Raw genomic sequence first — 43,517 nt, forward strand, 5'->3', positions numbered from 1 at the left:
AGCCTGGGAACGAGTCAAGCCTTATCAAGCTACGTTTTTAGGACTTGTGTGTACACCGTAGCCTAAAAGGAGAGAGACTTTGAATTTTCCCCCTTCCCGACACGGGAAGGGAGTTAGATTTTTGTGGGCTTTTCCACATGATGTGAAAAGCCAGGTTGATCAATATAGTTCAGTTAGCGTCAAAAACCATAAATTGCGTAGGTTGGTTTCTAGCTTGCTTGTCTAGTAGGGATACGAAGTGAAACCAACAAATCACCGAAAATGTTGGGTTACCCTGCGGGAAGCCGCTTTACCTCTACGTTCCTCAACCCAATTTAGATTCTCCTTAACCCAAGCGTATTGGTTTCTGCATGCAACAAACTTAGGGGCGCACAGATGTTCGCCCCCACAAGTTGATTATTTAGAAGTCTTTATTTAAGTTCCCAACTAAACTTTTGCTTCCAAAGACTTGAGTAACTCGGTATTCACACCCGATTCACGAGTCAGGGCAATTTTGCCAGTGCGCGCGATTTCTCTCAAACCAAATTTTTGCAACACCTGCACGATCGCTACCATTTTACCTGGATCTCCCACAACTTCTAAGGTGAGAGAATCTTCCGCCACGTCCACGACTCGCGCCCGGAAAATCTGAGATAGTTCGATCACTTCTGAGCGATTGCTGGTACTAGCATTCACCTTCAAAAGCATCAATTCCCGCTCTACGCAAGGAGTTTCGGTAATATCCTGTACCTTAAGGACATTGACTAACTTGTATAGCTGTTTGGTAAGTTGCTCGATAACGCGATCGTCACCAGGTACAATCATCGTAATTCGGGAAACTCCTCCCTGTTCAGCAGGGCCAACAGCAAGGCTTTCAATATTAAAACCACGACGGGCAAATAAACCAGAAATGCGGGAAAGAACACCCGCCTCATCTTCTACGAGAACTGAAAGGGTATGTTTCATCTTCGCCAACAGAGGCTAGAACAGGATTTGAGTAAGGCAGACACTAGTACCGCTTTGCAGAATTCACTCATTCAAAATTCAAAATTCCTTGAGTTTTAAACTCTTGACATTTTGTCAAATGTATGTGTTTTTCTGTTGTGGCGTACTACTGCACTAATTGTAAGTGCGACCTTTTATTGTAAACTCAATAGCTGCACTCATCGCACTCTCAAGATAAATTGAGCAGAAATCATACTGCAAGGAGGAATTTTATTGAATGCATCTCTTTTCATTGGCAGATGCGGCATTTTTATAAAGCTTTTATACTCAGATTTAATGAACCTCTAATAGGAGAAAAATTTTTATGAGTTGGTTAAAAAGACTATTTGGAATGGAAAAACCTCAAAATGCAGAAGTAAATCCTACTCCGCAGTCAATAGCGCAAGCTCCTAGTGCTAACGTTGCGCCTACTGCTACTCAATCGATACCCCCAGAACGTGTGGGATTAAGCGGCGAATATGATCAAAGTGGATTGGCAAAGCGGGTAGCTTTAGCATTTGATCAAGATCCCCAACTCGATGATGTTAATACCCTTTGGGTTGCTCAAACGGGTAGCACTGTAGTGTTGAAAGGTAAAGTTCCCAGTCAAGAAATTCTCAACAAGATGATTTCTGTAGCCCGTTCTGTGCATGGCACTACAAATGTTGACACTAACCAAGCCACGATTGGCTAGGTGTTAAGGAATTAAAAATTCAATAGTGGCGATCGCACTGCTTACCCCATCGCTTCCATTGCATAATATTTAGGGAGTAACCAATGGTTGGCGATGCCTGCGGCGGGCTTCGCCTACGCTAACCCACCTTTCAATCCTATCTAAAATAGCTTGGTTGACTTGTTCAGGACATTCATCATGGGGACAATGCCCTACATCCTCCAAATTCAGCACTTCCAACTTTTCGTTGTACTGGGCGAATTGGCTAGCCAGGGCTGGCGGAACAAACCGATCCTTTTGTCCCCAAATTAACAACATGGGAATTGTTAAGGTTGGCAACACTGTCTTGACACTAGGACTAAAGTTAATTCCGATCGCAGCTTTGAACAAAGCACTAAAAGCTCTGGCGGAACCTCTATCTTGGGGAGGCCCTGCTAAAATTTCTATGAGTTCATCGGTAATCGCCTCTGGGTTAGCGTAGGCGAGACTAGCCCAGCGACGCAACACCCCAGGACGGCGCACGAAGTTAAATACAGGTTTCAGAATCAACGGCGAAGCGACAATATTTTTAATTGCTCTAACAACTGGTTGCAGCACAGGAGGAATTGCTTCTTGCTCTAGTGAAGGGTCGGGTAAACTCATCATCACCATACCCAGCACCATATCGGGGTGAGTGGCGGCGGCGGCCATAGAAATCAGTGAACCATTGGAATTGCCTATTAATATTGCTGGTTCACGGATAAATGTTTTCCAAAAATCGTAAACCTGCTCAACCCAGAGTTCGATACTGTAATTAGCTGCGGCTTTTTCCGAAGCGCCAAAACCCAGCATATCGATGGCATAAACTGTGTGATGCTCACCCAACACTTCTAAATTATGTCGCCAATGACCAATGGAAGCGCCAAAGCCATGTAACAATATCAGGGGTGTTGTTTTGTGGTGATTTTGGCTAGGGCGAATGTAAGTGTAGCGGGTTTGCCAGCCGCGCCAAACCCAATCCCTTTGATTACCAACCCGTTCTTGCCAGTGTAGCGCAGTGGTCACACTTACCTCCGATTTATCAGCGTGAAATTCTATTATAAAAAAATGCCTGAAAACCCCGTTACTTCAGTAGCGAACGACTGGAAGTCGTGGCTAGATGAACAAAGCCTGCCTCTTACCTCTTGAGAAACCTGTGCATCATCTATTAATTCTCTCTGGGCTGCTGCTAATTCTGCTTCTAAGACGAAATAAGCATCTAGATTCAGGGTTAGGGTATTGCGAAATGCTCGGCCAGTTGTTGGAGTAAAGTTATTAAATCATCTTTAGCGATCGCAAAATTCTTCGTAATCGCCCAACTCTCTAAATCAGGAGCCACCTGTATCAGTTGCTTGTAGATTTCATCGTCAATCCACAACACCAAAGGAAAAGCAAAATTCTTGCGAAACTCCTCCCGCACCTGATTAGCAGAAGTTAACATCACTGCCAAATTCTGCACTGTCTCCAAACCCACAACCATCACACAGCCTAGTACGTCCTCCCCAAATTCCTCCCGAATCGCAGTATAAAGAGTCTTGCGAGATTCCTGCACCACCAACAGCCGGATTTCGACTTGACAAATTTCACGCAATCTTTCTATGAGGCGATCGCGCAAGCTGGCATAATTACACCGTGCCAAAATCAGCGTAAACTGCCCCACACTCCCCTCAATCCCCCAAGCCAATTGTTGCAGCGAGCGTAGGCGTAGCCCGTTGTAGACATCGTTGTTTACAAGGTTATCTTTAGGTGGGTACGGTGAATCGGTCATAGGTTAATGTGAAATACTCGTACAATGACTAAATCGGCGGGCGGCTATCCTTCCCACCCTTTGAAGAGATGGGATCACCGCCGATTTTTTTGAGTTTTGCCCGTAGTGTTGGGCTAAGTAAATTGATCGGCGGTTTTTGACTAGCAATACTACTAGAATTACTTTATGTAAGGCAATATGTTACATTTTGCTTTTGCTAAATGTCCTGCATGTGTGATCTTGGTATTGTAGAGATATGATGTTGCTCGATGTGATCACCTACGGTGGGCGGTTACGCCATCGCAAAAAGCATTGCTAAATAATTGTAATAATATTTAACATGAGTCTAGGTTGTGTAATTTAGATTAACTATTGCAGAGAAATTCTCAGAGAGTTAGTAGAATGACAAATACAAGGACGCAACTATTTTATGGATTAGTTACTCTAGAACTGTAGACTATGTTTTCAGTCCTGAGTTATTTCCGTATTTTGCCTCTGAGGCATACCAATCAAGACCACACCAAATCCTTCATTAAGAGCTCCCACAAATCATAATGCCTGTGATTGAGAAGAAAAGAACTCGCGATCTGCCCCAAATTAACGAACGAATTCGCTTCCCGAAAATTCGGGTCATTGACACTGACGGTGCCCAACTGGGAATTATGCCCCCACAGGAAGCACTACAACTAGCAGAAGAGAAAGAGTTAGATTTGGTGCTAATAAGTGACAAAGCTGACCCGCCAGTTTGTCGGATTATGGACTACGGGAAATATAAGTTTGAGCAGGAGAAAAAGGCGCGGGAAGCCCGGAAAAAGCAGCACACAGCTGATGTCAAAGAAGTTAAAATGCGCTACAAAATAGAAGAACACGACTACAACGTGCGTGTTAAGCAAGCAGAGCGCTTTTTGAAAGATGGTGATAAAGTCAAAGCAACTGTGATGTTCCGGGGTCGAGAAATTCAACACAGCGACCTAGCAGAAGATTTGCTCAAGCGAATGGCAACGGATTTGGAGCCATTTGGTGAGCTTCAACAAGCGCCTAAAAAAGAAGGGCGAAACATGATGATGCTCATCTCCCCCAAAAAATAATCTTCTAACTGTATTAATAGACCAAGTTTGAAAATCCCCTGGTTAAAAGCCAGGGGATTTTTTGATGTTTAGTTAGGATGCAACATGCACCCAAAGCCCTGAGGTTGTTTAAATTTATCTAAAATCGATAGTCCTGAAGGCTGAGTGGGAAACATAATACTCAGTTGCTCAGGACTTTTGCTATTTCCAGGAGATGAGGCACAAGGAAGTAAGCTGTTACGCATTTAATTTGTACATTTACCCGATGACTGATGACTGATGACTTATGACTGATAACCGTCAACAGTTAACGACCATCAAGAGTGTTTATCGCGCATCAGCTTATTTTCTTCCCCTGCTCCCTGCCCCCCTGCTCCCTCATCCCAATTACGCGGTGATATTACCAGAAACTAAAACTGCATGGAACTGAAAAATCACTGGTTGGCTGCAAATAAAGGTGCTCTAACACGACTACTACAGTGGGTGAATCTCCGGCCAGAGGAGAGCGAACGAACTCAGTTAATGTTCATTTTTTACACAACTGTATCTGTAGGATTGCGGTGGGCAGAGGATAGTACGGTGGCGCTGTTTTTAGATGAATACGGGACAAACCTGCTGCCGTGGATGTATATTGCCAGTGCCATTATGAGTGCAGGACTGGTTTTTTTATACTCTTGGCTACAAAAGATTTTTCCCTTACGCCGGGTGATTGTGGTGATCGCACCTTGCATGTTGATGCCATTGGTTTTATTAGTTTTCTTACGTTGGGGATCGCATTTTTCCTACCTAGCAGTTATTTCAGTATTTCTGCTGCGGCTATGGGTCGATGCTCTTTATGTGGTCAATGACCTCAACACCTCCATCGTCGCTAACCAACTATTTAACATTCGGGAGATTAAGCGCACTTACCCACTGGTGAGTAGTGGACTTTTAGTAGCGGATGTGATCAGTGGCTTTAGTTTGCCTTGGCTAGTGCAATACGCCTCGCTAAATAAGATCATCCTCATCGCTTGTATAGTGATTTTATTAGGGTCGGGGATTCTATTCTATTTAACTCATCATTATCGAGCAGCTTTTCCTGAAACCCCACAAAGACTGATTCCTGAAGAACAAGCTTCACGACAGCGTTTCATTAAAAGTCCGCTGAAACGCTATGTTTGGCAATTGTTTGCCTTTGTGGGTTTGTTGCAAGTCATTGGGTTGTTAATAGATTTTCAGTATCTGCGCGAACTCCAATCCAATTTGGGCGACCGAGAACTCGCTAGCTTCTTAGGTCTTTTTGGTGGGATGTTGGGACTGTGTGAGTTGTTGTTGCAGTGGTTTATTTCCAGCCGACTCATCGAACGAATGGGGGTATTTTTCACAGCTACACTTTTACCAATCACCGTAGGCTTTTTACTACCAGGTGTGCTGGTATTCTTCCATTTAATTCCCGCCATCCAATCGCAAAGCTTTTTCTGGGGTCTGATAATTGTCAAATTTTTCGATGAACTGCTGCGCTACACCTTTGTCATGAGTAGTGGCCCCATCTTGTACCAACCGATTCCAGAAGCAATTCGTAGCCGGATGCAAACTTTATCAGGCGGAACCGCCGAAGCGATCGCTACAGGTTTGACAGGAGCGTTAATTTTTGCAACTCTACTGTTTTGTGGGCGGTTTGTACCTGTACCACTGCAAAAGTGGGTGTTAGTAGCAGAAACAATGCTGATAGCTGGCACCTGTTTAAAAGTAGTTTGGGAATTGCGATCGCGCTATGTTGAACTGTTAGTCTTAAGTGTGGCACGAGGTCACCTGAGTGCAACCAATGTAGGCTTAAAATTCTTCAAGCAAGGAGTAGTCAAAGCTTTAGCAGAAAAAGGCAGCGAGGCTGATAAACGTTCTTGTATTGAACTTTTAGCTCAAATTGACTCTCAAGGAGCGGCGGAAGTTTTAGCACCTCTACTAGTCAAGTTAACCCCAGATTTGCAGCGCCAAAGTTTGGAAGTAATGCTGATAGGAGGTGTAAATCCTGCTTATCTACCCGCCATCCGTCCTTTGTTAGAAGAATCCCAAGAAACTAACCCCGAAGTTTTTGCCTTGGCGCTGCGCTACACTTGGCTGGCTGAACCAAATCCCAACTTAAGCCTGCTAGAAGGATACCTGAACCCCCGGCAAAACTCACTCATCCGCGCTACCGCAGCCGCTTTAGTCTTACGCCAAGGAACGCCTATGCAAAAAGTAGCAGCTACCCAAACTATGCGCCGGATGCTAACTCATAAGCAAGAACGGGAACGGGTAAATGGAGTCAGAGCACTCAGAGAAGCAGTTTATTTGCAGGCGTTGCGGATTCACATCCCGAATTTATTACAAGATGAGTCTTTACGGGTGCGCTGTGCCGTATTGGAAATGATTGCAGCAACCCATTTAGAAGAGTACTATTCCGCACTGATTGCAGCACTTTATTACAAATCAACCCGTAGTACAGCAATGTCAGCCCTAGTAAAATTGGAGAATGAAGCTGTAGAAATGCTACTGCGGTTGGCTACCAATACTTACAAACCAGAAGTAGTGCGGATGTACGCGTGGCGTACCATTGCTCAAATTGGGACTCAGGAAGCATTGGAGACTTTATGGGAAAACCTAGAAACATCTTGGGGTACTACTAGGGATCATATTCTTCGCAGCTTACTAAAAATACATAAACAACCAGGAATTACAGGTTTAGTGGATCGATTTTATGAAAGTCGGGTAGAAAATTTAATTGGGCAGGAATTAAAGTTTTTAGGCGAGATTTATGCCGCATATATTGACTTCAAAACACTAGACGAAAAAGAAAATCATCAATCTAGTGAGAGAATTGTGATCGTCTCTGAGTTATTGCAACGTGCCCTTTTAGAATTAGAATTGGATGTCAAAGAGCGGCTGCTACTGCTATTGAAACTGCTTTACTCACCAGAAAAGATGCAGGCAGCAGCATTTAACCTGCGATCGCTCTCAGTGGTAAACTTAGCGCGGGGGTTAGAAATCTTAGAGCATACCGTAACTTTGTCTTCAAAGTCTTTATTGCTGAATATTTTAGATAATCGACCGCAGCCAGAAAAACTGCAACATCTTGTAGAAGCCAAGATCGTAGAATATGAGAATATGATAGTTAGTGATCGCCTCCACAGATTGCTGATGTTGGGTAACTTCCTTTCTGACTGGTGTTTAGCTTGCTGTTTTCATTTTGCTCAAGTGACTCGCATCCGGCTGACAAGTTCCGAGATTTTAGTGAGTTTGCGTCATCCAACAGGCTTTGTTAGGGAAGCTGCGATCGCATACTTGCATATGGTTTCACATCGCGTTCTCCTGCAAATCCTCCCCCAGTTGCAAAAAGATCCACATCCTTTGGTCGCCGCTCAAGTTAAAGAGTTGCTCGAAAAATACCAGTTTAAAAATTACAATTGAAAATACCTCCGCTCAAATAATTTTGTTTATTTCTATTGTTGCTAAGACATTTAAAATTAAAAAACATCCAATTGCTGTACAAGCAGGGCAAACCGAGGGAGCAGAATTCATAACAAATGCTCAATCACTAATGACTATTTTGTTAACCTATAAAGTGAAGAAAAAATTCAAAGAATATTAGGAACATCCATGTACGTACTCATAGGTGGAGCCGGTTTAGTGGGCTTAAGTTTAGCGCAGAAACTAGTAGAACTAGGACATACTGTTGCCGTAATCGACATTGACCCTACCGCTTGCCGCTACGCCCGTGAACAAGTGGGAGCAATGGCTTTTGAAGGCAGTGCTGTGAGTACAGAAGTATTGTTAGAAGCTGGGATTCGCAAAGCCGGCTCCTTGGCAGCTGTTCTCAGAAGTGATGCCTTAAACTTGGCAATGGTAACTCTTGCTAAACACTACGGTGTCCCCCATATTTTGAGCCGGATGCGCCACCCCGATTTTGCCGAACCGCTACGTATAGCTGGAGCTAACCACATTATCAGTACTGTTGAATTATCTGTTTCCACAATGGTGAATGCCATTGAGTATCCGCAAGTAGAATCAATGATGCATTTTGAGCAGGGACAGATTGAGGTTCTGAAACTTTCCATCCCAAACAATTGCTATGTTGCTGGTCGTAGCGTTGCCGAAATTGCTCAGGATTCTCGATTTCCTAGTGGTTCGCTAATTATTGGCTATCAACCCCATCCCCACGAAGATTTGATGATTCCTAACGGCAGTACAATACTTGAACCTCATTCAACTGTGCTAATTGTGACTAAACCAGGATGTTTACATCAAGTCATTGATTTTATTGAACAAAGATGTTGAGCGTAGTTCCTATCTAAACACTTTATTAAGTGTGGTTAGTTACACATATATAAACAATTTGCGTAAATAGTTTTGATGAAGCAGTATCCACATCTTTATTTAGCGATCGCTGTTATTTTCCTTGCATCTTGTAAATCAATAAATATTCCACCCAAGTCACAACCCGATGCAATTCAAGCAACCCCATCTCAAAAAATAGTGACACTGGATAAGAATTTTAAGATAGCAAGCGGTCAAACTGTTTATGTTCCTGTTTATTCACATATTTATCATCACAATCGCCAGGAGATTTTCGAGTTAGCAGTTACGCTCAGTATTCGGAATACAGACTTAACCAATCCTATTATTATTACTTCTGTGCGCTACCATAACTCAGATGGGAAATTAGTTAAACAGTATTTGGAACGTCCTATTCAACTTGATGCACTAGCTTCTACAGCTTTTTTTGTAAATAGAAATGATACCAGCGGAGGTTTAGGAGCAAACTTTATTGTAGAGTGGGTATCCCAAACAGAAATATCCGAACCTATAGTGGAGGCAGTCATGATTGGTACTGACTTTCAACAGGGAATTTCTTTCATAAGTCCTGGTAGGGTAATTAAAACAATTCGTAATCCGTAATTACGAATTACGAATTACGAATTACGAATTACGAATTATTTTAATCATCTTCTAACTTCAGCAATTGTTCATCAAGAGTTTGTATCCGTCCGCGCACAATTTCTTCTGAGAGAATTCGCTTTCGCATTGCCTCATTGAGCGCTCCTTTTTCTGCCAGCAGTAAACGGCGGCGAATGGCATCAAGTTTAGTGCTGTTGCCACTTTTGCCTTTCAACTCATCAGGACGACGATTATAGAGTTCCCGCAGTGTCTTTTCTGCACCGGCAATTCGTACCTGATAAGCTGAACGCATCTCTTCATAAACGGCTTTTGGTAACACCCCTGATTTCAACAAGCTATCTAATTCATCTTGTGCTGCCTTACCAGTCATCAACTGGGCTTGTAATTCTTCAACCTGTTGTTGAGCTTCTGAAAATTTAGATAATTTTAAGCGTTTTACCACCCAAGGCAAACTTAAACCCTGTCCAACTAACGACACCAGCACACTGCCGAAAACTAAAGCGATGAGGACTTCTCGCCCTGGTAATGTGGTGGGTAAGCTCAATGCCAGAGCCATTGAGAGTGAACCTTTGATATTGCCTAAAAAAAGTAAATGTTGCCAGCGTAGTGGAATTGGGCGGTCAATCCAACGAATCCCTGCTAGCAAAGGATAGACTGTAAGAACTCGCCCGATTTGATAAGCCAAAACTGCAAATAGAATTGCAGGTAAAGTTTTCCAGAGCGTTACTAGGTCTATTTCTACACCAATTAGCAGAAAAATAAAGGTGTTGACGGTAAAACTGGCATATTCCCAGAAACTCAACAAGGTGATGCGACTAGAAGCAGAAGTATTGCGAGAAAGCCCTAAATTCCCAAAAATTAGTCCTGCTACAACTACGGCTACAGCACCCGATACACCGAGAAATTGCCCAACCTGAAAAGTTCCTAATGCAACTGCGACTGTCAGTAAAAGGCTGCCAAGAGCATCATCTAAACGAGCAAATATGGGTATACTCAAGTAGCCCAAGACTAACCCCACAAGGCAGCCTCCTAGAGAGATAAATAGCAGTTGTTGGATTCCCTCTATAAATGTGAGTGAGCCTGTTGAATATACTTGCAAAATCAGGTTGAAGGAAACTAGGGCAGCAGCATCGTTAAATAGGGTTTCTCCTTCAACGATGGTGGAAAGCCGAGAGGGTACTGGTATTTCCTTAAAAACGGCAATCATGGAAACAGTATCAGTGTTTGCCAGAATTACTCCTACAAATAAGGCAGGTATCCAACTCAGCCCCAGCCCAAATTTCAACAGGGCGGCAATAATAGCTCCAGAAAGCACAGCCCCTGGCCCAGCCAGCAGGGCAATTGGTTTAAAGGTGCTGCGTAGGCGGCTGACATCTGTATTAATACCAGCTTCAAAGATAAGAATTGGCAGGAAAAGATTCAAAACAAGGGTTGGATTTAAACCAATCGGCCGAGACAATAACTCAGTGATTGGCAAACCTGCTAATACTAAACCTGTAACATAAGGGATTCGTAACCGCCGGGATAGTAGAGCTACACCTGTAGCAAGGAGCAAGAGAATAATTGAAACTTTGACTAATTGAGTTACATCCACTATTACGTTCTTAAAAGTTATCTTGACTTTACTGATGCTACATTAGCAACTTCAAGGTGTGGGTTCGGAACGTCGGATTTCTTCCACTTGACCAACTTCAAAAATTAGAGTGAATGGTTGCCCCATCTCTCGCTCAATAAATTCTTCTAATAACTCTACTTGCCGAGGTGTGACAGGTTCTCTTGCTCGGACACTCAAACGGACTTCTGGGGGATTTGTCAACCAGTTGGTATTACTGTTAAGCAACTGCAATCGCCCAAAGGTAACAGTTCGATTCAATAATGCCCGTCGTAGGCTGGTTTCTAGTTGCGCTTGTCTTACAAGTCGGGCAAAGCTGACTCCCAAGGGAATTAACAGGATAGCTGTCAAAGCCATAGTCCAAATTAGGGGTTGACGCGCCCGCGCCATTGAAGTGTAACCTGCTACTAAGAATGTCACCATACAAGAGAGGGCAATACCTAACAAGTTGGTGAGATAAAGTAGGGTTGCTCCGAAACTGAGTGACCAGTTTCCTTGCGCCAAGCCTAAGCCAATCACACAGATGGGGGGCATAAGAGCAACAGCGATCGCAGTTCCTGCTAAACTAGCAGAGATTTTTGTCTCAACTTTCGCGTAGCCACTGATACCACCAGCCGCTACCGCAATCCCCAAATCTAACAATGTTGGTCTCGAACGAGCCAGAATCTCGCTACCATATCTTGGCAAACCCACTAGCCAACCCAGACTAAAGGCGATCGCTACCGCTAACAACGTGCCCACTGCTACAGCAATTATTCCCTTGCGGAACAGGGTAATATCTGCTTGCAAAGCACCAAAAGCTAAACCGCGAATCGGCAACATCAGAGGGGCAATAATCATCGCGCCAATAATCACGGCCGCACTGTTAGACAATAAACCTAAAGTAGCGATCGCACAGGAGCTAATAATCAAAATTATGTAAGCTGAGTCTAGGGTTGATTCTGCCAGCAAGTCTGTTTGTAGCTGTTGGAGTTGTTCCGGCTGCGAACCCCGGCGGCGGAAATTTTTAAAGCGGTCTCGAATGTTATTACCCAAGACCTTCCTCCTAAATACTCGGTTAACTGTCAAATCTTCATTCTTTGCTAATTTAAAGTCTTACATTGATCTGGTGTCATCTGAAAATAGTCAGATGAGGATAAAGGCAAATTTATACCAGGAATTTTCTTATGGTGCTTGAATCAGCGATCGCTGAAGAAGTCATTACAAACAATCTCAAGCAGTTTTTGCTAGTACTTTCGGTGTCTCTAGGTGTGGCGACACTACCGCAGATATTTAGCTGGTTTCGCCATATACCTTACACCTTGCTACTGGTGATTGTCGGGTTAGGTTTGGCGTTAGTCGATGTGCGTTTAGTAACCCTTTCCCCCGAATTAATTTTGTTCATTTTTTTACCACCGCTGCTGTTTGAAGCCGCCTGGAATTTGAAATGGTCAGAACTGAAGCGGGATTTAGTGCCCATTTGCCTGTATGCGGTGTTCGGGGTGGTAATTGCGATCGCAGGGGTAGCGATCGCTCTCAATCAACTCGTTGGTATTTCCCTAACTACAGCTTTACTCATTGCAGCCAGCCTATCTGCCACTGACCCTGTTTCTGTCACCGCTTTGTTCCGTCAACTCGGCGTAGATAGCCGTCTTACCACATTAATGGAAGGCGAAAGCTTGTTCAATGATGGCATGGCTGTAGTTGCCTTTGGTTTTTTAGTAGCGTTATCTTTGGGAACTGTGGAATTTGAATTCCAGCCAATTTTATTGCAGTTATTTACAGTTGTTGGCGTCGGTGTAGGGGTGGGAGCTTTCATCGGGTTTGGTATTTCCTACCTCACCCAGCGCTTCGATTTGCCCTTGGTAGAACAATCCTTAACTCTAGTTTCCGCCTACGGCACTTACCTGATCATTGAAGATTTAGGCGGTTCTGGGGTAATTGGAGTTGTCACAACAGGTTTGATTTTAGGCAACTTTGGCTCTCGTATCGGCATGAATCCCCGCACCCGGGTTATTGTTTCCGAATTTTGGGAATTTCTGGCGTTCTTTGTCAACTCCATTGTCTTCCTGCTAATTGGCGACCAAATACGCTTTGCTAGTTTAGGCGAAAACCTACAAATCATTATGGTGACAGTAGGAGCAATGATTTTGATGCGGGCAGTTGGTATTTACATTCTCAGCAAATTGAGTACTAGCATCACCAAATCGGACATTTCTTTACCAGAACAAACTATCCTATGGTGGGGTGGGTTACGCGGTTCCGTCTCCATTGCCCTGGCATTGAGTGTATCGACGATACTTCCAGAGCGAGAAAAAATCATTGCTACGGTATTTGGAGTAGTTTTATTTACTCTACTTGTTCAGGGATTGACCATCAAACCTTTGCTGGAAAAACTCAATTTGCTAGGTGATGCACCCTTGCGTGAGCAATATTTAGAATTCGTTGCCCGTCATGTAGCTTTAGAACGCGTTCTAGAACATCTCCAGGCAGACCAACGCCCCGGTATTGACCCAGAATTTCGCCGTTATCAAGAGACACTAATCAAAGGCGAACTTGCAGATTTACGGATAGAAATTGACAAATTACAGGGTGAATATCCCAATCTTCAGAGTTTTACAACTGAACAGTTCCGAGGAGAACTGTTGGCAATTGAGGCAGATACTTATGCAGAATTTGTCAGGTCTGGTCGGTTAAATCAAGAATTAGCATCTATGCTTGAGGATGTTTTGCAGAATCAATCTCACTGAAGAAGATATCAAACCTAAAAACCCAGTTTCCTGGTATATCTTTACAGGACTAAGGCAAACAATAGGCAAAAAGAATTATTTCCAGGTAGGGGCAATTCATGAATTGCCTCAGAGCACGTATAGTTCCAATTTGAAAAAAGAATGCAACACATAGACCATTTGTAGAGACGCGATGAATCGCGTCTTTACCCAAGGATGTGTTGCAATCATCAATTGAATTGGTATTAGTTTTGCGTCAGTCCTAATTTTAGTCAAACCCGATAACTCCCGGAATTTCAAGGACAAAATCTGCCCCATATACAGATGCAGGAGTCTGGAATCCTACCTTAACTTCGCCTTTAATTACCCGTTTGATAACTGCTACAGCCGCCAATGCCGTAAAATCGTATGCTTCCGGCCCTAAGAGCTTTGCAGTTACTTGTTGACCAGTTTTATCCTCAGCAATACCAATTACTCTAACTTGACCTTTGGCTCGTTCTGCCGCCGTTGGTCCAGTGGGTAGAGTTTTAATTAGACTTGCTAAAGCACTTTGGAATAGAGACGAGTTAAATAACCATCCCAAATACTGGCTCGACTCCATCAAGAAGCGCACAGGATTAGGAAATACGGTATAAACCTCAATATTGGGAATACCCGTAGTCGGAAACGCAGTAATAATATCAGCACGCCAAGGGTTTGTTACCGCTGTCACCGGGCCATAACCAAAATCAACTTTACGTCTTTTCCATGCTGGGCGAGATGGGATGAGCTTACCTGCTTCTCGGACTACCCCGATATGATGTAAAGTTGGCAGTACTGTATTTGCAGTTCCCTGAGATACACCGCCCACTGTTTCATAGACTAAAATCAGTCGTGTTGCCATCGCTAACTTATCTTTGAGATAAGCAGCTACACAATCAGTAGGGACAACCCCAAATCCCACACCAGGGAGAAGCATTATCCCTGCACTTTTAGCCTCAGCATCTCGTGCCTGTAGCGCCTGAAATTCAGGTACTTCGCCAGCGATGTCTAAATAGTGAGTTTTAGTTTGGAGACAGGCATCGACAAGTGGCTTTGAGGTTTTGGAAAAAGGGCCGGAGCAGTTGATGACAGCAATTATATCTTCAAGAGAGCGAGCGATCGCCTGCGGATCATCTAAGCCAAAAACCCGAAAGTCCAAACTTAATTCATTGGCTACTGCTGCCAGTAAACTTTGATTACGTCCAGCCAAAATTAATTCCAGTCCGTTATTTTTAGCTGATGTAGCAATTAGTTTTCCAGCATAGCCAGTTGCACCATACAATAACACCCTTGATGTCATTATTATCACCAGCTAGGAATTGTTCACAATCTGCTGCCATAACCTGACATCAGGTGGTTCAACCAAAAATTGTCCTGACTTTTCCCCCAAAGCTTTAATATACGGCTGCTCTAGGTGTTGAGCTAAAATTTCCTGGCTAACCCAGTTTTCATGCAACAGAAACAAAGATGGATCGTCAACAGATTGATGCAAATCGTAATTAATACAACCTTTTTCTGTAAGGGTAAGAGCTATTACGGGTTGGAATTCCTGCTTGAATTTATCCTCTAAACCCGGCTTTACTTTTAATCGAGCGGTGACTGTTACTTGCTGATTTGACATTGTGATTCCTCTTTTTTGGGAAACTAACTTAAGTATTGATGCTGTTAATAATTTGTGAAGGCTTGAGGTAGTTATAAGGTATGGGACGAATTTGATTTCTGATGTCTATCTGTCGTTCTATTTCATGCAAATTATGTTGGAATTGCACCACAATTTCCTGCGCCAATGGATCAGCAAACTCCTCATCATAAAAACCTAATTTGTCATAATGGAACGATGTTAAAATCTCAGTCCACATCACCTGATCGGCAGCTTGTTTAAAGGGAGGAAGTATCTTCAAGATAGTTTCCAAGTCCACACCTTTAGTTTCTGGAATTGGGTGGTAGGCTGCATAGGGCATATTGGGTACGAAAGCCATATATTCGTACTGAGAAAAATTCAAAGCCGAGTGTAGAGGAGCGCAAGTGAAGACTACTACACTAATGATTTCAATCAGTTGTTCTAGAGTCTCAATCTTGCTTGGCATTCCCTTGACTCTACCACCATCTTGCGCCACTAATTCCCTAGCCCAATTTTGCAATTCATAGTCATCACTGAGATCCTGTGAATTTTTGTAATAGAGTTGCAAGTATTCAGCCACAAACTTTTCGACGGCATTCCAGATTAATATGCCATCGTCCCGGAAAGGAAAGTGCGGTAAAATTGCTGGATCATCTGTTTGACGACTTTTTATTAACCGAGGAAAGGTAAACTTTTCTACACTCCATTCTTCATAAGCCTTCGCCACAAATCCAACAGACTCTGCCAATGAACCTGCCATGAACTCATCAACCGGCCCACCAGGCTGTAAAAACTGAGTGCGTCCCAAATCGTTATCAAATAGCATGAAACGGAAGTGGGGTTTTAACAGTAACGCGATGGGATGGTTTTCTGCTAATTGTCGCGCAGTTACAATTGCAAACGGAGCCATAACTGCATGGGTATAGGCAAAATGACTACCCAATTCTTGATGGTTGCCATCAGCAATTTGGACGCAGGTTTTTGCCAAAAACCAATCCAAATGGGGGTCATCTGGTGTATAAATCAGGCTATTTGTGCCAGAGCCATGATTAATCTGGATAGCAACAGGCACTAGAGAACCACCATTATGACTATCATTACTTTGCCAGTAAAATAGAGCCTGCGGTTTGGGAAGGTACTTTTTAATATTATTGTAGACACCACCTTGAATATCAGAGAGCAAAGGGTAATCTAAGAAATATAGCTTACCTTCCTTTAGCGCCTTTTCCAAAGTAAATTCTGTACCTGCAACCTTCTGAAAATGGTCATCTGTTACAGCAAAATTATCAGGCAATACATCAATTCTTCGGATAGCTAATGGGTTTGCTCCAGAGAGTCGTTGTTCAGCAAAACACGAGTCTGTTTTGTAATTATTTATGACATCGGGTTTTGATAGTAGTGGCAAAAGGTCTTCATATTCTTCCAATTCATCCAGCGGATCTAGGAAGTTTCTGGCTTTGGCAGCCAACATATTTGGTACCAAAGTTGCCATACTTGCCAAGCGTTTAGCAGTATATTCCGCTGAAAATATTTCCTTGTGAGGCACTTTATCGATTACTGGTATAGGAGCCAGATAATCATAATTAAAATTGTACTCTTCTCGATTTTTATCCAGCGAACTTGTTCGATAATTACTATTTGGATCGTTCTGCGGTAAGTAGGGTTTCATAATTATCTCCAATTCAGGTAGTTATGATTTGGTAGTAAATCATTAACATCAGAACGTTGCTAAATCATTTACTTATGATTTAGTCACTAGTTTAATTACTACAGTGTTTTTAGATATTCAATCAAGGCTTTTTTATCTTCACCAGATAAATCAGTTCCATAAACATGCCCTTTATTGGAATTAGCCGTTACGGTTGTATCGTATTTAAAACCTACAGCCTTGGCCTCATCTCCCTCAGTAATAAAGCCAACTTTTTTTGGGTCGTAGATATCATATCCTCGATAGAAAACCTGAGGACGATTTTCTGGTTTTTCTAACAAATCTTGTAGAGATGGGACTGAACCATTATGTAAATATGGCGCTCTTAACCATAAACCATCTAGGGAAACAGATACATACCCATTAGTTTTGCGTAAGTTTTTAAAATCCCAAGGGTAGCCATCACCAAAATGATTGTAAGTATCTGCTCCTTCCTGTGTCCACATATCTAACCGATGGCGGTCAGTTCCCACTTCTTCCACAGGGATGACAGTACCTGTTCTTTCCCCACCAAAAGCGTGACAAGATGCGCAAGTATTAGCAAAAATTTGGCTTCCTTTTGTAGCCACTTGCTCATCAATAGCAAATGGATATTTGGGAGGTGGTAGTTCTTGAATAAAATCTTCTACCCGCTGTAAATCAGCTACAGGAAGTGATTTTTTGGTAGCACCGTCACCAATTGCTCCAGTTTGAACAGTTTCTGTTAGTGAAGTTTCTAAACCATCCCAATGGAGAGCAAACCCTTTGTGCATCTTTTGATTCCAAAGAGGCATCATATCAGAGTTGCCGATAGTGTTATCTTTGGGCAACTTTAAAGTATTGAATTTAACCGGGTTAAAAGGATCAATTCGACCAGGACCCCAGTTAGGGCGGGAATCTGTCCAACTATAGTCTTCTTTTTGTTGCAGCAGCGCTTTCTTAGTTTGAGGAATTAGCACATAGCGATAAAGTAAATTTTCCAACCAAGAAAGCCGATAGTTATATTTGATTTCATCAAGGATATAATCTGCCGTAAATCTGGAATCACCAGCGCTTGCACTCAAAAATCGTAAATATCCTTGTGAATCAAACTTATTAGCAGGAGCTGCGGCGACAATTGTAGGTTTATCTTTCTCTGTTTTTCTATAGGTGGCGGTATGGCAAACAGCGCAAGTTATACCGACACGAGGGAAGCCGATGGTTTTTTTTGTAAAGCCAACTGGCATTTCTTTACCTTCTTCCCATGTGATTCCCAAGGAAGTATAACCACCTGGACCTGGTAACTTATCAGGGAATATTCGTGGTAGTACCATCCAAATCCAATAGGGAACACCTTGTGCTTCTTCTGTGCCAATAGAACCATATTTAAAGTGTTCTTCAGGAGATTCATAATAAGTGGGAACCTCTCGAAAAAGGTTATACCATCCCACATACCCAACTACACCAACTAAAAGGATCACAACTAAAATAATGCTTGTGATTACCCTACCTATTTTATCTTTGAGTATTGTCATGGCACTCTCTTGCTCCTTTGCAGAAGAATCTATTTGTAGTACAGGCAATATACCCACACTAGGCTAGAGATAAAATTAGGAAAATTGCTTTACTGGAGTTGTAGCAATGGCGTTTTGATTACGCATTGCTAGTGTCAGAAAAATTAATTCGGCTAATCCAAAAAAAAGGTCTACAAAGGCAATGGATAAAAAGCCTTTATCTTGACCAAATAAAAACACTGCACAAATAAAAAACGTTGAGCCAAACGCTCTTGAAGGAAATATTGATATCCATGCTGTTGCCTGATATCGATATGGATCAATCGCTCCAGGGACATAAAATGCACTAATAATAAATAACAGCATTCCCGCAGCACGCACCCAGATAATTGGCACAGGTATCTGCATGTGGAGGAACGTCAGCATTAGCTCTGGAAAGAAGCAAGAGGGAATGACAAAAAACATATTAACAATAATGCCGAGCCAAGTAATGCGACTAAACCATTTAGCGTAAGTATTCATTTTTCTCCTTTTAAAGCTTCTTCATGTACTCAACTAGTGCATCTTTATCTTCTGTGGGAAGATCAGTGCCGTATAAGTGGCCACTGTTACTATTTCCAGCCTTTGTTGTATCGAACTTAAAGTATTTTTTACCGTTTTCTCCACCTACATCAGACACAAAGCCAACTTTTGCTCTATCAATCACGTCGTAGCCACGATAGAATTTTTTAGGTCTATTTTCTGGTGTTTCTAGCAAATCCCGTAAGGTGGGAACTGAGCCATTGTGAAGATAAGGGCCACGTAACCAAACACCGTCAAGAGGCATATTTGCATAACCATTAGTCTTGCGGAAATTCTTAAAGCGCCACGGATAGCCTGTATACAGCGTATTTTGGTTAGACATCGTTTCGTAGGTATATGAATCGAGACGATGGGGGTCTGTCCCAATTTCTTGAATTGGTACAACTTTGCCTGTATGAGCGCCACCAAAAGCATGACAACTAGCGCAATTACTTTCAAAAAGCTGTTCTCCCTTCGCCGCCATAGTTTCGTTAACTTCGTAGGGATATTTTGGTGGTGGTAGTTCCCAAAGCCAATCAGCAACTCGCTGAATCCGAGGTAAATCAATTGTTGTGGGTGTGACTCCGGTGCCTAAAGCTGCACTCTTATTACGTTCATCAACGGAAGTATTATTACCATCCCAATGTAATTGCAATCCCTCGCGCGGTTTTTGGTTCCAAACTGAGGGGAAATCAGAAGTACCAATCAGTTCATCCTGACGCAATTTATCCATTGGGAAATGGAATTGAATTGCTTTATAAGGATTAAAAGTATCTACTCTTCCTGGTCCCCAATCTGGTTGTTCTTCAACAAAATTAAGTCGATATGCTTGATTAATTAGCGCATCTCTAGTTTGGGGAATTGCAATAAAGCGATAAAGTAATTTTTCAACGGGATTTAGACCACCACTAATTTTTTCTATTTCTGGCAACATCCGATTAGCAGTAAAGCGTTCATCCACACCAACTGCTGATAAGAATTTGATATATCCCTGTAAATTAAGCACATTAGCAGGCATCGTGGTGATGACTTGATGTTCGCTATTAGGGGTATCTCGTAGCGTCCCTGTATGACATACAGCACAATTCAACCCAACTCGATCAATAAAGACTCTCCGTTGCGAAAAACCTATAGGTAAATCTTTGTCAGGTTCTTTGATAAATCCCAGAGAAGTATAACCTTTTTCAGGTAACTTATCTGGAAATAACTCTGGTAAAACTTTCCAAATCCAGTAAGGGATGCCATTGATGGGTTCGCTGCCGATTGAACCATATTTAAAGTGGTTTTCAATGTCAGCATAATCTACTGGGGAGTTAGATAAAACAGGCCACAATAAAAAGACTGCTACTGCTACAACGCCCACAATCACAACCCAAATCCGCTTGAAGATGCTCTTTATTCCCTTGAGTGGAATAGGGTTAGTTTGTTCAGTCATAAAAAACTCCCTATATTGCCGAAATTATCTGTAAGCGAAACTGTCAATCTGATACCCATCGCTTTTTTATTTAGATGAATTTGCAAACTGAGTTGGATGAAAGACTGACATTACTTCTTCCATCATTTCTTCATAGCTATTGAAACGATCCTGCTCGTAACAACCTAAGGGGTTTTCAATTACATTTAACAGACATTTATTACAATAAGTACACGGTTTATCTGCAAGGTCTTTACCTTCTTTAAAAGATTTAACTAAGTCATTGTTAGCAATGAGGGTACGAGCCATTGTGACGCCATCGCAATATTTATCATTAATTGCTTGACGAATATAAGAAGCCTGCTGTAAACCACCTGTGCATAATACGGGAATATTAACGTGCTTTTTAATTTCTCTGGAATCTAGCAAGTTTCTGCCTTGATTTTCTGCCAGTAACTGCTTGATTTTCGGGTCTTTTATATCATCACCACTAAATGCCTGGGGAGGCAATTGCTTTTTCACGCGGTTCCATAAACAATTGAAAAGTGGGTGTAAAAATGATTTGCGGAATAAAATGTAGTTGCGTGTGGTTTCAACGCCACTCGACAACATAGCGTCATAAGTTTTAGAAATAATATCAAAATTAAAATCACCAATAGGGTTGAGTGGGTGAGGAAATAAGCTCCCAGTTGATACATGTACCCCATCAGCCCCAGCTTCTTCTGCCCATTTACAAACTTGGATAGAATCTTCTATGGTATTACCTGGCTTTTCCCAAAAGGTGACGGCGTTGTTATAGTCAACGGCACTAATTTTGAATTGCAAATGAAAGTCGTTGCCTACTTCTTTACGGATTGCTTTAATTACATTTAGCAAAAACCGCGCTCGATTCTCTAACGAACCACCGTATTCATCTTGACGGTCGTTGATTCCAGAACTGAGAAATTGGTTAAAAAGATATCCATTTGCACTGTGCAATTCTACTCCATCTAAACCTGCTTCACGGACACGTCTAGCACCATCGGCAAAGTATTGAATTGTTTCTTTAATTTCTGCTAGTGTCATTGCTTGACACAAAAAGCCGTGGAATGGCTCAGTTTGGCTGGTAGAACTTAACGCTTTTTTTCCTAAGTTTTCTATACCGCCAATGTCTTGCTGTCGCCCAGAATGACTTAATTGCAAGATAAATTTACAGTCATATTCATGGACTTTTTCGCCTACTTTTCGCCAGAAAGGAATGCGCTCATCACAGTCAATGGTGGCGTAATTAGGCATAATTCGTCCCCGGATAGTGACTGGGACAAAGGAACTAATAATAGCCCCTACACCACCACGAGCAAACTTTTCTTCCCAGTTGATTCGGGCTTGGGTACCTGAACCATCATAGTTATCCCATCTTCCAGAAATACTAGAGCGAAAAATCCGATTTTTGACTGTGAGGTTACGGAATTTCAATGGCTCGAAGATAATATCACTTTCCATGTGTTCCTCTGTCTTTATTTTGTTGTATCGACAATAAAATTAATTAGGTATGAGAATTTTTACTAGCACTAATAACCTCTCCAGAGGACTGCTATTTCCAATGTCTCTAGGAGGGTAATTGTTTATGTCTACAAATCCACAGTGCAGGTTTTCGGATGCGAACGCCAAGTATTAAGTTTTTGTTACTTAGATTTGGCTACCAAATTTCAGCATGGATGTTTATCCTTATTGGTTTTTACAGTTATATAAAGTCTTTTGCCGTTTGTAAACCTACAGCATTAACCAACAAAATCTTAAAAAAAGTGAAAATTTTCGCCTTTTATTTCTCTTAAAAGGTTAAGGCAATCTTAAAATTAGCTTCTAACAATTTGTTACAAACTTAACCAACTATGCAGGGAATCGATATAACCATAGCAAATTGGTTATTCAACACCATTGTTAGTTTACAATTTTTTAAATTTTTGATTTATAAATGTATAAAAGTTTATTGATGACGTTTTGCAAATTTGTGTAGTAACTTCATATATAACGAGCCTCAGTCAGGTACATTTTAAATCATCAAAAGTATCCCAATGCTAAATCCGGAAAATGGGAAATCAATGATGGAGCATTAGTGTACCTCTGTAAACGTGAGGTGCAGTGAAGAAGGTTTAAGAGAGTTTTATGAAAAAGACAAGTCTAATTTTTAAGGGCTGTCTGCTGCTCCTATTCGTGACTATGTTTATAGTCTGCGGCTTTTATGGAATGCCTACAGCTCTAGCCGATGAGTATAGCGAAACACCTGCGCCACTAAGTAATAGTTATTCGGATACGGGTGTATCTGAATACCCTGATAATTGTGAAGGTATCGGTTATCTCCCAGAATACAGAACGGAGAATTTGACAGATGCCGAGAAACGGGGTCGTTGCACCTGGTACTTATGGACTGGCGGTAACGCCAAGTACTATCGTGATTTAGCGAAGCGAACACATGGCGGTGTTGACCTACTAAAGCTGATTGACTCGCGTGTGCATGACGAGCGATTCCAACGCTATGGCGCAATTAACGATCCTGGATGTGAAAAAGCAACAACACCAGATGAATACGGTTTGTGGCTAGATAAGTGTAAAGACCCACTTTCAACCGGCGTTATTGGGTTGCGTAAGTTCCAAAACCCCAACTTCGACTCGGCAAAATGGAACCCTGTTGAATATGCCAAAACTTCGCAAGTTGAGCCTCCCTACGTGATTGGGCAGTCCTGCGCCATCTGTCATGTAGCATTAGATCCTCTCAACCCACCGAAAGACAAGGAACATCCGAAATGGGAAAACCTCGTAGCAGCATTGGGTAATCAGTACATCAAAGAAAACAAATTATTTGCATCCAGCGTTAGGGACAATAGTTTTGTTAAGCAAGTACTTGACTCTCAGAGACCGGGTACCTCTGATACTTCTCGGATTGGTAACGATCACATCAATAATCCGAATGCGATCAATGCCATTTTTAATTTAGGCGATCGCCCCACATATCCAGAGGTAATGAACGATGGTTCAACTCAGGATGTTAATCATATTCTCAAAGATGGCGCGGACTCTACAGGAGTGGCAAATGCCTCACTACGCGTCTACGTCAACATTGGGATGTGTGGCGATTACTGGACAACTCTCCATGAGCCTTTATTAGGCAGAACTCCCCAAAAACCTTTTGATATCGAAAAGGCGCGGAAGGAGTGCGAAGGGTGGAGACAAACAGAAGCACGTATGGCTGATGCAGAAGCATTCTTGAAAACCATCAAGCCGATGCACCTGAAAGATGCATCAGGTGGTGAAGAGTTCTTGACTAAAGATGAAGAAGTTCTCAAACGTGGCAAGCTGGTTTTTGCTAGCACTTGTGCTGGTTGCCATTCCAGCAAAAAGCCACCGGCTGCGATCGCTGTTGACCCCGAACAGGCTCAGAAATGGTATGAAGAGTCTGTACTCAGTAGTAATTTTTTAGACCACAACTTCTTGTCTGATGACCAGCGTTATCCGGTGACACTAATTGGCACTAATGCGGCGCGATCGCTGGGAACAAATGCCACTAAGGGGCATATTTGGGATCAGTTCTCGTCGAAGACCTACAAAGAACTGCCATCACCAGGAACATTGACTTTGTACAACCCTTTCGATGAGAAAAAACCCATCGAATTTAAGATACCAGACGGCGGTTTGGGATATTACCGCACACCCTCGCTAGTTAGTATTTGGGCAACAGCACCACTTCTGCACAACAATACACTAGGACTTTACAACGAAGATCCTTCAGTGAAAGGGCGTGTAGAAGCCTATACGGATGCTATGGAAAAGTTGCTGTGGCCTGAAAAGCGTGAAGGAATTATTAGCAGGACAACTAAAGATACCAAATTAGAGCTTCCCCCAGGAGATCCGAATCCTAGATTTAGGATTCCTATTCCTAAAGGTACGCCTGTGAATTTGCTGGCAAGTATCAATATTAGAGAGGCGATTACATCTCTTAATATCGGCAACCTTTTTCAGGACTTGAAACCCAAGGATGGAATTAAGGGTAAGTTGGCACGCGTGCTTTTAAGAGCTAACAAATCTCCTGACTTCGTTGAAGATGAAGGTCATTATTTTGGCTCCAATCTACCAGATGAAGACAAGAAAGCCCTAATTGAGTTCGTGAAAACTTTCTAAGACAAGTTGTCTAGATGTTCTGCATTGCAAGTACTCGTTCCCAGATTAAATTTGGGAACGAGCAAAAATATTTATTAAATAGCGAGGATATATTTATGCAGTATTTACCAATCATCTTCGTTCGTGGATATGCAGGTACACAAAAAGATGTTGAACAAACGGTCAATGATCCGTTTTATGGATTCAATGGTGGTTCAACTCATATTCGAGTAGATGAGAAAGAAAATCCCCAGAAGTTTTTTTTCGAGAGTCCATTGCTGCGGCTAATGACCGATCATGGTTATCAACCGATTGTTGACAATCAGAATATAAGCAATCAAATTAAGAGATTGTCTAATCAACTTCATAAAACTATTTGGATCTACCGATTTTATGATGTAACTACACGCAGTTTTGGTTCTAAGACCGAAGTCAGACAAGAGATGGAGGAAATAGCCAAGGGTTTAAGAGACCTAATCCAAACTGTCAAAAAAACTACAGGTGCAGGCAAAGTCTATCTTGTCGCCCATTCGATGGGAGGCCTTGTTTGTCGCAGCTTGATTCAAAAGATTTATCCAGAACAACGCGAACAAGCTGTCAATCACATTGATAAATTATTTACCTACGCCACACCTCATGGTGGCATTTATTTTGAGGTCGGGAGTGGTTTGCTTGAAGAATTGAGGGACAGGTTTCAATTAAATAATTCTGATGACTTTGGCCCCCAGAGGATGTATCAGTATTTAACACCTTATATCAAGCCAACAGCTAAGTTACCCAATGACTTTAAGCTAGAAAAACTACAAAGCCTAGAAAATGCATTTTCGCCAAACCGCGTTTTTTCTCTAATTGGCACTAATGCACATGATTATGAAGAAGCTTTTGGTCTTTCACGCACGACTGTGGGGGTGAAAAGTGATGGTCTAGTTCAGATTGATAAAGCTTACATCACCGGATCTCATCGTGCCTATATTCATCGCTCTCATGGTGGGCGTTATGGCATATTGAACTCGGAAGAAGGTTATCAAAACCTGCAACGCTTTCTGTTTGGTGATATCCAGGTGAAACTGTCTTTAAGCAATGTCCAGTTGAAAGACCTGGACAAGAATTTTTATCAACTGGAAACTAGGGTTGCTTTGCGTGGTCTTCCTATCCCTATATATGAGCAAGCGATCGCTCATTATTGCCCAATTACACAAGAGTTAACAAGAAAAGATAAACCCATTCCCTTGTTTACAGCCTTTTTAATCCCAAAAAACTCAGCCAGTGATGATAACGTCTGTAGATATGCCCTGCGTTTAGCATTACATTCCTTCACAAAACAAGAGACGAATTGGTTGCGTGACAGTCATCTCGACCAAGTACCCCTGTGGTCTGACTATCTAATTACTGATGTTGCTGCAACAGATGGCACATATGACGCTAAATACAGTTGGAATTCCGATGAGAAAGAGCCAGTAACAAACTTAAATCCCACTTCAGAATCTAGTTCAGGTATATATGTTGCATATGTTCCCCTACCTGACCGTGGGCAAAAAGTTTTAGGAACAAACGCGGCAGTTCGCTTGGAAATTTCTCGATGGCAATGAAGGAGGCAGGGGGAGAAGAATTAATAACCAATTCCCAATGCCCAATAACTAATGATTATTTTTTTCAAGCAGTTAAGAGAGGAAAATTTATGCAGAGTAATCGCAGACAAACGGCTCTTATTACTGGTGCATCTGGCGGCATCGGTTATGAATTCGTTAAGTTATTTGCTCAGGATGGTTACAATCTCGTGTTGGTAGCTAGAAGCGTAGATAAGCTGAATAAAATCGCTGATGAGTTTAAAAATAAATTTGGCATTGGTGTCAAAGTTATTTCCAAGGATTTATCTAACCCAGCAGCCCCAGAAGAAATTTTTAATGAGTTAGAACAAGCATCTATCAAAGTTGATGTGCTGGTGAACAATGCCGGGTTTGCTACCTACGGATTATTTAATGAAATTGACCTGAATGCTGAACTGCAATTGTTACAGGTTAATATTTTATGTCTCACACATTTAACCAAGTTATTCCTCAAGGGTATGGTTAAACGGGGGTCTGGAAAAATATTAAATGTGGCCTCCACTGCTGCTTTTCAACCAGGGCCGCTGATGGCAGTATACTACGCTAGTAAAGCCTATGTCTTATCATTCACAGAAGCGATCGCTAATGAATTAGAAGGTACAGGTGTCTCTGTGACGGCGCTTTGTCCAGGGCCTACAGAATCTGGTTTTCAAGAAAGAGCCGCGATGGAAGACTCAAAGCTGGTAAGCGGTCGAAAAATTATGACTGCGGAAACAGTAGCCCAGATCGGCTATCGTGGTCTATTGGAAAACAAAACTGTTGTCGTTCCTGGAATTAAAAATAAGCTTCTCGCTGAATCTGTAAGATTTACTCCCAGAAAGCTAGTAACTAAACTAGTCAGAAACATGCAAGAAAGCAAATAGGTTGTAACTCTAAGGCAGGTGCCAAGAAAGAAGAGGCAGGGAGGAAGAGACGCAGAGATCCCATCTTCCTGTTCATTAATTAATCCCCTTGCGGATGTTCATTCCACAAGGTTGTAAGTTCCCGTAAACTCTGATGATTGCCATTGCCCAAAATCAGATGATCTAATACCGGAATGCCTAAAAGCTGCGCCCCTGCTAATAACTGACGCGTCAATTCTATATCTTCCTGGCTGGGTTCAAGGTTCCCAGAAGGATGGTTGTGGGCAACTATTACCCGCGTTGCACCTTGACGAATAACTTCTCGAAAAATATCACGGGGAGAAGCTAAGGTTTCGGTTGCTGTGCCAATGGTAATCACTTGCGTACCCAATAAGCGATTTTTAACATCTAACAGCACCACTGCAAAACGTTCTTGTGTCTGCCACATCAAGTCTTGGCTGAGGGTAGCAGCAGCAGCAAGGGGGCTATCAATTAATGTGCCATCGTTGGGCCGGGATTGAAAGGCGCGTTTACCCAATTCAATTGCTGCTAAAATACTTGTCGCCTTCGCCGGGCCAACACCAGAAATTTGCATCAACTCAGCGGGACTGACTTCTCGCAAAACTGCCAAAGGATCACGTTGGTGTTTGCCTAATTCGCTCAAAATATATTGTCCCAAACCCACAGCAGACAGTTTTCCCGGCCCTTGACCGGTGCCTAGAAGAATTGCGATTAATTCCGCTGTGGCTAAAATTTTGGCACCATGCGTCATTAATCGCTCACGCGGACGCTCATTTGTAGGTAGGTCGGCAATTCTGAGGCAATAGGTCATAAACTAAGATCATCTTCACCAAACATCAAACTATCTTTATTTATCCCTTGTTTGCTCTCAAAATCATCTTTATTTGAGAAAATCTTTAACCTTGGTAAGTTTGTATGGGTAATCTCATTTGCAACCTTTAAAGGGAATACTAAAAATAATATGATTTAGGGCGAACGCTATGTTCGATGATTTATTCAACAATCTCAAAGGTTTTATTGTCTCTAAATCTCAGGAAGCCTTTAAGGAACTGGAAAAACTCGTTGCTGTTCCCGAACTCGCAGAGCCATTTGTGTTGATTCGTCGATTCACACCTGCCGATTTCACCATAACAAAGGGAGGCATTGCAATTGTCGGAGAAAGTTGGCGAATTGAAGCCTATGACGATAATACTCAGCAGTTGTTGAATAGTACAGATCCTTTGCGAAATGTAATCTTGTTTGAAGTTGCAGAACCCGATGTCCAAGAGTGTGTTTTTGCTTGTCAATTTAACGCCAAAGCGCTAAACACAGAAAAACCAATTAAAGTTAGCTTAGGTTGGCCGAGAACGGGACAGTGGGGCACAATGACGAGATTATGGCCAACAGAAGTTTTACTAACGGAAGATTTTCAGCCTTACGAAGCGCGTGCCTATTTAAAAAAAGAAGCAGATGCTGCCACAATTCAAATCAGTGTGCAATTTGAGAGTAGTGGCATTCTTCAGATTAAAGATATTGAATTGTTGCAAGCGCCTGTAAAGTAACAATCATGAGCAATCTATGAAATTTGAATAGTTAAAAGGGCGGTTAGAAACCGCGTGTACATGAGGCTTTACCCACGGAGATGGGTTTCAAATACTCAATTTTTGCTAATTACTGATAAATTTGCGTTGCTTTCAGCATGTGGTAGGTAATAATCAACTGAGTCAAAGCCAGGGGGTAACTTTGAAGTGTTTCCCCAGTTGTACCAGCAATTTTACCCAGTTCTGGATTACTTTCGCGATCGCAAATACTTCGTAAATGGGGCATATCAGAACAAATAATATGCTCTAGCTTATTTACCTGTTCTAAGGTTGCATGACCATCAACTTCTAAGACATCCACAGGCTTACTCATATCCCTGTCTAGCCCCAAGCGGATTGCTGAGTCAGAATTACCATAGCCAGAGTTGACAATCTCAGTAAAATCTGGGTGGGGAATTGTCGGACGTAGTACCAGACGAACATTTAAATGTCCATTGGTTTCATCAGCTTCCTCAGTGGGTGGGTAAAAACTAATAACTATATCAGACCATTGCCGCTGCGGACGGATGAATTGTGCTGAGTCTGGTTCGCGTTTTTCTAATTCGGCTAGCACCTGTTCGGCAGTGTAGCCCCGCTTTTGCGTGTCTCGCTTGACTTTCCACTTGGCGCGGATTGTCTCCGGGGGTGCAAGGTAAACTTTAACATCGTAAGAGTCACGGGCGGCACGAGTAGAATAACCGAGTAATCCCTCAATAATCACGAATTTATTGGGCTTGATATACTGCGGTGGCTCAAATGTGCCGGTTTTATGGCTGTAAACTGGTTTGAGAATTGGCTGTCCTGTGCGTAGCAACGACAGGTGTTGCTGCATAATATCTAAGTGGTTGCAGTCCGGGTGGAGGGCAGTGATGCCAATCTCTGCACGTTGTTGGCGATCGTAACGGTGATAATCATCTGTGCAAATGAGCGTAACATTTTCTGGGCCGAGTACCTGAGCGATTCCTCGCGTTAGTGTTGTTTTCCCAGCAGCGCTGTCGCCTACAATACCAAGAATTATTGGACGGCTCATTATACCTCCCAGAATAAAAGCAAGTTTAGTAAGTAATAAAACTTCCCTACAATAGTTTTTATTCTAGAAGGGTTTAGGCAAGTAACTCAAGCAAAGGCTTGGTATGCAATATCTCTACATATAAAATGTCTGGGCGCTGGTTTATTGCATAATAATTACAAACTACATTGCTTTGATAGTCATCTGTACGCATAATGATGGATGCAAAAGTTGGATGCTATTAAATATCGCCTGCTGAATTTATCCTTAGCCGCAGATACTCAATTTTGATACAGGCATCCATCACCACGTTAAGTTTTGCATCTACAGCTATTTGTGCTGATGGTTGATGCCAAATGCCCAATTGCGCCCAGACAGTTTTAGCGTTGGTGGAAATTGATTGATCTACAATTTCTGGCAAGTATTCAGAACGGCGAAACACGTTAACAATATCCACTGGTTCTGGTAATTCGTGGAGTGCAGCATAACTGGGTTGACCGTCAATTTCTTTAACTAGGGGGTTGACCGCATAGACTGTATACCCTCTCTGCCGCAAGAATTGGGCGATTTGATAACTGGTGCGTTGGCGTTTATCAGAGTGACCGACAACAGCGATGGTTTTAGCTTGGGTCAACACCTCACGCAGGGCGTTATCATCTTCTTTGAGGTTTGCCATGATTTAAATATTCTCAGCGATCGCTTTGCTTAATAATACCGACCCAATGCCTTAATCCCCAATCTTATGACAACTCAAACACTAGGACTCGAACAAAACCTCTATGACTATTTACTGTCAGTCTCTCTGCGAGAACCAGATATTTTAACCGAACTGAGACAGGAAACAGCCCAGTATCCAATAGGGAGAATGCAGATTGCTCCTGAACAGGGTCAATTTCTGGCGTTACTGGTGCAGTTGTTGGGAGCTAAGAAAACTTTGGAAATTGGGGTATTTACAGGTTATAGTTCCCTGGTGGTGGCATTGGCGTTACCTACGGACGGTAAAGTGGTAGCCTGTGATGTGAGTGAAGAATTTACAACGATCGCTCGGCGCTATTGGCAACAAGCAGGAGTGGCGGATAAGATTCAACTGCACATTGCCCCCGCTTTGGAGACTTTGGATCGGTTACTCTCCACAGGAGAGGCGGAAACCTTTGATTTTGCTTTCATCGATGCAGATAAGAGCAACTATGATGGTTATTATGAGCGATCGCTGCAATTAGTGCGTCCCGGAGGACTGATTGCGATCGATAATGTCCTCTGGTCAGGCAGGGTTGCCGACCCCCAAGTGCAAGATAATAGAACTAAAAAGATTCGTGCCTTTAATCAAAAGCTGCATCAAGACCAGCGAGTTAGTCTTAGTTTAGTAGCGATCGCAGATGGCTTGACTCTGGCACTCAAGAAGTAATATCTTTAAATCCCCATTCATCCATTTATTACGAACGCAGAAGCGGCATTAGAGTTTGTTTTAAAAGTGTTTAGCTGTGATTTTAGACACTTAATTGATCACCCCTAACCTCCTTTTTTACGCAATTCTAATAAATAGTATTCCAGCTTATCGATTAATACTTGTTCTAAATCACTTAATTATTCTCCAGATATTTTATGCAGAGACACGATTTTAATCGCATCTCTACAATTTCTTTGCATAACTTTTATTCAGCGTTCACAAATTCCAAATACCCATTGCTAAGTTCTTTCACCGCCAAATCATAAAATTGCTTACCATGTTCAGGCGTTGCTAAAGCCGGATTTGATCCCATGCGTCCATCTGGATAACGCACTCGAAAGTCAGCTGCGCTATAAATTCTATGTCCGCTTGCAACTTCTGGTGAAAGGGGTGCTTGCTTAATCGCCTCTGGATAAACGTACTGGGTGAGGGCTACTTCACTTGGCGTTGCATGAGAACCTTCTTGATCCCCATATAATTCTTTAGCTAGCTTATATACAGAACCGCACATAAACCAGTTTGCCACTTGACATTGCACATGTTGAGCATTAGGAATTTGCAAATCTTCTAAATGCGCGTAAGTTTCTGAGAAAGCAGCTTTCAGGGTGGCGATATTACCGCCGTGTCCGTTAATAAAGTAGAACTTGCTAAAACCAGCTTTGGCTAAACAAGTTACATAATCTCGCACTACTTGAATTAAAGTGCTGGGACGCAGACTGATAGTGCCAGGAAAGGAGGTATGATGCAGTGCCATCCCCACATTGATTGTAGGGCCAACGATCGCTTGAGTTGCATCACCTACACCAGCTGCGATCGCTTCTGCACAAATAGCATCAGTGCCAATTAACCCCGTTGGCCCATGTTGTTCTGTAGAACCAATAGGGAAAATAATTCCCTTTGATTGCTGTAAATAAGTTTCGACTTCTTGCCAAGTACTTAAATGCAGTAACATTTTTGATGAATTTCCTCAATAAAATTGCGGTGGGACGAAACCTTTTTCTGCTAAACTCCCACTAACATGATTATGAACTCTCTGGATTTTCTGTGGTGGCAATTGCACAAGAACCCCAACTTCTTTGAGAAGTTGGGGTTCTATGTCCACTGTCAAGTTTGGAGTAAATCAAACTATCTATTTCTATAAATACTGGTTAGGGGATGGAATCGCAACGAGTTTCGACAAATATGGATATAAGCAATTTACCAATTCTGCTACTTTATCCTATGACACTTGCTGCGAACCCCCCTATAGTAGAAATCCAAATTAAGTTATGAGATGTTGTGAGATGTTGGCTTGCTGAATAATCAACTAGACAAAGGGGATCACTCTTATCTATTGACTAATCAAAGTAATAATGTTTTTTCACTTCCCTTCTAATTTCCCATGTGCAAGACATACCAGCGGGAAAAATAACCAAATCGCCTTTACCCATTTGCACTGGTTGTCCACCATCCGGAGTAACAACTACATCACCTTCCAAAAAGTAGCAAGTTTCTTGAGAATCATAAGTCCAAGGGAATTTTGAGACTTCTTTTTTCCAAATTTCCCATTTATAGACACCCAATTCGTTGAGATGTTCTTGGCTGGGTTGATGCTCAATTTTAATTTCCATATTGTGTTTTTTCTAGTTATATTCAGCAGTAGGATTGGATATCCTCTCCACACTGATCTACTAAATAACACAAAGCCCGAAAACGCAAGTACACAAGTTCGTTATAAAGCGGATTGAGTTTGCACATTGGCGGGATGTGGCCTATCTTTCGACCAAAAAGCATGATATCACGCTCAAATGGACACTGGGCGGGGATCAGTTTAGCAATAAATTTGGCTAATTTCTGATTCTGAATCTCAATTTTGTCTACCCATTGACGTAATGGTTGCAGCAAATCTAATTTAGGTCGAGTAAATTGCCTTTTACTACCTTTTTGATTCTTTTCTTCTAAAGGGTTAATAAAAGCAGGCAGAAAAATACGTTGATTAATTGTTTTAAGCATAGTTTTAGGCAAGGTTTTCCTTGTGTAGATGAACTATTTGCCGATTGATAATATTAGCATGTAATCTGTTTGGTCAATTTGCATTGTGCTTGTCAATTTAGGAAGGAAAATAAGCACAACGCAAAAAATTTACATGCATCTTTGGGGGGAAATGGTTTAACTAATTGTTATTTAAGCCCACCAAATCGGGAAGAACTGTCCCGTTAAATACAAAATAACAAAGAAAATATAAAAATGGCATTTCTTTAACTTATGGATTGCTAATCCTGGAGATAGCAATTTTATATATTAAATATAAATGCTTGGTTCTGAAACTGCCTAGTATCTAGAGATGGACTTGGGGGGAGAAAAAAACTGTTTAGTTCTGACTCCATATAGACTTCGCTAGGATTAGACTCTAATATCTAGCGATTTTAGGCTAGTAAATATCTAGTAATCTGTCCGGTATGATACACTAGCTAACCTAGATATTATCTAATAAGTAGCAAGAAATCCTTTGATAAGTCCAAGCTAATATACTTATGACTTATAGTATTTACAAGAATATTTGCAATAAATGCATCGGATGTAGGGGCCTATAGCACTACGCCCCTACGAAAATATATCATCTATTTTGTGAAATGGTATAATTATGAAAATTTTATTTCTTAAAATATCTCAAGCCGTAACGATCTTGATATTTGCTGATATATTCTACATTCTGTTGCTCTAATTTTGACAACAATTTAGGTGGAAATGCTTTTGGTGAATATATAGGGCGATACCAAGGTTGCTTATTAAAGTAATCTTGTAATTCAGGAGTATCAAAACGGCGACCATGACTAGCAAAAATCGAATTTCGCATAATATCTAGTTCAAAACCATCTTTACCATCCAAATCTGTATCAGTTATAAGTCTTTGGGAAAGCCAGAAATAAGTGTTGATAGCCGCGGTAGCATCTGGCGATATTGATGTAGTTGAGGAAGGTATAGATTGAGTCGGAACAGATGGGCTATTTAGTGTCAATGTAGGAGTTTCTATCACGGGGCTTGTGACAGTTGACGGCGTTTCTGAAGTTAACACCGTTTTGTCTGCTGTAGATTGAGTAGGTTTTGTTAATACCTGACTAATAATCACAGATGCACCAATTAGCCCACCTGCAATCAAACTGCCGACAAGGATATTATTCTGACTATTACCTTGAGGGGTAGGCTGTGGTTTGACAGGAACTGTTTGAGGTGGCGGTGCAGAGACTACAGTCGGTTGAGTCAAGAGGGGTTGCGTCGGTGGCATTGGATTTGCTATGCTCTGCAAGGTATCCAGCATGGCTCTGGCTGTGGGGTAGCGATCGCGCGGATGATAAGCGATCGCTTTATCGATCACTCCTGCCATAATTGGGCTAATATGACCAGCATACTGTCGCCATACAATTTCACCCGTCTGGGAATCCGTTTCTAGTTGTTGCGCCTGTTTACCAGTCAGCAAATAAATTACCGTCATTCCTAAACTGTATAAATCACTCGAATAAACTGGTCTACCTGCGGCTTGTTCACTCGGCATATAGCCAGGTGTACCAATCACAATCGAACTAGTAGGATTGCCTTGAGAATTTACTACTGTTCCCATCGATTCCCGTATAGCGCCAAAATCAATCAGCACTGGTTTACCGTCCCGATGACGCACAATAATGTTATCCGGTTTAATATCGCGGTGAACGATATGCTTAGAGTGAACGTAATCCAGGACAGGTAATAAATTCATGAATAATTCCTGGACAGCGACTTCACTAAATAGCCCCTGCGTTTGCACTTTTCCAGTTAGGGTATCGCCTTCAACCCACTCCTGAACTAAGTAAAATTGTCCGCCTGAGGAAAAGTAGGCATACAATGCTGGAATTTGGTCATTTGCGCCACCGAGTTCTTCTAGAATAGCTGCTTCGCGCTGAAACCTCTCTTGCACTAGCTGGTAAATTTGGGGATTGTTGTGAATTGGTCTTAGCTGTTTAACCACACAATGGCGCTTTGAAGGCATGTAGGTATCTTCTGCTAGATAGGTTTCACCAAACCCACCAGCGCCTAGTGTGCGGATAACTTGATAGCGATCATTTAGCAGCTGTATTGTCATGGGAGATTACAAGGGATATTCATAAGATAGTTTTCCCCAAAACTACCTTCATTTCAAATCTAGTAAACCTTCTTCTTTCAATTTAGGATTGAAGCGAATTTGCATTTGCAAACCACGCACTTCTACCAATTGCGTTGAAATTTCTGCTTCTACTCTCCGTGCCACATTTTTGATAATTTTTATTTGTGCTAATTCATCATTAGCTGGATTTTGATATTTTGCTTGTTCTTCAGGTGTCATTACAACTTTGACATCAATGGGATGAGTCCATTTTTCTTTTTGATCCCCATTTCCCCAGGGGACACTGCCATTTTCCGCAATCCAAGCATTTTCAGTATTTTCCAAAACTGTGCGACTAGGGCGTTCAATAGTTTGAACTTTTACCCAATAGCATTGCTGTGGCTGACGGACTAAATGCTGTTTGAGGCTGAGGTAAACATCACGGGAGTATCCTACAAATTGCAGCACTTTTTCTTGGTCAAAGATAGCATATACGCCAATTTTACCTTGAAATTGTTCGGGTAATTGACCGCGATCGTCAATGTAAGGAATGTATTCTAGAGTTGCCAAAGAAGAAAGATTCGTTTCAAGAGCCATACATCAAATATCAAACTTACTATTTGCCTTCAGAATTGAGAATTGCTAATTAGGTAAAATTATCTTGTAAAATTAATCATTACCCAATTTTTGGTAAATTGCACAAAGGCGACTGGGTTTAAAAATCTTAGCACTAAACATGAAGTTTGGTGGTACGTTGATAATGGCATATTCATCAGATACATGATACTTTTCAAATTCTGCTGGCATTCCTTTAGTGGTAGTTAAGCTGTAAGGAACTGGCTGGAAAAGTAATTCTGTAAATTTAACTTGCTCACACCGTAACTGTTGACAAATTTGGTTTAAAAAAGCCTCGCTGGTCAATAAATTGAATAAGTTTTCTTGAGCTTGTGCTTCAAGAGTGAAACTGCTATCAAAGTTCTGGACGATTTTAAGGGGCATTTTCTGTATAGGTAGCTATTAACAACTAAGTGATGGTAGAGGATGGTAACAATCCAAAAGTGCTGGACAACGAAGCCTACCTTTTGGCGCAGATGAGCTTTGTGAAAAATTACCTAAGATCAGCCTATTGGATTGTGTGACTTCTGTCAGCCACAGGAAGAAGCTAGCATGATTAAGAATCGTGAAGTTTAGCAGATTTTCAGGGATAGGTGATTTTTCCTTAACGTTGTGCTGATATTCAGATACTGTATTAAAGCGATACCTAAAAAGGGCTACGCCTACGCACTTACCACTCTCCCTAAAAACGATGTTCACACAACAAAAATGAGTGGATAATCGTGATATAAACCACAACTATCCACTCAAAGTTTAGTAAATCGGGTTTGCTAGAAAAACCCAAGTAGATTATTGAAACTTGGCAAACTTCAAACCAATTAACGTGACTCAGTTCCCTGATTGGGACTACCTGCTACAGAATCATTTTCTGGTGCTTCTGGTGTAGCAGTGGGTTTAGCACCGCTCTTTTCATCATCGCCAGTTTTGCGCTTACTTTCGTCAACAGGGGTTTCGTAATTACCAGAAGCACCGGGTGTACCTTCTTGGCTACCAGCTTTTTGTGGTTCAGACATTATTACATTCCTAATAATCTTATTGTTGGTATTATCTTAAGAAGATTAACAGTGTAAATACATCTATCCAGATATAGTTATGGCTGATTTCTACCTCTATCAAAAGTATTATTTAGTACTACTCATGTATACTGATAAAAATCCAGAAATGTAGAGTTTTTTAATGTTACAACGCTTTCTATAGTTAAGGGAGGTTTATTTCCGCCGATCTGTACTAGGTGAATAATATGATGTGATGATTGTGATACCAACTATCAAAGTGTCATTAATGAACCAGAGCAATCTATCGTTACCATCTGGATGTATCCTTCGCAAGGCAACCTCTGCGGATAAGTGGTCGATTCGATTGCTGGTGTTTTCAGCGAAACTTGACCCAACCCAATTAAATTGGCAGCAATTTTGGGTAATTGAATGCGATTGCAATCTGGTAGCTTGTGGACAGCTACGTAATTTCTCAGGGGCGCAAGAACTTGGTAGTTTAGTCGTTGCGTCAACTTGGAGAGGTCGCGGTTTGGGTACTTTGCTAACGCAACATTTGATTAATACAGCAACGCAACCACTTTATCTTGAATGTTTAGGTGAACGATTGGCGCAGTTTTACAGTCGCTTTGGTTTTGTGCCAATATCTTTTGAAGACTTGCCACAGTTTCCCAAGACAAGCGGCTTATCTACGCTCAAGAGTAAATTTAGATTCTCGCAATTAGGTAAAAAACTGCTGAGAGTTCCTGTGGTATTCATGGAACATCGAGGTAATTCGTAATTCGTAATTCGTAATTCATAATTAATATTTGCAAAAAAGGCTTGATACAAGCTGTTTTCAACCCTTTCCTATTCCCTATTCCCCATTTTCAAATCGGAGGTTTAGCAAAAATTGTTAGTAAGACAGGCCCTAGTAAATAGTGGTGATTCAAACACAATAGCCCAGCAGAGGAGCCAAGAAGTTGACGTTGATTAGGGCTGTAGAGTCTAATTCCACGCGGAGAGATTGGCAATAATTGAGGTTCTGTCTCTTTTTTAGAGGTAATGTCAACTAAATAGAAGCGTCCACCGGGAGAAAGTACCCGTGCTATCTCACTAACCACCTGTTTAGGCTCCAAATAGTGCAAGAAGCTGATAGTGCTGAAAACAGCATCAAATTGACCATCAGCAAATGGAAGAGACTCAGCTTTCCCCTCGATATAAATTAAGCGTGGACGGTGGCGGTTGCTTTGTCTTGCTACCCGCAACATATTACTAGATAAATCCAATCCGGTGCCTTGCAGGTCGGGAAACTCAGTAGCAAGGCGCTCAAGTAGGCGTCCAGTACCACAGCCGATATCAAGTACATTTGCTGGCTCTGGTAAATCGATGTACTCCAGCAACCGTTTGTGAACGGCTCGATAAAACACTGAAGGAAAGAGCCAGTCATAACTTGGTGCCCATCGGTCAAATAGGAACTTTTTGTTACTAAAAAAGTCATTAGTCATTAGTTTTCGCAGTTTACCTGAAGCTGATTGCTTTTTTAGCTTAAGTAGCTGCGCCTCCAAAAAGTTGGTTAACTATAGTTTTGCAGTGCGGCAATATCTAGCCTAACGTTTGGCAAAATACTTCTGCTCACCTTGGCAAATCATCCGGAATTTTGGCAGATGAATGTGTAGTTAAAAGTGTTCCTAGAGACTCATTCTACCTCTGTAGAGAACTAAGGAATGAGTAAGCACTGCATAAAACTATAGAACATAACCGTATGTATTTATAGAGGTTCAAATACAACAAACTCAATTTGTTTTGAAATTATTAAGGTGAAAGATTATGACAAACTTTATTCAAGTCCGGTTACACAATGATCTACTGCACCCAGTCCGCGAGTGGTTGGAAACGATAGAAATTCATAACTCCAAATTGGCTCATTTCTTGTGCAAAGCTATTCCTGCTCAGTGTCCCTTTGAGCGAGACATCAAGTTGTTTGGTCGGAAGCTATTTCACATTCCACCGATGTGTAAATTAAATCCCCTATACGAGGAAGTGGTTGGTTTGCGTTTTAAAGCGCTCTGTTATCTTGCCGATGAATGTGGTGAAGATGTCACAGCCTATTGCTAATAGCCAGTTGGATCGTTCTTTGATCAAGCAGCCATCGGTATTTGCAGATTTACGGTTGTTACTTACTCAGGTTTATACTAAGCTAACGTACACCTAATTTAGATGTTTAGCTATTAAGTAGCTGGCACCTCGCTAAAGTGTTTCCAGACTGTATTTTTGCTTACCGTACCCTGCTGAAATCATTAACATCATCATGACGCACATCTTACTGGTTGAAGATGAAGTCAAACTGGCACGATTTGTCGAATTGGAATTGAATTATGAAGGCTATCAAGTCAGTATTGCCTACGATGGATTAACTGCACTCACCGCAGCGCGTGAGCTACATCTAGATTTAGTAATTTTAGACTGGATGTTACCTGGTTTATCGGGGCTGGAAATCTGCCGCCGCCTGCGAAGTATTGGTGATAAAGTGCCAATAATCTTATTAACCGTCAAAGACGAAGTGAGCGATCGCATTGCAGGCTTAGACGCTGGTGCTGATGATTACCTCGTTAAACCCTTCAGCGTTGATGAATTATTGGCCAGAGTTGGCGCTCACCTGCGAAGAAGCCAGCAAGTGGACAAAGCAGATGTTTTAGAATTTGAAGACCTGAGTTTAAATCGTCACACGCGCCAAGTGTACCGAAATCAGCGGTTAATTGAGTTAACTGCTAAGGAATTTGATTTACTAGAATATTTACTCGCCCATCCGCGACAGGTAATTACCTGCGATCACATTATAGAGGAAGTCTGGGGTTACGACTTCATGGGCGATGCCAACATTATCGAACTTCACATGCGCTACCTGCGGCTGAAACTTGAAGCCAATAACGAAAAGTGCCTCATTCAAACTGTGAGCGGCGTTGGCTATACATTGCATGATTGAAGTGGGCATTGGGCATTTTTAGGAAAATTTGGGGTTTTTGGCAATTTCACCAAAAACTCATCCAACTCAAGGCTAATTATACTAGGATGCACAAAGCTATCATCATCTAAAACTGCATGACCTATCTAGAAACAGCAGCGCAATTCTACCGCGAAGTTGCTCAAACCCCGCAAGTTGGACTTTGTTGTGTGCAAAGTACGCCCCTGCAACTACCAGGATTGAAAATTCCTTTGCCAATGCAGGAAATGAACTATGGTTGTGGTACTACCGTTCACCCCACTGAATTAGGAAACCAACCTACCGTGCTGTATGTCGGTGTTGGCGGTGGCTTAGAAGCGTTACAATTCGCTTATTTTTCCCGCCATGTAGGTGCTGTAATTGCTGTTGAACCAGTTGGGGCCATGCGGGAAGCAGCCGCACGCAATCTGGAAATTGCTGCTCAAGAAAACCCGTGGTTTGACACCCGTTTTGTAGAAATCCGCGAAGGCGATGCTTTTAACTTACCTGTTGCTGATGCTACTGTCGATATTGTGGCGCAAAATTGCCTTTTCAACATTTTTGAACCAGAAGATTTGACTCGTGCTTTAAAAGAAGCTTATCGAGTATTAAAACCAGGTGGACGCTTGCAGATGAGCGATCCAATTGCCACTAGTCAAATTCCAGCACATCTTCAACAAGATGAACGACTCAGAGCCATGTGTTTATCAGGTGCACTCACCTATGAAGAGTATACTGAACGGATTACAAATGCTGGCTTTGGTCAAGTTGAAATTCGCGCTCGTCGTCCTTACCGTTTACTAGATTCCCAGACTTATAATTTAGAAGAACACCTACTTTTAGAAAGTTTAGATTCTGTCTCCTTTAAAGTTGCTATTCCAGAAGATGGCGCTTGTATCTTTACGGGAAAAACAGCAGTTTATGCTGGCTTGGAACCCTTCTTCGACGACTCAGCAGGTCATTTACTCCAGCGGGGTATTCCCGCAGCAGTGTGTGATAAAACTGCTGCTAACCTTGCGGCTATAAAGCCAGCAGAAATAATTGTTACTAATTCAACCTGGCACTATAGCGGTGGTGGTTGCTGTTAATTTATAAACCCCAAAATGTTGTTAATTAGTCTATTTATCGCCACGCTTTTTTTAGCATATTCCAATGGTGCAAATGACAACTTTAAAGGGGTAGCAACTTTGTTTGGTAGCCGAACTAGCAGCTATCAAACAGCAATTTTGTGGGCAACTTTTACAACTTTCGCTGGTGCAGGAACTGCAACTTTTCTAGCAGGAACACTAATTAAAAATTTCTCTGGGAAAGGGCTAGTACCTGATGCGATCGCTAATTCACCAGAGTTTCATATGGCAGTTGCGATCGCTGCTGGTTTAACTGTGCTCATAGCTACACTTATGGGGTTTCCCATTTCCACAACTCACAGTTTAACAGGTGCACTGGTTGGCGCTGGATTAGTTGCGATCGGACTCAAAGTTAATTTTGCAGCTTTGGGAACTTCCTTTATTTTACCTCTACTACTTAGTCCAATTATTGCTATTCCATTAGGAGCAGCAATTTATAGCTTATCAGGCTATATCAATTCAAAATGGAATCTATCAGTCAATCAAAAAATGATTGATACTTGCCATTTTCTCAGCGCTGGAATTGTCAGTTTTGCTAGAGGCTTAAATGATACTCCCAAGATTTTCTCACTCATTCTAGTTATTGAATATTTTTCGATTCAGGGAGGAATGATCACGATTGCGATCGCAATGGCACTTGGCGGGTTACTGAACTCTCAAAAAGTTGCTGTTACCATGAGTGAGAAGATTACCTCAATGAATCATACTCAAGGCTTATCCGCAAATTTAGTAACTGGAATTCTGGTCATTGTAGCTAGTCGGTTTGGGCTTCCAGTTTCTACCACTTATGTTTCAGTTGGTTCTATTTTTGGAGTAGGGTTGGTTGACAAAAAAGTTAGTACTCGTATTTTTTATCAGATCCTATTATCGTGGATTTTAACTTTACCAACTGCTGCAATTATTAGTGGAATAACCTACAGATTATTGCAAGGTTAGAAAAAATGAATATATTTCTGCCATATTTAAGGAGTAGTAACTAATGCAAACTCAATCAAAAGTTTCGCTAGATTCAATAGTAACACCATTTAAAAACAGATTCAATTCACCTTTGGTAAAAAAGGGAATTACTGTTTTACAAATTAATCTAGGTAAGCGTTGTAATCTTGCGTGTAAACACTGTCATGTCGAAGCTGGCCCAAAACGTACAGAAGAACTTTCTCCTGAAGTTTGCGAACAATTGATTTCGCTAATCCATAAATTTCCCGAAATTAAAATAGTAGATTTGACTGGTGGGGCACCAGAAATGAATTATGGATTTAAGGCATTAGTAGAAGCAGCAAAAGCAACTGGTAAGCAGGTGATTGTCCGGTCTAATTTGGCCATTTATTTTGAGGATGGATTTGCTGATTTACCAGAATACTTTGCTCAACATCAAATAAGAGTTGTAGCTTCTCTACCCTGCTACTTAGCAGATAATGTTGATAAAATGCGTGGTGCTGGTGTTTTTGATAGTTCAGTCAAAGCTTTGCAGTGGCTTAACCAACTTGGCTATGGTAAAGAGCCAAATTTAATTTTGGACTTGGTATTTAATCCCCAGTTACCCACGGATGAAAGATTTTCTTTAGCTCCCGAACAGATCAACCTAGAACGAGATTACAAAATGTTCTTGCAAGAACATTTTAATATTGTATTTAGCAACCTCTTCACCATTACCAACCTACCAGTTGGTAGAACCAAAATGCATTTAGAACGGAAAAAACTATACACCAGCTATTTGCAGTTTTTAGAATCGCATTTTAATCCCAGCACAGTTGAACATTTGATGTGCCGCGATGAACTCTCAATTGACTATTTAGGCAATGTATATGATTGTGACTTTAACCAAATGATGAATTTACCTGCGAAAAATCGCAATGGTGAAACCTTGACAGTTAACAAACTTTTAGAAACTGGCAGCTTAGACCTGATTAGTGAGATACAAACTGCTGCTTATTGCTATGGTTGTACTGCTGGATGTGGTTCTAGTTGTAGTGGTGCTTTGCTCTAAAGTTAGTTAAAGAATGAAGTTAGAAGTTACAAATCACGTTACCTATGCATCACTAATAGTTAGATGATTTATGATAATACTTACTTAAGTCTCCTTACACCACACTAAAAAGCTGTGGAATTCTTTAAATTTTCATGGCTTTTATTTTTTTATTGTAAATAAACATAAAGACGTTAACTTTTTTCTAAAACAGCATCAGATGAGAAATCAGGCGTTTTTTCCCTATACCTAAATTTTCTGTTTCTCTTGCCCATATCTGCTGTTCAATAATTCCTAACGGTACTCCATTGCTTGTGGCGGCAAATGTGGAATGGACTTTTAATCGTGATAGTTTGGCATGGTCTAGATAACCTACACCTGTAATTGATCGATGTACTGTTAAATCTATGTTTGTTGTATCTTGAATTGCCAATACTACTCCTTTACTCCTGCGCAACCCTTAAATAAGCAAAACTCATGACTAATATCAGCTTTACTGAAGTGATCAAACTTGATTAAAAAATGTAAAGCATTGTAAAGTGAATTCACAGGCAAAGACAAACAAGCCTGATTCATAAATAACTAACCGCACTTATAAAACCATGACAGCAACCTTACAACAGCGCTCAAGCGCCAACGTA

General features: G+C 41.6%; 41 protein-coding genes. 17 read left to right on the forward strand and 24 right to left on the reverse strand.

The features are described from left to right. Positions 1–426: 426 nt before the first annotated feature. Positions 427–945, reverse strand: a complete 519-nt coding sequence (gene ilvN, locus ACEYW6_RS28335) for an acetolactate synthase small subunit (protein WP_190895404.1) — start codon at positions 943–945, stop codon at positions 427–429. Positions 946–1,288: 343 nt separating this feature from the next. Here ilvN and ACEYW6_RS28340 point away from each other — a divergent pair, with 343 nt between their 5' ends. After that, positions 1,289–1,657 carry a BON domain-containing protein gene (locus tag ACEYW6_RS28340; protein WP_190895405.1) on the forward strand — a complete coding sequence of 123 codons (369 nt, stop codon included), beginning with the start codon at positions 1,289–1,291 and terminating at the stop codon, positions 1,655–1,657. 69 nt (positions 1,658–1,726) lie between these two features. Here the strand turns inward: ACEYW6_RS28340 and ACEYW6_RS28345 are convergent, their stop codons facing one another. Further along, positions 1,727–2,680 (reverse strand): alpha/beta fold hydrolase, encoded by a 954-nt coding sequence (locus tag ACEYW6_RS28345; RefSeq protein WP_412982366.1) that lies wholly within the window; start codon positions 2,678–2,680, stop codon positions 1,727–1,729. A 205-nt stretch (positions 2,681–2,885) separates the two neighbouring features. Then, positions 2,886–3,422: a hypothetical protein gene (locus ACEYW6_RS28350; protein ID WP_412982367.1), complete on the reverse strand. Its 537-nt coding sequence runs from the start codon at positions 3,420–3,422 to the stop codon at positions 2,886–2,888. A 533-nt stretch (positions 3,423–3,955) separates the two neighbouring features. Here ACEYW6_RS28350 and infC point away from each other — a divergent pair. The 4 genes from infC (at position 3,956) to ACEYW6_RS28370 (ending at position 9,382) form a co-directional block, all read left to right on the forward strand. Then, positions 3,956–4,489, forward strand: coding sequence for a translation initiation factor IF-3 (infC, locus tag ACEYW6_RS28355; protein ID WP_012412604.1), 534 nt, complete (start codon positions 3,956–3,958; stop codon positions 4,487–4,489). A gap of 399 nt (positions 4,490–4,888) precedes the next feature. Beyond that, entirely contained in the window at positions 4,889–7,894 is a 3,006-nt protein-coding gene (locus ACEYW6_RS28360) for an MFS transporter (protein WP_412982368.1), read from the forward strand. A gap of 189 nt (positions 7,895–8,083) precedes the next feature. Next, positions 8,084–8,761 carry a potassium channel family protein gene (locus tag ACEYW6_RS28365; RefSeq protein WP_190895408.1) on the forward strand — a complete coding sequence of 226 codons (678 nt, stop codon included), beginning with the start codon at positions 8,084–8,086 and terminating at the stop codon, positions 8,759–8,761. A 75-nt stretch (positions 8,762–8,836) separates the two neighbouring features. Further along, entirely contained in the window at positions 8,837–9,382 is a 546-nt protein-coding gene (locus tag ACEYW6_RS28370) for a DUF3124 domain-containing protein (protein WP_412982369.1), read from the forward strand. A gap of 40 nt (positions 9,383–9,422) precedes the next feature. Here ACEYW6_RS28370 and ACEYW6_RS28375 read toward each other — a convergent pair whose 3' ends face one another. Next, positions 9,423–10,976 carry a cation:proton antiporter gene (locus ACEYW6_RS28375; RefSeq protein ID WP_412982370.1) on the reverse strand — a complete coding sequence of 518 codons (1,554 nt, stop codon included), beginning with the start codon at positions 10,974–10,976 and terminating at the stop codon, positions 9,423–9,425. A gap of 51 nt (positions 10,977–11,027) precedes the next feature. Beyond that, on the reverse strand, positions 11,028–12,029 hold the full coding sequence (locus tag ACEYW6_RS28380; RefSeq protein WP_412982371.1) for a DUF389 domain-containing protein: 1,002 nt from the start codon (positions 12,027–12,029) through the stop codon (positions 11,028–11,030). A gap of 131 nt (positions 12,030–12,160) precedes the next feature. Between ACEYW6_RS28380 and ACEYW6_RS28385 the strand changes: the two genes are divergently transcribed. Beyond that, the gene (locus ACEYW6_RS28385) at positions 12,161–13,723 is read left to right on the forward strand and encodes a cation:proton antiporter (protein WP_412982372.1); all 1,563 of its coding nucleotides are present in this window, start codon (positions 12,161–12,163) and stop codon (positions 13,721–13,723) included. Between the two features lie 247 nt (positions 13,724–13,970). Here the strand turns inward: ACEYW6_RS28385 and ACEYW6_RS28390 are convergent, their stop codons facing one another. The 7 genes from ACEYW6_RS28390 to ACEYW6_RS28420 form a co-directional block, all read right to left on the reverse strand. After that, positions 13,971–15,023, reverse strand: coding sequence for a saccharopine dehydrogenase family protein (locus tag ACEYW6_RS28390; protein WP_412982373.1), 1,053 nt, complete (start codon positions 15,021–15,023; stop codon positions 13,971–13,973). Positions 15,024–15,035: 12 nt separating this feature from the next. Beyond that, a complete protein-coding gene (locus tag ACEYW6_RS28395) occupies positions 15,036–15,344 on the reverse strand; it encodes a putative quinol monooxygenase (RefSeq protein WP_412982374.1) in 309 nt (102 codons plus the stop codon). Between the two features lie 28 nt (positions 15,345–15,372). Then, positions 15,373–17,013, reverse strand: coding sequence for a lipoxygenase family protein (locus ACEYW6_RS28400; protein WP_412982375.1), 1,641 nt, complete (start codon positions 17,011–17,013; stop codon positions 15,373–15,375). A 98-nt stretch (positions 17,014–17,111) separates the two neighbouring features. Then, entirely contained in the window at positions 17,112–18,545 is a 1,434-nt protein-coding gene (locus tag ACEYW6_RS28405) for a cytochrome c (protein ID WP_412982376.1), read from the reverse strand. 75 nt (positions 18,546–18,620) lie between these two features. After that, complete coding sequence (locus tag ACEYW6_RS28410; RefSeq protein ID WP_196511423.1) at positions 18,621–19,046, reverse strand: hypothetical protein; 426 nt, start codon at positions 19,044–19,046, stop codon at positions 18,621–18,623. A 10-nt stretch (positions 19,047–19,056) separates the two neighbouring features. Further along, positions 19,057–20,520 carry a c-type cytochrome gene (locus ACEYW6_RS28415; RefSeq protein WP_412982377.1) on the reverse strand — a complete coding sequence of 488 codons (1,464 nt, stop codon included), beginning with the start codon at positions 20,518–20,520 and terminating at the stop codon, positions 19,057–19,059. A 66-nt stretch (positions 20,521–20,586) separates the two neighbouring features. Next, the gene (locus ACEYW6_RS28420) at positions 20,587–21,981 is read right to left on the reverse strand and encodes an NADH:flavin oxidoreductase (RefSeq protein WP_412982378.1); all 1,395 of its coding nucleotides are present in this window, start codon (positions 21,979–21,981) and stop codon (positions 20,587–20,589) included. Positions 21,982–22,725: 744 nt separating this feature from the next. Between ACEYW6_RS28420 and ACEYW6_RS28425 the strand changes: the two genes are divergently transcribed. The 3 genes from ACEYW6_RS28425 to ACEYW6_RS28435 all read left to right on the forward strand — a co-directional run bounded on the left by ACEYW6_RS28425 (position 22,726) and on the right by ACEYW6_RS28435 (position 27,103). After that, positions 22,726–24,654, forward strand: coding sequence for a hypothetical protein (locus ACEYW6_RS28425; RefSeq protein WP_412982379.1), 1,929 nt, complete (start codon positions 22,726–22,728; stop codon positions 24,652–24,654). A gap of 95 nt (positions 24,655–24,749) precedes the next feature. Beyond that, a complete protein-coding gene (locus ACEYW6_RS28430; RefSeq protein ID WP_412982380.1) occupies positions 24,750–26,222 on the forward strand; it encodes an esterase/lipase family protein in 1,473 nt (490 codons plus the stop codon). 89 nt (positions 26,223–26,311) lie between these two features. Further along, a complete protein-coding gene (locus ACEYW6_RS28435) occupies positions 26,312–27,103 on the forward strand; it encodes an SDR family NAD(P)-dependent oxidoreductase (RefSeq protein WP_412982381.1) in 792 nt (263 codons plus the stop codon). 79 nt (positions 27,104–27,182) lie between these two features. On the opposite strand, the gene radC is transcribed toward ACEYW6_RS28435, so the two are convergent. After that, positions 27,183–27,914 carry a RadC family protein gene (gene radC, locus ACEYW6_RS28440; protein ID WP_196511417.1) on the reverse strand — a complete coding sequence of 244 codons (732 nt, stop codon included), beginning with the start codon at positions 27,912–27,914 and terminating at the stop codon, positions 27,183–27,185. Positions 27,915–28,083: 169 nt separating this feature from the next. Here radC and ACEYW6_RS28445 point away from each other — a divergent pair, with 169 nt between their 5' ends. After that, positions 28,084–28,644, forward strand: a complete 561-nt coding sequence (locus ACEYW6_RS28445; protein ID WP_412982382.1) for a hypothetical protein — start codon at positions 28,084–28,086, stop codon at positions 28,642–28,644. A 109-nt stretch (positions 28,645–28,753) separates the two neighbouring features. Here the strand turns inward: ACEYW6_RS28445 and ACEYW6_RS28450 are convergent, their stop codons facing one another. Both ACEYW6_RS28450 and ACEYW6_RS28455 read right to left on the reverse strand, forming a co-directional pair. After that, positions 28,754–29,692, reverse strand: a complete 939-nt coding sequence (locus tag ACEYW6_RS28450) for a phosphoribulokinase (protein ID WP_196511433.1) — start codon at positions 29,690–29,692, stop codon at positions 28,754–28,756. Positions 29,693–29,912: 220 nt separating this feature from the next. After that, positions 29,913–30,347 carry a CoA-binding protein gene (locus ACEYW6_RS28455; protein ID WP_412982383.1) on the reverse strand — a complete coding sequence of 145 codons (435 nt, stop codon included), beginning with the start codon at positions 30,345–30,347 and terminating at the stop codon, positions 29,913–29,915. Between the two features lie 66 nt (positions 30,348–30,413). Here ACEYW6_RS28455 and ACEYW6_RS28460 point away from each other — a divergent pair, with 66 nt between their 5' ends. Beyond that, positions 30,414–31,076, forward strand: coding sequence for a class I SAM-dependent methyltransferase (locus ACEYW6_RS28460; protein ID WP_412982384.1), 663 nt, complete (start codon positions 30,414–30,416; stop codon positions 31,074–31,076). Between the two features lie 247 nt (positions 31,077–31,323). Here the strand turns inward: ACEYW6_RS28460 and ACEYW6_RS28465 are convergent, their stop codons facing one another. The 7 genes from ACEYW6_RS28465 to ACEYW6_RS28495 all read right to left on the reverse strand — a co-directional run bounded on the left by ACEYW6_RS28465 (position 31,324) and on the right by ACEYW6_RS28495 (position 36,842). Next, positions 31,324–32,070: a creatininase family protein gene (locus ACEYW6_RS28465; protein WP_412982385.1), complete on the reverse strand. Its 747-nt coding sequence runs from the start codon at positions 32,068–32,070 to the stop codon at positions 31,324–31,326. Positions 32,071–32,455: 385 nt separating this feature from the next. Beyond that, on the reverse strand, positions 32,456–32,728 hold the full coding sequence (locus ACEYW6_RS28470) for a cupin domain-containing protein (protein WP_412982386.1): 273 nt from the start codon (positions 32,726–32,728) through the stop codon (positions 32,456–32,458). 22 nt (positions 32,729–32,750) lie between these two features. Next, positions 32,751–33,110, reverse strand: a complete 360-nt coding sequence (locus tag ACEYW6_RS28475; RefSeq protein WP_190895430.1) for a Mo-dependent nitrogenase C-terminal domain-containing protein — start codon at positions 33,108–33,110, stop codon at positions 32,751–32,753. Between the two features lie 640 nt (positions 33,111–33,750). Then, positions 33,751–35,214 (reverse strand): protein kinase domain-containing protein, encoded by a 1,464-nt coding sequence (locus tag ACEYW6_RS28480; RefSeq protein ID WP_412982387.1) that lies wholly within the window; start codon positions 35,212–35,214, stop codon positions 33,751–33,753. 48 nt (positions 35,215–35,262) lie between these two features. Further along, on the reverse strand, positions 35,263–35,811 hold the full coding sequence (locus ACEYW6_RS28485; protein WP_412982388.1) for a GIY-YIG nuclease family protein: 549 nt from the start codon (positions 35,809–35,811) through the stop codon (positions 35,263–35,265). Positions 35,812–35,883: 72 nt separating this feature from the next. After that, positions 35,884–36,213: a hypothetical protein gene (locus ACEYW6_RS28490; RefSeq protein WP_412982389.1), complete on the reverse strand. Its 330-nt coding sequence runs from the start codon at positions 36,211–36,213 to the stop codon at positions 35,884–35,886. 434 nt (positions 36,214–36,647) lie between these two features. Beyond that, positions 36,648–36,842, reverse strand: coding sequence for a hypothetical protein (locus tag ACEYW6_RS28495; RefSeq protein ID WP_412982390.1), 195 nt, complete (start codon positions 36,840–36,842; stop codon positions 36,648–36,650). A gap of 268 nt (positions 36,843–37,110) precedes the next feature. On the opposite strand from ACEYW6_RS28495, the gene ACEYW6_RS28500 reads away from it, so the two are divergent. Beyond that, positions 37,111–37,602: a GNAT family N-acetyltransferase gene (locus ACEYW6_RS28500; protein ID WP_412982391.1), complete on the forward strand. Its 492-nt coding sequence runs from the start codon at positions 37,111–37,113 to the stop codon at positions 37,600–37,602. An 88-nt stretch (positions 37,603–37,690) separates the two neighbouring features. Here the strand turns inward: ACEYW6_RS28500 and ACEYW6_RS28505 are convergent, their stop codons facing one another. Continuing rightward, positions 37,691–38,308, reverse strand: coding sequence for a class I SAM-dependent methyltransferase (locus tag ACEYW6_RS28505; protein ID WP_196511406.1), 618 nt, complete (start codon positions 38,306–38,308; stop codon positions 37,691–37,693). A gap of 322 nt (positions 38,309–38,630) precedes the next feature. Here ACEYW6_RS28505 and ACEYW6_RS28510 point away from each other — a divergent pair, with 322 nt between their 5' ends. From ACEYW6_RS28510 to arsS, 5 genes are all read left to right on the forward strand, one after another. Next, positions 38,631–38,918, forward strand: a complete 288-nt coding sequence (locus ACEYW6_RS28510) for a Mo-dependent nitrogenase C-terminal domain-containing protein (protein ID WP_196511405.1) — start codon at positions 38,631–38,633, stop codon at positions 38,916–38,918. 193 nt (positions 38,919–39,111) lie between these two features. Then, positions 39,112–39,786, forward strand: coding sequence for a response regulator transcription factor (locus tag ACEYW6_RS28515; protein ID WP_412982392.1), 675 nt, complete (start codon positions 39,112–39,114; stop codon positions 39,784–39,786). Positions 39,787–39,902: 116 nt separating this feature from the next. Continuing rightward, entirely contained in the window at positions 39,903–40,871 is a 969-nt protein-coding gene (gene arsM / locus ACEYW6_RS28520) for an arsenosugar biosynthesis arsenite methyltransferase ArsM (protein ID WP_190895439.1), read from the forward strand. 15 nt (positions 40,872–40,886) lie between these two features. Then, positions 40,887–41,846, forward strand: a complete 960-nt coding sequence (locus tag ACEYW6_RS28525) for an inorganic phosphate transporter (RefSeq protein WP_412982393.1) — start codon at positions 40,887–40,889, stop codon at positions 41,844–41,846. Positions 41,847–41,889: 43 nt separating this feature from the next. Beyond that, on the forward strand, positions 41,890–42,897 hold the full coding sequence (arsS, locus tag ACEYW6_RS28530) for an arsenosugar biosynthesis radical SAM (seleno)protein ArsS (RefSeq protein ID WP_412982394.1): 1,008 nt from the start codon (positions 41,890–41,892) through the stop codon (positions 42,895–42,897). A 184-nt stretch (positions 42,898–43,081) separates the two neighbouring features. On the opposite strand, the gene ACEYW6_RS28535 is transcribed toward arsS, so the two are convergent. Then, on the reverse strand, positions 43,082–43,309 hold the full coding sequence (locus ACEYW6_RS28535; RefSeq protein ID WP_412982395.1) for a hypothetical protein: 228 nt from the start codon (positions 43,307–43,309) through the stop codon (positions 43,082–43,084). Positions 43,310–43,517 lie beyond the last annotated feature (208 nt).

Origin of the sequence: Nostoc sp. UIC 10607, assembly GCF_047228265.1 — a bacterium.
In the GTDB taxonomy this organism is placed as follows: Bacteria; Cyanobacteriota; Cyanobacteriia; order Cyanobacteriales; family Nostocaceae; genus Nostoc; species Nostoc foliaceum_A.

What these genes read in the sequence shown, in the direction of transcription:
- ilvN (WP_190895404.1), bottom strand. Translation starts at nt 945, where the DNA reads ATGAAACATACCCTTTCAGTTCTCGTAGAAGATGAGGCGGGTGTTCTT.
- ACEYW6_RS28340 (WP_190895405.1), top strand. Translation starts at nt 1,289, where the DNA reads ATGAGTTGGTTAAAAAGACTATTTGGAATGGAAAAACCTCAAAATGCA.
- ACEYW6_RS28350 (WP_412982367.1), bottom strand. Translation starts at nt 3,422, where the DNA reads ATGACCGATTCACCGTACCCACCTAAAGATAACCTTGTAAACAACGAT.
- infC (WP_012412604.1), top strand. Translation starts at nt 3,956, where the DNA reads ATGCCTGTGATTGAGAAGAAAAGAACTCGCGATCTGCCCCAAATTAAC.
- ACEYW6_RS28360 (WP_412982368.1), top strand. Translation starts at nt 4,889, where the DNA reads ATGGAACTGAAAAATCACTGGTTGGCTGCAAATAAAGGTGCTCTAACA.
- ACEYW6_RS28365 (WP_190895408.1), top strand. Translation starts at nt 8,084, where the DNA reads ATGTACGTACTCATAGGTGGAGCCGGTTTAGTGGGCTTAAGTTTAGCG.
- ACEYW6_RS28370 (WP_412982369.1), top strand. Translation starts at nt 8,837, where the DNA reads ATGAAGCAGTATCCACATCTTTATTTAGCGATCGCTGTTATTTTCCTT.
- ACEYW6_RS28385 (WP_412982372.1), top strand. Translation starts at nt 12,161, where the DNA reads ATGGTGCTTGAATCAGCGATCGCTGAAGAAGTCATTACAAACAATCTC.
- ACEYW6_RS28390 (WP_412982373.1), bottom strand. Translation starts at nt 15,023, where the DNA reads ATGACATCAAGGGTGTTATTGTATGGTGCAACTGGCTATGCTGGAAAA.
- ACEYW6_RS28395 (WP_412982374.1), bottom strand. Translation starts at nt 15,344, where the DNA reads ATGTCAAATCAGCAAGTAACAGTCACCGCTCGATTAAAAGTAAAGCCG.
- ACEYW6_RS28400 (WP_412982375.1), bottom strand. Translation starts at nt 17,013, where the DNA reads ATGAAACCCTACTTACCGCAGAACGATCCAAATAGTAATTATCGAACA.
- ACEYW6_RS28405 (WP_412982376.1), bottom strand. Translation starts at nt 18,545, where the DNA reads ATGACAATACTCAAAGATAAAATAGGTAGGGTAATCACAAGCATTATT.
- ACEYW6_RS28410 (WP_196511423.1), bottom strand. Translation starts at nt 19,046, where the DNA reads ATGAATACTTACGCTAAATGGTTTAGTCGCATTACTTGGCTCGGCATT.
- ACEYW6_RS28415 (WP_412982377.1), bottom strand. Translation starts at nt 20,520, where the DNA reads ATGACTGAACAAACTAACCCTATTCCACTCAAGGGAATAAAGAGCATC.
- ACEYW6_RS28420 (WP_412982378.1), bottom strand. Translation starts at nt 21,981, where the DNA reads ATGGAAAGTGATATTATCTTCGAGCCATTGAAATTCCGTAACCTCACA.
- ACEYW6_RS28425 (WP_412982379.1), top strand. Translation starts at nt 22,726, where the DNA reads ATGCCTACAGCTCTAGCCGATGAGTATAGCGAAACACCTGCGCCACTA.
- ACEYW6_RS28430 (WP_412982380.1), top strand. Translation starts at nt 24,750, where the DNA reads ATGCAGTATTTACCAATCATCTTCGTTCGTGGATATGCAGGTACACAA.
- ACEYW6_RS28435 (WP_412982381.1), top strand. Translation starts at nt 26,312, where the DNA reads ATGCAGAGTAATCGCAGACAAACGGCTCTTATTACTGGTGCATCTGGC.
- radC (WP_196511417.1), bottom strand. Translation starts at nt 27,914, where the DNA reads ATGACCTATTGCCTCAGAATTGCCGACCTACCTACAAATGAGCGTCCG.
- ACEYW6_RS28445 (WP_412982382.1), top strand. Translation starts at nt 28,084, where the DNA reads ATGTTCGATGATTTATTCAACAATCTCAAAGGTTTTATTGTCTCTAAA.
- ACEYW6_RS28450 (WP_196511433.1), bottom strand. Translation starts at nt 29,692, where the DNA reads ATGAGCCGTCCAATAATTCTTGGTATTGTAGGCGACAGCGCTGCTGGG.
- ACEYW6_RS28455 (WP_412982383.1), bottom strand. Translation starts at nt 30,347, where the DNA reads ATGGCAAACCTCAAAGAAGATGATAACGCCCTGCGTGAGGTGTTGACC.
- ACEYW6_RS28460 (WP_412982384.1), top strand. Translation starts at nt 30,414, where the DNA reads ATGACAACTCAAACACTAGGACTCGAACAAAACCTCTATGACTATTTA.
- ACEYW6_RS28465 (WP_412982385.1), bottom strand. Translation starts at nt 32,070, where the DNA reads ATGTTACTGCATTTAAGTACTTGGCAAGAAGTCGAAACTTATTTACAG.
- ACEYW6_RS28470 (WP_412982386.1), bottom strand. Translation starts at nt 32,728, where the DNA reads ATGGAAATTAAAATTGAGCATCAACCCAGCCAAGAACATCTCAACGAA.
- ACEYW6_RS28475 (WP_190895430.1), bottom strand. Translation starts at nt 33,110, where the DNA reads ATGCTTAAAACAATTAATCAACGTATTTTTCTGCCTGCTTTTATTAAC.
- ACEYW6_RS28480 (WP_412982387.1), bottom strand. Translation starts at nt 35,214, where the DNA reads ATGACAATACAGCTGCTAAATGATCGCTATCAAGTTATCCGCACACTA.
- ACEYW6_RS28485 (WP_412982388.1), bottom strand. Translation starts at nt 35,811, where the DNA reads ATGGCTCTTGAAACGAATCTTTCTTCTTTGGCAACTCTAGAATACATT.
- ACEYW6_RS28490 (WP_412982389.1), bottom strand. Translation starts at nt 36,213, where the DNA reads ATGCCCCTTAAAATCGTCCAGAACTTTGATAGCAGTTTCACTCTTGAA.
- ACEYW6_RS28495 (WP_412982390.1), bottom strand. Translation starts at nt 36,842, where the DNA reads ATGTCTGAACCACAAAAAGCTGGTAGCCAAGAAGGTACACCCGGTGCT.
- ACEYW6_RS28500 (WP_412982391.1), top strand. Translation starts at nt 37,111, where the DNA reads ATGAACCAGAGCAATCTATCGTTACCATCTGGATGTATCCTTCGCAAG.
- ACEYW6_RS28505 (WP_196511406.1), bottom strand. Translation starts at nt 38,308, where the DNA reads ATGACTAATGACTTTTTTAGTAACAAAAAGTTCCTATTTGACCGATGG.
- ACEYW6_RS28510 (WP_196511405.1), top strand. Translation starts at nt 38,631, where the DNA reads ATGACAAACTTTATTCAAGTCCGGTTACACAATGATCTACTGCACCCA.
- ACEYW6_RS28515 (WP_412982392.1), top strand. Translation starts at nt 39,112, where the DNA reads ATGACGCACATCTTACTGGTTGAAGATGAAGTCAAACTGGCACGATTT.
- arsM (WP_190895439.1), top strand. Translation starts at nt 39,903, where the DNA reads ATGACCTATCTAGAAACAGCAGCGCAATTCTACCGCGAAGTTGCTCAA.
- ACEYW6_RS28525 (WP_412982393.1), top strand. Translation starts at nt 40,887, where the DNA reads ATGTTGTTAATTAGTCTATTTATCGCCACGCTTTTTTTAGCATATTCC.
- arsS (WP_412982394.1), top strand. Translation starts at nt 41,890, where the DNA reads ATGCAAACTCAATCAAAAGTTTCGCTAGATTCAATAGTAACACCATTT.